The organism is Arcicella sp. GW822-FHT02H01, from assembly GCF_058802005.1.
The window spans coordinates 3,847,401-3,905,071 of record NZ_JBXANT010000001.1; the positions used below are offsets into that span (position 1 = coordinate 3,847,401).

Consider the following 57,671-nt stretch of genomic DNA (forward strand, 5'->3'; position numbering starts at 1 on the left):
CACTTGTGTACAAGTAAATTACATCATCGTTTTTATCTTTCTGATTTTCTTGAGCAAACTCTGCATATTCATTTAGGGTGAAATGCTTACCGTCAACGTTTTGAACTAAACAGTAATCTTTCGCACGGTCATAGAATTTCTCGTCTGAAATCATACCGTATTTTACGAACAAACCAATATTGTCAAATTTCTGTTCGAAATCTGCACGGTCCGTTTTGAATAACTCCGCTAATTTATCGGCTACTTTTTTAGTAATATGCGAATTGATTTTCTTTACATTACTATCGGCCTGCAAGAAACTACGCGAAACATTCAAAGGAATATCTGGTGAATCGATAACACCATGCAACAACATCAAGAACTCTGGCACAACGTCTTTTACTTCGTCAGTAATAAATACCTGACGGCTGTATAACTGAATCTTTTCACGTTGTAGCTGTAATTCATTTTTCACTTTCGGGAAGTATAAAATCCCCGTCAAATTAAATGGATAGTCAACATTTAAGTGAATCCAGAACAAAGGTTTTTCAGCAAAAGGATACAATTCTTCGTAGAACTTAAGGTAATCTTCATCTGTTAATTCAGACGGAGATTTAGTCCAGATTGGCGAAGGATTATTGATGATTTTCTCTTGAAATTCAATTTCAATTGGTAAGAATTTACAGTATTTATCAAGAATTTGTTTCAACTTAAATTCTTCTAAAAACTCCAGAGAATCTTCAGCTACGTGTAAAATAATATCAGTACCACGAGCCTCGCGAGTAGCCTCTGAAATTTCAAATTCAGTAGAACCATCACAAGTCCATTTTACAGCTTCTGAACCTTCTTGATATGATTTTGAAATAATATCAACTCTTTCAGCCACCATAAAAGCAGAATAGAAACCTAAACCGAAATGCCCGATAATGGCTTTTTCATCTCCTTTATCTTTATATTTTTCTACGAACTCGGTAGCACCCGAGAAAGCAATTTGATTAATGTATTTTTTGATTTCATCAGCCGTCATCCCTAAACCAGCATCCGAAATGGTGATGGTTTTTGCCTCTTTATCGAAAGAAACCGTAACTTTCAATTCACCTAACTCACCTGAATATTCACCAATTGAAGCTAATCTTTTAATTTTCTGCGAAGCATCAACAGCATTTGACACTAACTCACGAAGGAATATTTCATGGTCAGAATAAAGGAATTTTTTAATAATCGGGAAAATGTTCTCGGTATGAATCGAGATATTACCTTTTTCTTGCATAGTCATTTTGTCATTTTTTTAGCTTAAAACATTTTAAACTCTACTAAAGTGAATATTTACAAATACAGTTCCAAGGCAATACAAAATGTCAAATTGGCAGGATAAAGCGATAATTAATAACCTGAAAAAGGTTTTTTCTATTGATATTAGGTAGTAAAACCACTTTAATGATTTTTTAAAAAACCTCTTGTAAAATCTTTTTGCTACGTTAAAAATCTTTTTTCTTTAAATAGGTATAAATACGTATTTTAATTTTGATAAAAAGTCTTCATATTTGTAAAACAATCTAACTATGTGCACTAACATACTTCCGACCTCATGGCTTAATGGCTATGAGGTTTTTGTCTTCCTACTATTATTGCTCCCAATTACCTTAAATTGAGCCTTTATTAAGTTTAAAAATCAGATTTCCTTCAGAAACATTTAATAACTTGTGGATCAATCAACACTGGAAAAATGAAAATTTTACTTATTGAAGATGAACCTTCACTGTTGGCATCGATGCAATCTTTTTTAGAACAAGAAGGCAATATCGTTTCATCAGTTGCTACCTTTCACAAAGCCATTGAGAAAGTAAATGATTACGATTATGACTGCTTAGTAATAGATATTACTTTACCTGACGGAAACGGGCTTGAGATTATTCGTGAATTAAAGAAACGTAATACCACAGCAGGTATCATTATCGTGTCTGCTAAAAACTCGTTGGATGATAGATTGACTGGTCTTGATTTGGGAGCAGATGATTATTTAACAAAGCCTTTTCATTTATCTGAACTGAATGCTAGAATTAAATCGGTGTTGAGGAGGAGATTATTTGATGGAAAAACGAAAATTGTTTTTGATGTGATTAGTATTTCTCCTGATAACCAACAGGTAAGTGTGAAAGATGAAATAATAGAGCTAACGGGCAAGGAATACGAACTGCTACTATTCTTTATTTCAAACAAGAATAGAATACTTTCTAAGTCTGTAATTGCCGAACATCTTTGGGGCGATTCCATGGATTTGGCCGATTCGCACGATTTTATTTATACCCACATCAAAAATCTTCGTAAGAAACTTATCGAAAAGGGCTGTCCAGATTACGTAAAAACAAGATATGGCGCAGGCTATATTTTTTCAGAAAAATCATGAAATTACTCCTCAAAACAGCGCTTTATTTAAGTTTAGCATCCTTGCCGATTGCCATTTTCGGCGTGCTGATGCTCAACTGGTTTATCCATAAATCTACCTTACACGAAATAGATGAATTATTAATTTCGCATTTTAAAGTAGTCCAAAAAAGACTAAATGAATTTCCTCCTAGCCAGTTCAATTTGCTAACGATTGATGATAATCCTCACCTAGCAATTATTCCAGCATCTATCAACATAAAACCTTATTTGATGGATTCTACCGAAATAGATTTACGCGAAAATCATAAAACAGCCATCAGGGTTTTGAAAGGGAGTGTTGCCACACCACGACATAATTTTTTAGTTACCTTGAAGCAGCCTTATGAAGAGTTTGAAGAAATTGCGGCAAAATTATCGGTAGGAGTAGGTCTATGTTTTTTAGGATTATTATTGCTGATGTTGCTCCTCAACTTTATGGTTTATCGTCAATTATGGAAGCCTTTTAATGGCATTATCGACAAGCTAAGGGTATATCAAATTAATAAACAATCGGAAACCTTCTTTCAGCCCGAAGCTACTGAAGAATTTAATTTGCTAAGCCAGACACTCCAATTAATGATAGAGCGTATTGGTAAACAATTCCGTTTGCAAAAACAATTTACCGAAAATGCCTCTCACGAAATTCAAACGCCTATTGCGGTTATTTCTTTAGAGCTAGAAACCCTTTTGCAGTCAGAGAATTTGCCTGAAAAAGAAATTTTGCATATTCAGAAATCTACCGAAGCACTTCAAAAGATTTCACAGTTAAATAAATCTTTGTTGTTGCTCACCAAGATAGAGAATAATCAGTTTTCAGAGGCAGTAGCAGTAGATATGAGTGCGCTAATAAAAGGACTCTTGAATACTTATCAGGCTTTTGCGGAACATCGAGGGATTGTTATTAAGAAGGAAATTCAGGATAATCAATATTTATTGATAAACCCTTATTTAGCAGAAATTTTAGTGGGCAATCTATTAAAAAATGCCATTCGGTACAACCAAAAGCATGGGGAGATTAGCTGTATTTTATACCAAAACCAACTAATTATCAAAAACAAAGGCGAAGCTTTACCTTTTCCTGTTGAACAACTGTTTCTGCGTTTTGTAAAACATCCTAATCATCCCGAAGCGACGGGTTTAGGACTAGCCATTGTGCATCAAATAGCAGAATACTATGGCTTGACGCTTTCCTATCAATTTAATGAAGCTGAAAACGAGCATATTTTTGAAGTGAAATGGTAATGAAGTTTCTGTCTTCAAATTTCCTCCAAATTCATGTCCTAGGTTTGTTCAAAAAAATGGATTCAAATGAAACACAAACCTTTATTGCTATGCTTGTTGATGATGTTCTCTTCAACAATTTTTGCACAAGACCTAAATATTAGCTTCAAATTAGAAGATTCTACCAATCATGAAGCCCTTATCGGAGCAAGTGTTCGCTTAATGAATGCACAAAAATCAATTGGCGGGACTACCGATGTAAATGGCTTCGTAACTTTTAAAAACCTTTCAGCAGGCAAACAACTTTTTGAAGCTAGTTTTATTGGCTATGGAAAAAAGCAAATTGAGATTACATTGCCCCTCGCTGAAGACAAACAACTCTTTGTTATTGCCCTTTCACCCGCTAAAGAAGACTTGGAAGAAGTAACGGTTACAGCTACCAGAACCAATTCTCGCATTGAAGATTTACCTATAAAAGTAGAGGTACTTGGTCAAGAAGATATGGATGAAGAAAGTGCTGTAGTGCCAGGGAATGTCGCCAGTATTTTGGGGGACATTTCCATTATTCATATTCAAAAAACTTCGCCAACTAATGGAAATCAAGCCATTAGAATGCAAGGTTTAGATTCAAAATATACACAAATTTTACGGGATGGTATACCCCTCTTTGAAGGCTTTTCGGGTAATTTGGGCGTTTTGCAAATTCCACCTTTAGACTTGCGACAAGTAGAGGTAGTAAAAGGCTCTGTTTCTACCCTGTATGGTGGTGGAGCAATAGGAGGGATGATTAATATTGTTTCAAAAACACCAACCTCTGAAACCCCAGAATTTACGGGTGTTTTAAATAGAAGTAACTTAAAAGAGACTAACTTGAATACTTATTACGCTCAGAAATTTGGCAAATTTGGTATGACATTTTTTGCAGGCGTGACCGACCAAAAAGCAGTTGATGTAAATTCAGATGGTTTTTCTGATAGTCCTTTAATCAAACAGTTTTCGTTTCACCCACGCTTTTTCTATACCATTTCAGACAAAAGCAAAGTGAATGTTGGGTACTCATTTATTACGGAGAAAAGAGCGGGAGGAGTGGTTGATGCTGTAAACCAAGAAAATAATACAAGTCCGCTTTTTGTTTCCGCTAACGATTTTCAACGCCATACGGTTGATTATAATTTTAATCATGCTTTTTCTGACAACAATACTTTTACAATTAAGGGAGCAATTAGTGATTTTAGCAGAAACTTTACAGAACAAAGTAAATTTTTTAAGGCAAACCAAACGTCATCATATACCGAAATATCTGACTATTTGGTGGTAGGTAAACATAAGCTAGTTTTAGGCGGAAACTTTACCTTAGAGAATTTCAATAAACCTCAACTCGATAGTAGTCAGCTAGTAAGTTATCAATACAACACCATTGGCTTTTTTGCACAAGACGATTGGCAGTTATTCCCAAAGCTTTCATTACAAACAGGTTTGCGGGTAGATAAACATAATGTTTTTGGCACATTTGTATTACCACGAATTTCGTTGATGACCAAGCCTTCTGAACATTTTACCGTTCGTTGGAGTGTGGGAACAGGTTATAAAACGCCTAATGTGTTTGCTAACCAAACGCCTACAAACAGTGTTACTAGTGTGAACTACTGGAACCTTAGTCCTTTAGATATTGGGATAAAACCAGAACATTCTTTGGGGAGTAATATAGATGTGGCATATTCTACGCACATTGGGGAAAAATTTTCCGTACAATTAGACCAAGCTTTTTATTACACCAATATTACTAACCCTGTTGTTGCAGAGGCTTCAATCAGTGGCAATAATAAAACTCGTTTGACCAATGCAAATTATGATATTAACAGCATTGGTACAGATACCTATTTACGACTAGAATATGATGCCATTGAGTTTTATTTAGGGTATAACCATACCATTGCCAAACGTTCAGGCTCGGGTGAATCGGATTATTTGCCTTTCAGTCCGCAAGATAAATTTTCATTGACATTGGCGTATACGGTAGAAAATAAATGGCGTTTTGGCATAGAAAGTAGTTTTGTAGGTAGCCAATATTTGTACGATAACCAGCGAGTGAAAGATTATAGTTTTTGGGCAGCAGCCATCGAACGTAAATTTGGTGACCACCTAAGTTTGATATTAAATGCTGAAAATGTATTGAACATCAAGCAGTCAGATTATGAGAGCGTTGTATCAGGAACACCTCAGAATCCATCATTTAAGCCTATCTGGGCACCCCAAGAAGGAGCAATTGTTAATTTAGCTTTGAAGTATAAACTGTAGGTTTAGACATATAAAAAAACAAAAAACGCCATAAGATTCTTTATGGCGTTTCCAATTCACTTAAACTCTACATCTATGAAAAAAACTCTCATACTCTTCCTAACGCCCGCTCAATCATCGTAGCGAGGTCATTAATTTTTTTGCATTTACCTAATTCTCCATCAGCCAATTGTACTTGATATTCATTTTCAACAATCATCACCATTTCTAGAAACTCCATCTGATTCAAATCTAAATCTTCATAGATTCTAGTGTAGGGCTTTACCCTATGTGGTTTTACATAAAACGTTTTTGTTAAAAAACCTTGAATGGTGGTTAAGACTGAAGTATTCATAATGAAAAGAGTTAGTATGATAAAATAAATTTTTGATATTTTACTGTGTTATATCTTGCACAAAGCACACTTTTCTAAGCTTTCAAGAAACAGTCGGGGCAATAGCCCCAACCGTTTATGTAAAACCAAATTTGTGTTGCTATTTTTTATTTCTTCCGAATTGGTACGATAAACCCAAGGCAATATTAGCGTTCCCATTCGAGCCTTCTGTTTGAAAAGGCATTTGATAATTTGCTTCCAATGTTCCGATAAGTCGGCGTGCTATTACATAGTTGATGCCTGTTCTTACCAAACCAAAACCTTCCGCATGATGTCTTCTTTCATTATTGTCGAAATCAAATGATGGCATTGCTCCAAATCTTCGGCGATTATATCTCCCAAAACCATCACCACCAATACCTACTCCAAGTCCAACGTAAGGTTGTAAACGTTTGCTTTTGAAGGGCATCCAATTTAATCCTAAAGATGCCTGAGCTTCTGTGATATCTTCAACTCTTCCTCCGTTATGTTGAAGTTGACCAACAATTGAAAAACGATTTGAAATGCCATATTCGGCTCTTAGTCCTAGCATTCCCCCCACTGAATTTCGTCCGCCATCGAATGAAATGATACTTCCCCCAATTAAACCAAGTCTTAAAAAAGCTGGCTTGAAAATATTAAAAGGCTTTTTAGTACTATCGCTTGATACTTTTTTTACGACTACCGTCCCAAAAATGGGTTCATTATTATTGATATTCTGAGCTTGTGCTTTAAAAACAAAAGCTAAAACAAACATTAATGTCAATACTTTAATCAGACTGTTCTTCATTTTTTATACTATAAACAAATAGTGGTTATTTTTGACAAAAAGATATACACCCCCGATTTTTAAAGAAAAATCAGGCACGAAAACTCATAATATGTGAAAATTTAAAACTTAATTACCAAACCTATAAAGTAGTCCAAGCCTAGCACCTAAAGTAGCAGGAGCATCTAAAGGATTAGGGTTTTTTAATGCTTGGGTCTGATAATGTATTTCTGCACTAGCTACTAAATGTTTTGAAAATTGATACGTTGCCCCAACGTTGCCTCCTAACAAATTCGCAATGGATGCTTGTTTGTTAGAGGCACTTTGATTGTTCGTTGGGTCTTCATAATAGTAATTGATATTATATTGATTAGGTATTTGCACGCTCCAGTTTACTCCAAAATATGGTTTGAAGTTTTGATTAAATAACAAATTGTATCGTAGCCCCAACCCAACTTGATAAGCACAGAATTGAGGTACATCTACTTTTTTGAAAGGCTTTTTCCCACCACCGCCTCCAACTACAGGCTGAGGACCACCATCAAAAGGGCTAAAACCATCTTCTTTATGATTTTCAAAGAATAAATCGTTCTTCTGTAAATCAATCACGACTCCCCAACGCTCCAAACCTTTGCTATTATGATAGCCCAGAACGGTTCTTAATCCAATTTGAGTCCCTCCACCGCGTTCTAAAAAATTACCAATTGGTATTTGAATACCGCCTAATGCACCAATTGAGACCGACTTTGGAATGACCGAGAAATGATTTTCAGCTACTAATGAATCCTCCTCCATTGCTACTGATTTGAAAGATTCAATCATATTTTTTTTATCCAAAGATGAAGTAGATAAAATAGGGCTTTTAAAATTCAGTTTATTCATGCCCATATACTTTTCTCTTTCTATAAAAGATTGTTCTCCAGTAGTTTTATTATCATATTTTTCGAAGTAAGCTTTGTCTTGGTTATTGGTAAATTTTTCAGTGGTATTGGGTACTTGTACGATTGTTTTGGTGACGAATACTTTTTGGTAAATCGTATCATAAACAATTGTTTTTTGGAAAATAGTATCAGGTTTGCTCAAATACTTTGAATGTACAGCTACTAACCTATTTTCTAATTCTTTTACTTTTTGTTGAGTTTGGTTTAAGTAATGATACAACACTGCCGAAACACCAAACATAATAGTGGCTATTGATGGTATCGCCCACATCAGTCGGGTCAGTTTCCGTTTTAAATCGTTTCTTTCCAAACGCCCTTCCATTTCCCGCCAATCACTTCCCGCAAAATTGGGAAGCTGCGAACCAAACAGTCGGTCAAAATCTTGTTCATCCATGATTTCAGTGCTTTATTAACCAAAGGTAATTACTGTGTTGCTGGATACTCGTTCATCCATTAATGACAGATAATTAGTGTGTATATTAAAAATTATTAGTTAAAATCAGTTCTTGTAATTTTTTTCTAGCCTTATGAAGGTTAGAAAGCGAAGTGCCAATTGAAATATTCAGCATTTCGGCTATTTCTTTGTGTTCATATCCTTCAATAACGTGTAGGTTAAAAACAGTTCTATAAGCAGGAGGTAGTTGCTGAATGAGGGTAGCAATTTCTTCTACCGAAAACTTTCCAAATAAATCCATTTCCATCCCCATTTCCGACGCTTCGACCAGTTCGGCAGTAGGTATTTCTTGATGCGATTTACGAAGATGGTTAATACATGTATTTACCAAAATTCTTTTGAACCAACTCACGAAAGGATAATCGGGTTTATATTGATCTATATTGGTAAATACTTTCATAAAACCATCATTTAATAATTCTCTAGATGTATCAAGGTCTGCTACATAACGAATACATACTGATAAGCCATACCTATAAAAGCTTTCATAGAGCTCTCGCTGTGCGTTTCGATCGTTCTTTCGGCACTGTTTTAGTATATGTAGTAGTTGTTCTGTCCTCATCTGTAATAGAATACACCAATTATTTTCTTCATATTGCTTCAATTGAAAAAAAAAGTTGAAAAAAAATATTTTTCAACGAAACAGTATCCACTACCTGATAGTTTATCAAATATCTATCTTAACATGCCCGATAAATTTCCCACTGAAAAGCAAAAACTGAAATAACGTTTTTAGCCACTAACAAAAAATTATTTTAAAAAAATCTAATCAAGCCCCTTTATGAATTAAAAGGGTGCTAAATTTATGGGTTTAAACATCCTGCTCTAGGATTAAAAATAGTTGCTAAATTTAATTATTTGGCACAATTTTGGATGCTTTTTGAGGGGGATATTCATTCCTGACATGAAAAATAAAGCTCTTCCTCTCTTTTTTAGATGATTACTAATGGCTTTTTGTAATGTAAGTAATTGAAAGTAAATAGTTTGGCACATTAATATGCCTACAGATAAGCAATAAATAAAAGCTTGGCACTTCATCATTTAACAGTATCAAATGTATGAACGACGATTGAAACGAGCTACCATATATATTATTTCAATTTGATTGGGACCTAAATTGTTCAAAACGTATTCCTCTATACAAAAGGACAATCTACTAACTGTACAAATAATGACTCAAATTTTTTACCAAAGCAACTCGGTTTATAAAAGTAAAAAACTAATGCAAACAAGTTTGTTTAATTGGTTTAATAACTACTCTTTGCAAGTAGTTGCCAAAAATCGTGCATTAAAAAACGACTTTAATTTTTCAAAATCGTTTTTTGCTATTTTATCATTATTAACTAGTTCGAGTACACAAAACAACCGCTATGCAATGGCTGTTTGTCGTGCTTTTATTGGGATAATATTTCTATCATTCGCTTCCTCATTTAATGCTGTGGCTGCTTTGCCCGATTTATCGGTAAGTACTACCATCAGTAATCAAAGCCCTGCTGTCGGTGCAGATATAACTTATACTATAAAGGTTAAGAATATTAATCCAGATAAAGCTACTGGGGTAGAATTAACCAATACGCTACCCGCAGGAGTTACTTTCAAATCATTAAATGTTAATGGAGTTGGTACTGCTACCACGGCTACCGCTAGTGGTGTAACGACCATAGTATGGAATGTAGGGGAAGTAGCAGGAAGTGCTGAACTTACCATGACAGTAGTTGCTACTGTCAGCAAACGAGGCTTTTGGTACACCACAGCAGAGATTACAAAAGAGACTGAACAAGATACAGATTCAACACCTAATAATCATTTAGTGTTAGAAGACGACCAAGATGGTACTTGCTTTTCAATTGAAGAGCTTTTCTATAGCGGAGATGAATATGTGACTGAAATACCAACAGGCTTTACCAACATTGTTTGGACTAAAAAAGTAGGAGCAACAGGTACGCCAGTAATTGTTACAAGTACTACTACTGATGTAACACTCTTGGCAGATGGCAATATTAAAATAACAAGTGTTACAGATTATACAGAATATGCTTTTACCGCAACCAATGGGCGTTGTCCAGTAAATGGTTGTTGTGCTTTTAAATTTACACCAGGTCTATTTGGCTCAATTGGTAGCATAGTTTGGAATGATGTTGACGGGAATAGTATTAAAAATACAGGTGAGACTGGCATAAATGGTATTACAGTAGAACTATACGATGCTACAGACAATACCTTGCTGGCAACTGATGTTACTGCTGATGGAGGAAAGTATTTGTTTAGCAATTTAATGTCTGGTTCTTATAATGTTAAATTTATATTACCGACAGGAAGAAGCTTTGTAACACCAAATGCCCCAGGCAGTAACTCAACGAATGATTCTGATGCTGGCGTAGGTGGTTTAACTACTACAATAGCCATTGATGTAACAAAACCAGCTGGTGATGTTGGCAGAGATAATTTAACAATTGGTGCTGGTATTATTTCTAACTGCGTTATTGGTGCAGGAACATTAACAACTACAACTTCTAGTTTCTGTTTACCAGCGGCTGGTGGACCAGTAGTACTTACTGCTACTACAGGAGTATCGCCTGTAGTTCCTGCTGGTTTTTCAATAAACTATATTCTTACAAAGGGTACTACTAATACTATCCAACAGATTAGTAGCACACCATCATTTTCTGTAGCACTTCCTGATGCTTATAAAATCTTTGCACTAGTATATAATGCTAATTCAAGCAGTAGCAACTACTTGAATTTATCCAATATAATTTTTGGTGTTACTAAAGCAAGCGATTTAGCAACTACGATTAATACGAGTAGTACGGTATGTGCACAATTAGATGCAACAGGTGTTAGCTTCAACGTTAATACAACACCTGCCGCTCCTTTTATCTTGGGTACTACTATTTGTTCAGGAGGAACTGTAACATTAGGAACGCCAGGCATAACCGACCCGATTTTTCAATGGTTTACTTCTGCTACTGCAACTACTCCTTTTGCAACGACTTCCTCAATAGTAGTATCGCCATCAGTTACTACGACTTATTTTTTAAGTATTGTTAATAGTTCAGCAAGTGCTTGCCCTAGCGAAAAAGCATCCGTAACAGTAGCGGTTAATCCTAAGCCAGCTACGCCAACAGTACTTGCCACGCTTACTAATAATTGTGCCATCAATGCTACAAGCGTAAACTTGGCGGACGCTATTACAAGCACAGTATCAACTGGTGGAACTTTTGAATGGCATACTGCTAATTCAACAACTTCACCTGTTATTTCAAATCCTACTGCGATAGGAGCAGGGTCGTATTTCCTTTTCGAGAAATCAAGTAATGGTTGTTATAGCGATGGAGCGATGGTGGTTGTAAATATTACTACTTGCCAATGTAGCAATCCACCTGCTGTTAGCTTAACTGCTCTTTTACCAATTTGCGGAGGAACAGCAACGCCAGTACAATTGAATGCCATATTAAGCGGAGGAGCAACGAGTGGGGTATGGACTACAGACGGAACAGGTACTTTTGATAATGCTGCTAGCCTTACTGCAAAATATACACCATCAGCTGCGGATGTGATTGACGGGTCTATCATATTGAGTTTTAAAACCAATGACCCAGACGGTGCTGTTACACTTTGTAATGCAGCGTTGGCAAATACAATTTTAACAATTAAAGCAAAACCTGCTGCACCAGTTAATTTAAAGAGTGATACCCTTATTTGTTTAGGGAGCTCAGCCAAATTATTTGCTGTGAGCGTTGGGAACACGATTAAATGGTATAGTTCAGCGACAAGTACTACACCAATTGGCATTGGTTCAGACTTAGGGTTTGCTGTAACACCAACTATTGAAGGAACTGTAACTTACTATGCTGAAGCAACTAGCCCTGAAGGCTGTGTAAGTGACCGTACCTCTATTTCATTTAAAGTATCAAAATGTTTTACAGATTTGGCGGTAGTAAAAACTGTAATCTCATCACCAGACGCTAGAACATCACCTTCTTATTTATTAGGACAAGAAATCTCATATACTATTGACGCAAGAAATATTGGAAATATTAATGCTGATAATGTAACGCTAACAGATATTTTACCACAAGGAGCTACTTTTATGAGTGCCATTCCTGCTGGACAATACAATAGTACCACTGGAGTTTGGAATGTAGGTAGTTTATCAGAAGGGTCGAATAAAATACTTTTAGTAAATGTAAAACTTAGTAAAATAGGGTCAGTTGTTAACACTGCAACTATCACTGGAATAAATGATGACCCAAGTAAATTGGCAAACAATACATCATCAGTTACAGTAAACGTAGTAGACAGAGCTGATTTAAGTTTAGCCAAATCAGTTTCAAATGCAATCCCACATGTTGGCGATACGCTTACTTATTCATTAAATGTAAACAATGCTGGCCCTAATACGGCTACTAATGTTGAAGTGAAAGATGCTTTGCCATCAGGATTGGCATTTTTATCAAGTAGTGATGTTACGCACAGTTCAGGGGTTGTTACAGGGGTAGTGGCAAGTATTGCCAGTGGTGCTTCTAAACAATTTGCTTTCAAAGTAAAGGTGCTATCAGCAGGGAGCATTACAAACAGTGCTGAAATTACAAAGTCGGACCAGCCAGACCCAGATTCAACGCCGGGTAATGGAACCAATAATAATGAAGATGACAGAAGCGCTGTAAGCATTACTGTCACAGAAGTATGTAACTTGGTTGCACCAGTAATCACAGCAATGAATAGTGTTATCTGTCTGAACGGACAAACTACCTTAACAGCTACTGGTTGTACAGGTTCGAACATTGTGTGGAGCTCAGGGCAAACAAATGTGGCTTCGATTACAGTAAGTCCAACAGTCAGCAGAACATATACAGCTTATTGCCAGAAGGATGCTTGCCAAAGTCCTGCATCAAACGTAATGAGCATTACAGTAACGAATATTACAGCACCAACTTTAGTCGCTTCGCAAAGTACTATTTGCTCGGGCGAATCATCGGTGCTTACAGCTAGTGGTTGTAGCGGAGTAGTAGAATGGCAAGTTGCAGGTTTCCCAACAGGAAATACATTAACGGTAACGCCTAGCTCTTCACAAACATTTACGGCTAAATGTAAGGCATCTGGTTGTGAAAGTGCATTAGCAACTATCAATATTATCGTTACACAAAAACCGAATGCGCCTGAAATTTTAGCAGAAAAAACAGAAATATGCCCTTCAGAATCAATTACATTAACTGCGTTAAATTGTAATGGAACGGTAAGATGGAGTACAGGACAAACAACAACTACGATATTAGTAACACCGACTGTATCAACAAGCTATAATGCTGTTTGTACTATCAATGGTTGTATGAGCAATGCTTCTGCTTCAAAAGTTATCAATGTAGTACCTATTCCAGCACCAACAATACGCACGACAGCTACATCTGTTTGTCCAGGAGGCTCAGCAACATTAACAGCAGATGGTTGTAATGGAACAGTTACTTGGTATTATGATGATAAAACTGCTACAGGAGCAAGCCTTACTGTGACACCGACTAAATCAACGTCTTATGCTGTTACTTGTAGTACTGCTTTTTGTACATCGATAAAATCAGTACAAACAGTGATTACCGTTGAGAATCCAGCGATACCAGTCATTACTTCGGCAACATCAAGCATCTGTTTAGGAAGTGCAGTACAACTTACTGCGAGTGGTTGTAGTGGTATTGTCAACTGGTCTGATGGACAGAAAGGTACGATAGTTTCGGTTTCTCCAACTATTACAACATCTTATACCGCAACTTGTAGTATTGGGCTTTGTACAAGTGCTGCATCTTTAATCAGAACTATTACAGTTATACTAACGTCAGCACCTGTTATTACTGCAGACAAAACAACTATCTGTTTGGGACAAGCTATTACTTTAAGTGCGACAGGTTGTGCAGGGACTATAAGATGGTCTGATGGTACTACGGGATTACCTAAAGTTATTGTACCAAATAGTAATATAAAATATAGCGCTACTTGCGAAAGCTCACCTTGTATTTCACCGCAATCCAATGAGTTATCGTTTATAGTAAATACTACTCCAAGTATTGTTAGTCCAATTACGACCAACACAATTATTGCAACAGGGGCAACGGCTGACTTAACAAAATTAGTGACTAGCACAGCGCCAACAGGAACGACTCTAGTATTCAAAACGACAAGTTCACCAACAACGAATACAGTCTTAACACCGACGGCAGTTGGCATTGGCACTTATTATGCCTTCTATCAATCGGCTGATGGATGTTATTCGGCGGGTACTAGAATAATTGTTTATAATCAAGCAGCTGTCGCAGATGCAGATGTGGCAATTACCATTGATGCTGATAGAACAATTGCAAAACTGAATGAAAATATCAATTTCTTGATTTCAGTAACTAACAATGGGCCAGGTACAGCAAGGAATATCGTAATTACCAATCCGCTACCTGCTGGGTTAGAATTTGTTTCAAGTTCTAATGGACTAACAGTTTCGGGAGATAAAATCGTGATTAGCTTCGATTCTTTAATGAAAGATCAGGTAAGAACATTTGCTTATGTAGGCAAGATGAAAGGAACAGCGACAATTATCAACCCTGCTTCTGTTACTTCATTAAAAGACCCTAATCTTACAAATAATTCTTCTTCTGTAACGATTAATGGAGAAAATGCTGATTTGAGTTTAATAAAAACTGTATCAAACCTTACGCCACATGTTGGTGATACGCTTACTTATACCTTAACAATTAATAATGCTGGACCAAACACTGCAACCAACGTTGAAGTGAAGGATATCATACCAGCAGGTATGGTATTTGTATCAAGCACTAATACTACTCATACATCTGGAGTTATTACAGGGACAAGTGTTAGTATTCCGAGTGGCTCATCACAAGTATTTACTTATAAAGTAAAAGTGCTTACAGCGGGTACATTTACTAGTGCAGCCGAAATTACAAAATCTGATCAGCCTGACCCAGATTCGACGCCAGCAAATGGGACGAGTAATAACGAAGATGATAGAAGTTCAGTAACGATTACAATAACTGAATTATGTAATCTAGCGGCACCATTAATTACTTCAGACAAAACGAATATCTGTTTAGGACAAGCTATCACGTTAACAGCGACAGGTTGTGTAGGAACAGTAAGATGGTCTGATGGAACAACAGGAATTCCTAAGGTTATAGTACCTAATGGTAATATAAAATATAGTGCTACTTGCGAAAGTCTGTCTTGTATTTCTCCACAATCAAATGAATTATCATTTGTGGTAAATACTACCACAAATATTGTTAGTCCAGTTACAATTAATAGTACTATTGCAGTAGGAGCAACGGCTGATTTAACAAAACTAGTTACTAGCACGGCACCAACAGGAACGACATTAGTATTTAAAACAACGAGTTCGCCAACTACGAATACTGTTTTAACACCAACGGCTGTAGGGATTGGTACTTATTATGCCTTCTATCAGTCAGCAGAGGGATGTTATTCAGCGGGTACTATAATTATTGTAGACAATGGTACTACAACTCCTAATGCTGACGTAGCTATTACGATTGTTGCAGATAAAGGAACTGCAAAACTTAATGAAGATATCAACTTCACGATTTCAGTTAAAAACAATGGTCCGGGTACAGCAAGGAATATCGTCATTACAAACCCTTTCCCAGCTGGTGTAGACTTAATTCTAATTCCTGCAGGATTAACAATTTCAGGTGGTAAAATCGTAATTAACTTAGATTCGTTAGAAAAAGATCAGGTAAAAACGTTTACTTATGTAGCCAAAATGAAAGTAACAACCGCAGTAACAAACCCTGCTTCTGTTACTTCATTTAATGATACTAATCTTACTAATAATAATTCTTCTGTAACTGTTAATGGAGAAAATACAACGGTAGATTCATGTAGAGTAGGGCTAGCCATGGCAGTGACTAACACTGTGGCGGTGTCAAGCGGTATTTACAATGTTACGTATCAATTGATTGCTAAAAATTTCTGTAAAGACACACTTAAAAATGTAAGCCTAACCAATAATTTGGCTACTACTTTTAAAACTCCTACGACAGCCATTATCATTAAAAAACCAACATTAGGAGCTGGCTCTAAATTAAATGTTAATGATAGTTTTGGCTTGTTAGATTCTAACATCGTGAATAATGTAAGTAGTTATATGATTCCGGGGGCGGTTGATACAGTCACTTATATTGTTCAGGTTACAACCAATGGAGAAACGGGACCATTTAGTGGTCAGGCTCAAATAAGCGGTAAACGCCCTACTAATGAGGTGCTTATTGCAAAGTCTAGTGATGGTACAAATGTTAATGCAAATCCAGGTGTAACGCAGGTAACTTTAGGTAACTCAAATACAATAATCGGATTAGCAAAAGAATTGGTTAGTGCTGGTTTAAAACGAGTATCAGATAATGTTTGGACAGTTCCTTATAGAATCAGAGTGGTTAATATGGGAACAACCAATATTACCAAACTCAGTGTAAGGGATAGCCTTGGGGTAGTTTTTGTGGCGAAAGGAGCGACATTAGCTGCAAAACCAACCATAACGACAACGAAGGCTGGTATAACGATTAATCCAAACTATAATGGGATAGGTGCTAATAGTAATTTATTAGTAGATTCATTAAGTACGCTAGCCAAAGGAGATACAGCCATTATCAATTTAACAGTTACTATAAGTGTATCAGCAGCAACAGATTCTGTATTTAATAACGTAGCAATAGGAACTGGCGTAGGTACTGATAATCAATCATACACAGATGTTTCAACGAATGGTGTTAATCCAGATGGAAATGGTGATTTGAATCCATCAAATGATAATGTAGCAACACCAGTTGTTCTTACAAAAGGAGCTTCTAATGTACAAGCATCACTAGGGGTTTCATTATCGGCAGTGACTGATACTAGTCCTCAATCGGATGGTTCATACAATGTCACGATGACATTAACTGCTAAAAATTACGGCAATGTACTTCTTAAAAATATTGCTTTAAGCAATGATTTAACAACAACCATTGGTAGTCAAGTAGCAGCTTGGGCTATTTTAGGAAGTCCTACTTTAGTACGAGGAGCGAATACAGTATTGAATTTTAGATTTAATGGAAGACTAGATTCTTTACTCACCGTTGATTCTACAACAGCATTACTTCCTGGTGATAGTATCGTAATCAAGTATACCATTAATATTACCAAGAATCTATTAATTGATACACTTCATACAGTTGCGTATGCTAAGGCAGTAACTGAAGATAACTTTACTGTGGTAACGGATTCTTCTGTGAATGGAGACAATCCTGATCCAAACAACGATGGAAAACCATTGGAGTCTTCGCCAACGCCAATTATAATACCAAATACAAATCCACCAGGAAAAATAGTATCTATTCCACATGGTTTCTCTCCGAATGGAGATGGCGTTAACGACACTTTTGTGATTGATGGCGTTAATTCAGATGAAAGGGCTGCCGTAGAGGTATATAATCGTTGGGGAAGTTTGGTCTTTGCATCTGAAGATTATAAAAATGATTGGGATGGAGTACCTAATACAGGGATAAGACTCCTATCAGTAGGAAGTGGTTTGCCATCAGGTACATACTTCTATATAGTAACAATATATAAAAAAGCAACAGGAGAAAAAGTAGCATTGCCAGTAGGCGTAGAACCTGTTCGTTATATGACTATTTCGCGATAAATCATTCATTGTAGCCATTCGACAGAATGGCTACAATAAGCATCACTTTATTTAATCTTACTAGCAGAATAGTATCGATTCTGGTAATTATAAAATCTTAAATTTGAATAGCATGAAGCTCAAAGGTTTCCTTTCAAGAATTAAATATGTGACAGCATTATTGTTCACCATAACAGCTGTCCATTCTATTCAGGCCCAGCAAGAGGTTCAATACTCACAATATATGTTCAATATGTTGCCAATCAACCCTGCTTATGCAGGAAGCCGTGATGTATTGAGCGCCACTGTAGTACATAGACAGCAATGGATAAATATTACGGGAGCACCCACTACGCAATCTTTTTCAGTTGATAGTCCTATAAATGGAGAGAAAGTAGGAGTAGGGTTTCAAGCCTATAATGATAACATTGGGGATTTTAGGAATGTGGGTTTATATGGTTCTTATGCTTATAGAATAAAAGTAACGCAAAGAGCAACTTTAGCAATGGGTCTTCAAGCTGGTGCAACGAGTGTTTCTGGAAACTTAACACAAACACTATTAACTCAAACAGGTGACCAAGCTTTTACTTATTCTTTCAATAAATGGTTGCCTAATTTTGGAGCAGGCATTTATCTAAGTGATGACAGAGGGTATATAGGTTTCTCGTGTCCGAGTTTAATGCGAAATAGATTGATAGATGCTGAAGCAGGAAAATCGGGAGATTCAGTAACAAGACAAGAACGCCACTATTTTTTGATGATGGGTTATGTTTTCCCATTAGGTCGTTCATTTACGTTAAAACCATCAGTTTTATCTAAAATAACGCGTGATGTGGCTTCATTTGATTTAAATGCAAACCTTTGGTTTAATGATAGATTTGCCCTTGGTTGTTCTTGGAGAACCAATAATTTGAAATTCGCTTCTCCTTTTGCTAACCAATACGGTGATGCATTAATAGGAATGCTCGAGGTTCAGGCTACTGACCAAATCCGTTTTGGGTATGCTTATGATTACGCATTAAATGGTTTGAAAAATATACAAAAAGGTTCTCATGAATTTATGCTTCGTTATGAATTTGGATATCGTAAAACGAAAATACTTACACCACGGTATTTTTAATCAATCGATTGACGAGCGTTATATAAGCAACATTCTTATATAAGAAGCAGAATTGTAAAGAAACCTCCTAGTAATACTATAGATAGTAAAATATTTAAAACGATGATTAATTTGAATAAAATTATACTCTGTTTCTGTCTGATGTTGCTTGCAACAGTTGGGGCTATTGCGCAAACTTTAAAGGATGCCGAGTATCAATTCAAGCAGATGAGTTACCTAAATGCCTCTGAAATGTTTGAACAGGTATTAAAAGGTAAACTATCTGAAGCAGACCGTCAGGCTGCTTTAATTAAATTGGCTTATTCATACAGACAGATGCGTGATTCACAAAATGCTGAAAGGATTTATCATGAGCTAGTTTCAAAAGGTACGGCATTCTCTGGAGCAGATTCTAAAGTATATTTATATTATGCACAAGCGTTGGCGTCAAACGGTAAGTATAAAGAAGCTCAGGATGTTTATGAACAATATGCTAAAATTGAAATAGCGGATACAAGGAGCGGTGGTTTTCAAAAATTATACAAAAATGTGGATGTTTTAAATAGAAATGCCGCTTGTTATAAAGTAGACTATTTATCACTAAATACCGACCATGCTGATTTTAGCCCGATGTATTATAAAAATGGCTTGGTTTTTAACTCGAGTAGAGTAAATGAAATAGGACTAAAAAGAATGTTTAGTTGGGATAATTCACATTTTCTGGATATGTATTATCTCAGTGATATCAATCAATTAACCACTACAACACCAGCAGGTTTAGGCAGTTCAGCGGATGATAAATTAAAAATCAAGAAAAGAGGTGCAGGAGTAGGCGAAGATGAATATACTGCTCCAACAGCCAACGATACTAAAACGATAGGTACTTATAGTGGCTCTAATATTTATAGAAATTTTGTAGAAACTCCTGGCGTAAAAACAGAGAGCTTTAGTAAAAGCCTCAATACAAAATATCATGAAGGCCCCATGACTTTTACAAGTGATGGAAAGAAAGTGATTTTTACGAGGAACAATTACAATAATGGTAAATACAAGACCTCTAGCGATAAAATCAACAAATTAAAAATATACACGGCTGATTTAAAAAATGGTGAATGGGAAAATGTTAAAGAGGTGCCATTTGATAATAACGATTTTTCTACAGGTCATCCAGCTTTGACGAAAGATGATAAATTAATGTATTTTGTATCAGATATGCCAGGAGGCTATGGTGGTACAGACATTTATGTGTGCGAATATCAAGATGGAAAATTTGGTAAACCCATCAATATGGGCCCAATTGTTAATACAATAGGCAATGAAATGTTCCCATTTGCAGACGAAAGAGGAAATTTATACTTTGCCTCAGACGGTCACCCTGGTCTTGGTGATTTAGATATTTTTTATGTGAAATTATCAGGCATGAATGCAGTGAGCAATGTGTCTAATATGGGAATGCCGATTAATTCAAGTAAAGATGATTTTGGATTAATTACCGACGGTGAACGCAAAACAGGCTATTTTTCTTCAAATCGTAAACGTGGAGGAACAGATGATGATATTTATCGTTTTACACGTGAATGTGATGAAAAACCAGAATGTCAGGAGCTACAAATAATCGTTTATGATTCAGACTCAAAAATGCCTTTGGATAATGCAGATGTAGAGATTTTGACTGATGGGAAATCTGTGATGAAAAAAACAGATTCAAATGGAGGATTTAAAATTTGTGTAGACTTGAACAAAGAATATAAGTTTAATGCCAGCAGAGATAACTATTTACCTAATTCAGTTTCTTTTACAACGATTGAAAGTAATTTATTAAAAGCCCTAGAGATTCCCCTGATGAGAGTAGGACTTGATGATACTTCAAATGTTGCTAAGGCTAAAAACACTTCACCATGTGCGGCAACGAAAATTATCAAAGGTAGGGTAACTGCAAGCAAAAATAAAACATCATTAGGTGGTGTTAAAGTAACGTTAACCAATGAATGTGACGGAAGTATTCAAACAGTTACGACAGGCGCAAATGGACTTTACCAATTCGAAATTTGTGAAGGATGTGAATATTCTATTGATGCTGCCAAAGAACATTTTGCTAGTAAAGGTAATAAAATAGAAAAATTGGGCGTGAATGACCCAACAGAAATCAATAGTAATTTAACGATGTTTGAAGAAGGCGACGTGATAGCACTTGATAATATTTATTATAACTATACGAAGTACGATATTCGTCCAGATGCAGCTGTAGAGTTGAATAAATTATTGAGGCTGATGCGACGTTATCCAAACATGAGAATCGAAGTACGTTCGCATACCGACAGTAGAGCTACGACAGAATTTAACCAAAAACTTTCAGAAAATCGTTCGGCATCTGTTGTTCAGTATTTAGTTAAAAGAGGTATCGCTGCTGATAGATTTGAAACTTCTGGTTATGGTGAAACACAATTGTTGAATGAATGTGCTGACGGTATAGAGTGTACAGAGGAACAGCATCAGATAAATAGACGCTCAGAATTCAAGATTATACAATTAGAATAAAGAGATAAGATAAAGTAAAAAGCCTATCCAGACATTGTTCGGGATAGGCTTTTTGCATTTATATAAGATTATACTTTTAAGCTATACGGATAGGCAAAGTTAGATTCACTTCAAAAATACTATTTGTACATTTTACTTCTAATTGTCCGCCTATGGTTTTTACCCATTCATTTACGATGTATAAGCCTAGTCCAGTACCATTCATATCTTTGGTAATATGGGCTTGATAGAAAGGCTTTATGGCTTGGGTATCCATTTCATAGGTTCCTAAAAAATGATTTTTAAGCGTCAATGTTAAGAATGAACTATTTGAAAGTATTTCAGAATAAATTCTATAATCTACATTGGCAAATTGAATGATATTTTGATAAAGTTCGGATAAAATATCTTCCACAAAAATGCTGTCATATCCCTTAAGAGGCGAAGCATTGTGGTGAGTAATCAGGTGAAAATCAGAAGGTTTGCTTTTTTTGAGTTGATGGAATAACTTATGCTCTAGTTTTATAACATCTACTTCTTCTTTTGAGGCATTTTTCCAAGGGTTTATGCCACAGATGAGTTGGTTATACCAAAGTAATTTACGCGTAATACGTAGCATCCTTTTGCCAGAAAGCCTGATGCCATCAATCAAAATTTGAAGTTCATTAATATCCAGAAAACTAGAGTTTTCAATGCTTTCTGACATTAAATCTGTAAAGTTTACTATGCCATTTAGTGGCGTAAGGTATTCATGGTTAGAGATACTTAAAAAAATATCGGTAGCATTTTTGCGAATTTCTACATCAGCAGAAGCTTTTTTGAGAGAACTAATTCTTAACCTAGAATTGATAGTTTCAATTAAATCTTTGGTAGTAAAGGGTTTTGTAAGAAAATCATCAGCCCCTAGATTCATCCCTTTCCGTTTGTCAGCGAAATCTGCCCTAGCTGATAGAAATATAAATGGAAGATTTACTAAACCTTTTTCATAACGAATAATTCTTAAAATCTCATACCCATCCATCTCGCCAAGCATAATATCACAAATAACAATATCTGGCTGGAAGGCTTCGATTAACTGGATTCCTGTCTCCCCATCTTCAGCAACAAAGCAGCTAAATCCGCTAATTTCTAAAATTGTTTTTGTATTATCGGCCAACAAAAAATCATCCTCTATCAATACAATTTTAATCATAATTGTTTTTGTGTAAGATATTATTGCTTCATATATTTCAAATTGAGGTGATTTAATCTATAAATTACCTATTTTATATTGAAGAACATCTATAATCATTAAAGAGGGGCACTGAAATTTTGTGTAGCAAGAAGAAGTGCTTCTTGTAATCTATTTTTACTAACTGGTTTTTCAAGATAAGCAGCCGTTTTCAACGTTATTCCAGCTAATTCACATAACTCTTCAAAACTACTTTGGCTAGCCGCTGATACGATAATAAGCTCTATTTGTTTATCCAAAAATTCTTCAGGATATGATTCTAAGTGAAACATAAATTCATATCCATCCATTACTGGCATATTCAAATCTAATAATATAATCAACTGCTTTTCGGTAGAATTTTTAATCCACTCTAAGGCCTCCTGTCCATCAGTAGTTTCGCTGTAAGGTATATTAAAGGATTGTAATGAACGAGCTAGCAATATTCTGTTAAGATGCTCATCATCTACAATTAATGTCTTAGGAATTTTATTCATTTTTTTACAAAATTTTATTAATATAGGTCAAATTCTCTTCAAAATAATAGCTGACATCAAAGAGATTGAGTTATTAATGATATACATGAGTTTACAGTTATATAAACTCAACATTACATAATTATTGACTCATGAAAATTTAAATATTTCACAAGTTTATTTTAATAAGTTTAATAATGGAATTGTTTCAATTTCAATAAATAATACTTAATATTCAAAGTACGTCTATCAATCATTGAATAATTTATATATTTATATAAAAGGATGACATAACTTAATTTTATGGTAAATTAAGAAATGGTCTTTTTGCTAAATTACTTATTTATTAATTAATAACAAAAAGAATAACTCCTCTTTTTACTAGGAAGTATTCTTTTTTATATACTAGTAATAGACCCATTTCAATTATAAATAACTGAAATAAAGGATAAATGTAGATCCTTCATTTTCTTTGCTATCAAAGCTGAGCTTTCCTCCGTTTATCTTCACTAAATTTTTTGCTATTACTAATCCTAAACCTGTTCCTTCTATCCTTCCGACGTTATTTGCCCTATAAAAAGAATTAAATACATTGTTTTTTACCTCAGATGGGATACCTATCCCAAAATCTTGAATACTTATCTGAAAAGAGTCTTCGCTAAAGATTAAAGAAAGAATAGGGTTGGGATTATTCCGAGAATACTTGAAGGCATTTGATAATAAATTATCCAAGATTAAAGTAAGATGGAGAGGGTCTATTTGTGCAGTACGAGGTGAACCTGTCACTTTAAAATCTATAAATCTTCCATCTTTTTGTAAAACATTTTGTGCCTCTGTGCTTGTTTTAACCAATTCAAGAATATTTACATCTTCTTTATTACAACTCAAATTGTTGGATTCTATTTTTCCAACAATCAAAATTTCGTTCATCAAATTGGTGATTCTATCAATCTGACTACTGATAATGTTCACATGTTTTGTAATATGTGGATTCTGTTCTTTATCTATCAATTGGATAATTTCAGTACTTGAACGAATCGTAGAGAGAGGCGTTCTAAACTCATGAGACGCTACGTTGACAAAAAGCGTCTTCAAATCATTCAATTCTTTTTCTTTTTGTAACGATGCCATCAAAACTTCTTCGGTGCGTTTTCTATCATTTATTTCTCTGGAAGAAGTAATAATTCGATGAGTAAGGTCGTAATCATCAAAAAATACTTTTGAATTAGTTTCCAGCCACACATAATTTCCATTGGCTTTTTTGAAGCGGTAACTCGTATAGGATGATGTAGTTTCGCCAAATGGCAATTGTTCTTTGTCAATAAGCTCTAAATCGTCTGGATGGTAATAATCAGATAGTTTTTTCCCAATTAAATCTTGAGGTTCATAGCCAGTAATTTGTTTGATAGAAGGCGACAGGTACAATAAGTTACCTTCTAAATCATGAATACAAACTAAGTCTTTTACATTATTGGAGAGTAATTCGTAAATATGGGCATTTTCTTTTTGTCTAGTGATATCTCTTAATGTTCCTGTAGCTCCAATGACAAATCCTTTAGGGTCTGAAATAAACGTAACTGAAGCCTTAATCCATTTTATTTCTCCAGTTTTTGTAATGAATCTGGCGAGGTGCTTACTCGTAGGCTTTTTTTCACGTATTAAGGCATCAAACAATTGTTCTTTTTGGGCGGCATCTTCTGGGTGCATAAACTCATAAAATGGTCGTCCTAAAGATTCCTCTATACTATAGTTGAGGATTTTTGTCCAAGAATCATTCAAGAATGTCCAGTGCCAATGCTGATCAGTTTTAAAAACGATGTCGCTAATAAGATTAATTACTTCGTGATATTGGCTTTCTGAATATTGTACGTTTTCAGTAGCGAAAGGAATCGTGTTGGGAAGTACAATAAATTGTACCAAAATCATTGAAACAATACCATTTTCATCCATAAGTGGAGTGAACTTTTGCTTTATTGTATTTGGTTCAAGCTCAAAAGATTCTCCCTCAAATGTTCTTTTATAGTGTTCAACAGTTGAAAGAAAAAATGGATGTTCTGATGTGGTTACTTTACTGATTTCATGTAATTGTGGTAGTTCATCAAAACTGAATTTATAAGAATCTATGAAAGATTTATTAAAATAAATAAATCGGTATTCTCTATCTAAAATATAAACATTGCCTTCTAATGAATTCAATATTACTTCCGATAAATAATTAATCGAGGAAGATGTCATCTGCTAATGGCGGTTTTAAATTTTTAATATGATGATAACTTACTACTCAATTGAACGGGTTTATATAATTTAAATAAAGATAAAACAAAATATTTATTCATATTAATGAAAAAATAAATATTGTAAAATCTATAGAAAAAATTAGAATAAGTATATTAGTTAGTTTTATAATTTTTTGAAATGGCGGTTTGCTTTACTGTTTGTTGGGTGTTAAACATTATTTTTTAAGTTGCGAAATTATAAAAATAATGATAGAACACCCTGTATGACAACTGGAATTATACTTATTTTAGTATAATTTTTTTAAGTATAATAATCTAAGAATAAATATAGGGTTTAGCTAATTAGAATTTGAAGTTTGAGGGTAGAAATAGACTGGTTGTGTTGAAGAATTGTAAATTCAAAAATTACCGATTACGTTGAAGTTACCGTGTTATTATTTTTTAGTAAAATAAAGGATTTTTTCTGATAAAGGTATCATTTTCGAAAGATACTCTATATTCGGATATAAAATGGCTACTTTTTAGATAATAATCTGTAGAAATTATCTGAGCACCCGAAAGTTTGGCCGCTTCAAATTGTGAAAAATCGTTTTTACGGGCCTGAATAGTTTCAGCATCAGCACGTGTTCTGACGATATAGCCGCTTTCTACATACTGTTTTATTAATGCTTGATTCTTTTTAGGGTCATTTAAAATTAATATAGCAGCCTCAGGGGTGTTGGGTAGGGCATTAACAAACATTACTCTGCCTTTTAAGGAAGGATGATGCTCAATAAACATATTTCTTTTTGTCCCTTCTTCGTCTAAAACAAAAATAAATTTGCCACGAGCATTTTTTAATTTAGGCCAATTTGATTTTAATACGGCATTTTCTAAAGTTGAGTAATTGCCTTGAATATCAGCAGGTTTGATTAGTTTTTCTTCTCCCAAATAATGTTTAATATCATCCTCCAACGCATCAAAAGTTTTAGCAACGAATTTTTCAGGTATGATAAATCCTGGTTTTCTTATCTCATCGTCTTTGGCATTCATCGTGATGAAAATAGGCTCATGCTTAGGGTTTTTCTTAGACCATTCTTTTAGTTCAATCAGATAATCTTTGAAAAGAGGATGATGACTTCTGAAGTCTATGTCTTGCACATGGAATACTTTGAAGCCAGGCAATTGCATTTTTTTTTCAGTATCAAAAGGGGGCTGATTTTTTACTAATTTCATGCCGTAAGGTTCAGCATATTTGCCTCCTAAAGTATCTGAATAAACATCAATTTCTAAATTTCTTAAGCCTAAGTCGAGCTGCGTTGTAATAGGAGGGTGGCTGTATTCTAAGCCAGATAAATCGGGTTTGTTCTTCCCATTGATTAATTTGAAGAGGGTGGAATCAATGGCTACTTTATAACTATTGTGTGAGCCAATTACTTGAATTTTATTGATGGTTAGCTGGTCTAAATTTTTAGTCGAAATAGAAAAACCAAATGCTACTATTACTGCAATCAAAAAAAGTTTCATACGTATTTATACTTTAAAGAGAATATTTTGGGCTTTTGGGAAAATGCAAGTGGGTGAAATTACTTAATAAAAATTCATCTTCTATTATGAACTATACTAATTAACTGAATGATATTTATTTTGTAATATTTTAATAATTATCGCTCTATACTATATCAGAATATAGGCTAGTCTACACAAAGTGTATCATCATATAATATGCCAATTTTTTTTTTAGGACTAAATTTATCAAAATGAGGACACTCTTAGGTTATATTGAAACATAAATCATGCTTACTTTGTAGTAATAAAGTATTAATCAGTGTTGATACTTTTAAATAACTATTAATTTAAAAATTATAATCAATGACTTCATTAGAAATCGTAAAACAATATTACGAGTGTTTTAATCAAAAAAATTGGGCTGGAATGTTGGCTCTTTTACACCCAGACGTTCGCCATGAGCCTAACCAAGGTGAGCCAAGAATTGGTATCGAATTGTTTACTGAATTTATGAAACACATGGATGAGTCTTACGAAGAAACATTGACTGACATGGTGTTTTTTGAAGAACCTAATAACGAACGTGTATCTGTAGAGTTTGTGGTAAATGGGATTTATAAAAAAGGTGAAGAAGGTTTGCCAGAAGCACACAATCAGTCATATATTTTACCAGCAGCGGCATTTTTAGGAATAACAGATGGAAAAATAAGTAGAGTAACTACCTATTATAACCTCCCTTTATGGATTAAATTGGTTTCAGAATAAGCAGCTATTCAATGCAGACAATCTCATATATTACCAAAAAAGGCCAAGAAATTAGCACCATTTTTGAAGATTTAGCACAATTAAGAATTACCGTTTTTCATGATTTCCCTTATCTTTATGAAGGTACGCTAGCTTATGAAATAGAGTATCTGAAGGTATATTCAGAAGCAGAAAGAGCTTTTGTATTTGCTGTTTATGACGGTAAAAAAATGGTTGGAGCAACCACTTGTATTCCATTAGCTGACGAGAGCTCCGAAGTACGATTACCTTTTGAAAAAGCTGGTTTTGATATTGATACCATCTTTTATTTTGGGGAAAGTATTCTTTTAAAAGATTATAGAGGGCTAGGACTTGGGCATCGTTTTTTTCATGAGAGAGAAACTTATGCTAGAAGTTTTCATAACTATAAGACTACTTGCTTTTGTGCAGTAGACCGTGGTGAAAACCATCCTTTACAGCCAAAGGACTATCGATCAAACGAGGCTTTCTGGACAAAACGAGGCTATCGCAAAGAAGTTTCTTTGCAAAGTACTTTTGAATGGCCCGATATTAATGAAAGTATATCAACGCCCAAAACGATGATTTACTGGAAAAGAGATTTATAAATTAACCAATAATGAACGTAAGGATTGCCTCGGCCCAATACCCAATTACTGAACATCTCTCTTTTGAAGATTGGCATAAATATACCGAAAATTGGATTTTGAATGCCGTTCAACAAAATGCACAATTACTACTTTTTCCAGAATATGGTTCTATGGAGTTAGTAAGTATTTTCGATAAAACAATTCAGGAGGATATTCAGCAACAAGTATTAGCATTACAAACCCTAAAAGAGGCATTTTGTAAGGTTTTTGCTGATTTGGCTAATAAGTATCAAGTAATTATTGTGGCACCTAGTTTTCCTGTACTTGAAAACGATAAGATTTTTAATCGAGCTTTTGTTTTTTCAACAAGAGGATTAGTAGGGTTTCAGGATAAGTTTTTCATGACTCGTTTTGAAAATGAAGAATGGGGAATAGATACTGCTGACCCTAAAAATCTAATACTATTTGAAGCCGAGTGGGGAACATTTGGTATCCAAATTTGCTATGATGTTGAATTTGCTTTAGGCTCACAACTATTGGCGTCATCGGGGGCATCTTTAATTTTAGCGCCAAGTTGTACAGAAACTATTCGAGGAGCTACGCGTGTACATATTGGTGCTAGGGCTAGGGCCTTGGAAAATCAGGCTTATACCGTCGTTTCCCAAACAGTTGGTAATGCTCTCTGGTCGCCAGCGGTGGATATCAACTACGGTTTTGCGGGATTTTATACAACCCCCGATAAGGGAATGCCCGAAGAAGGAATTATTGCTACGAAAAAACCACAAGAAATAGGATGGTTAGTAGATACTTTAGACTTTTCAGCGATTGAGAAAGTAAGGAATGATGGACAGGTATTCAACTTCAATGACCATCAACAACTAAAGGTTGGGTTTGACGAAATGGACATTAACATTCTTAGAGCTTCTATCTGAAAGCTTACAGCTATCGTCCTAACTGAATTTAAAGAAATAAACATTCACCTTCTCAAAGCTCACAACTCATCGCTCAAAGCTATGAGTTGTGAGCTTTTTTTGTACTATTTTATGTATTTTTATTAGCTATTTATGATTAATCAATAATTTTAATCAATTGATTAAAATTATTGATTAAGGACTTGTTTTTAGTTATTTTGTTGTATACCTTTGTCTTATTAATCAATTGAATTATGAAGTGCCTAACAAAATCAGCTGAAGATAAAATTAAAGAAGCTGCTATTAAAGTTTTTCTGGAAAAAGGGTTCGACGGAACTACTACTCGAGACATAGCCAAAGAAGCAGGAGTAAACAGTGCTTTGATGAACTATTATTTCAGAAGTAAGGAAAAACTGTTTTCAAGCGTCTTTGAAGAAATGCTTCAATTGTTTTTTGATGGAATTATCGAGATATTTAATAAACCTATTCCTCTGAAAGAAAAAATCTCGGATATTATCGATCACGATTTTCAGATGTATAAGAGTAACCCAGATTTGTCAAATTTTATTATTCACGAATTACATCGAAACCCTGATCGTTTTTTTAGTGCAGTATCCTTTGATAAAATATTATGTCATTCCATTTTTGCGCAGCAATTGAATGAGTCTATCAAAGCCGAGGTGATTAGGAAAATAGATATTCAGCATATATTATTATTGATGAAATCTAATGTTCAATTTATATTTCAAGGTAAGGTGATGACCTGTAAACTTTGGAATATGAATGATGCAGAATTTGATGTTTTTGCTGAAAAGCACAAAGTAATTATCAAGGAAATGATTATCCAATATTTATTTAGCTCTGAAAAATAGAGCTAATTTTTTTACCTATATTTTAATCAAATGATTAAATCAGAGATATAAATCAAAAGAATAAACTAAACGATTAAATTATTCCACTCATGATACATTCAAGATGGTCTTTCGTTTTTATAATGATGTTAGTTGCATCAGTAACGAAGGCACAAGAACTTACTCTCGACCAACTAGTAGACCAAGCTTTAAAGAACAACCAGCAAGTACAATTATCGAGGTTAAACGAACAACAAACAGATGCTCAGATTAGTGAAGTAAAAGCGAAAGCAAGACCACAAGTAAATTTGACAGGCGACTATAAACGTTACTTGAAAATTCCGGGTCAAGTAGTACCCGCATCGACATTTGGTGGAGCCGAAGGAAGTTATCAAGTATTAGCCTTAGGCTTACCTTATAACTTATCAACATCAGTACAGGTTTCACAAGCATTGTATAGTCCATCCATCAACATAGGTTTAAAAGCAGCCAAGCTAAGTGTTGATTTAGCAAGTTTACAAACTTTGAAAACCAAAGAAGAAGTAGCCTATAGCGTTTCTACTACTTATTATAACCTACAGACCATTGCTCAACAAATGGCTTTTTTGAAAAGCAATGTTGCTTCGCTTGATAGATTGATTAAAGTAACGGATTTACTTTACCAAAATAAATTATCACAAGGCATTGATGTAGATAGACTAAGAATCAGCAGAACGCAATCTCAAACACAACTGGAATCTCTTCAAGGTTCATATCAGGAATTAATCAACGCTTTAAAATACCTGACAGGGACTTCTCAATCAGAAAACCTAAGTGTAAAAATTGACATCGACCAAAATGCTGAGGTACCAACATTGATAGCTAGTGATGCAATGAACCGAACCGACCTATTGATTTTAGAACGCCAAAAAGCTTTGAATGAACAAAGTACGCTGAATACTAAAGCAGGATTCTTACCAACACTTTCAGCTTACGGTGTGGCTAACTCTACTTTTTTCGGAAAAGATGGCGATAATAGTGTGCTGAAAAATGTACCAGGATATTGGGTTGGCTTACAACTCAACTGGAATATTTATGATGGCTCTGCCAGAAAATCGAAACTTGTTCAGCAAAAAATTGAGAATCAAAAAATATCAATTCAATCAGACCAAACCAAAGAGAGCATCTCGATGGATATTGCCAATGCCCGTACTAAGTTTTATGTAGAACAAAGAAACATTGTTGCTAGCAGAGAACAAGTAGCATTAGCAGAAAAGGTGTATACACAAACACAATTGCAGTTTAAAGAAGGCACTACGGCCTTAACTGAAGTAATTCAGGCTGAAAATGCCGTACAAGAAGCTCAGAATAATTACCTAACCACACTAGTTAATCTACGTTCTGCTGATTTGAATTGGAAAAAAGCCTCGGGTACTATTATTCCTAAACAATAATATTCATTTATAAAAAATCAACATATCAAACAATGAAACGTCTTACTATCATATTAGCCCTTATTGCTACCCTTGGCTTAACGGCATGGAAATTATCTTCTAACAAAGAAAAAGTAGCAAACAAAGTTTATCAGCCTGATGTAAACCTAAAGGTTGGTGTAACTACTTCAGTAGCAGCATTACGAAATTTATCTCAAGAAAGTGAATTTTTAGGTTCTTTTACGCCTAACCGTGAAATTGAAATTAAGCCTTTGGCAGGTGGTGAGGTAATTCAATTGCCTATCAATGAAGGTCAAGGCGTAAGAGCAGGACAATTGATTGCTAAATTGGATGACGAACAAATTCGTTTTCAAATTGAAGCATTGCAAGTAACCCTAGAAGGCTATCAGAACGATTTAAAACGTTATGAAGTATTAGTAAAAGGTGATGCAGTGCCAGCAGTGAACTTAGAAAGAACTCAATTGAGCATTAGAGGAACGCAAGCACAGATTAAACAATTGAAGAAACAATTAGATAATACCGCGATTACAACTCCTTTTGCAGGGATTGTTACTTCAAAAATGATTGAGAAGGGTTCAGTAGTATCGATGGGTGCGCCTATTGCTAAAATCACAGATATATCAGCGTTAAAATTAGTAGTAAATATTCCTGAGAAATCAATTAATCAATTTAGAGTAGGTCAATCTATCTCTATCGAAACACAAGTATACCCTAACGTATACTTCAAGGGTAAGGTAAATATGGTAGGGGTTGAAGGCGATGCGGCTCATAATTATCCTGTAGAAATCATTGTTCAAAATGGTAATAACAACCCTTTGAAAGCTGGTATGTATGGTTCAATTGTGAACGAAAACCAATTGAAAGCACAAACGTTGGCAGTACCCCGTCAGGCAATTGTGGGTTCTACTAAAAAAGCACAGGTTTACATTATTGATAACGGAAAGGCTGTATTGAAAGACGTAACAATCGGCGTGACAAACAATGAATTTTACGAGATTACTAAGGGAATAAAAGAAGGTGACCAAGTAATTGTAAGTGGTCAGATTAACCTACAAAATGGTACGCCTGTAGTGGCTCAATAAATCTAACAATTAAGCTAATGAAATTCGTAGAAACCATCATAAAACGCCCTTCTGTTATCATAGTGCTATTTGCTGTGTTAGTATTAGGAGGGTTAGTATCGTATAATAAGTTGAGTTATGTATTATTGCCAGAGTTTTCGATTGGAACGCTGACTATTACAACGATTTATCCTGGAGCAGCACCCACAGAGGTAGAGTCGGAAGTGAGTAAAAAGATTGAAGATGCTATTTCTGGCCTTGATAATATAGACATCGTTACCTCAAAATCTTTAGAAAGTGCCTCTATCGTTATTGTACAGTTCAAAGCAGGAACCGATATGGATAAGGCAATGGAAGATGCACAAAGGGATGTAAATAACATGGTTAGCGATTTGCCAGACGATGCCAAAACACCATCTCTTTCAAAAATATCACCGAGCGACCAACCAATTATGCAATTGTTGGCTACCTCAAGTTTACCCAATTCAGTTTTTTATCAGCAGGTAGAAGATAAATATTTACCTGTTCTTCAGCAGATACAAGGTGTTGCCGAAATCACGATGGTAGGAGGAGAGAAACGTGAGATTCGTGTAAACGTAGATGATGATAAATTGAATTATTATGGCTTATCATTGCTTCAAGTAACGCAAGCAATTGACCAAGCTAACTTAGATTTCCCGACTGGTAAAGTAAAAAGTAAAGCTGAAAACATGACTTTGCGTTTGGCTGGTAAATTTACTTCGCTAGACGAAATCAGAAATTTAGTCATTGCTACCCCACCTAATGGAAGTCCGATTCGTGTAGCAGATGTTGCCAATATTACAGATGGGTTAGGTGAAATAGAAAGCATTAGCCGTTATAACGGTACCGATGGAATCGGTCTATTTATCAAGAAACAGTCTGATGCCAATGCCGTAGAAATTAGCCGATTAGTCCAAGAAAAACTAGCCGCTATTGAAAAGTCCAATGCAAACGATAAAGTGAAATTTGCCATCGCTTATGATAGCAGTATTTTCACGTTAGCATCTGTAGAAGCCGTAACACACGATTTATTTTTGGCTGTTATTTTGGTGGCTGTCGTAATGCTTTTGTTTTTGCATAGTTTCCGTAATGCTTTTATCGTAATGGTCTCAGTGCCTGCTTCGTTGATTTCTGCCTTTTTGTTTATGTATTTAATGGGCTATTCACTCAACTTGATGACATTGCTGGCACTTTCATTGGTAATTGGTATTTTGGTCGATGACTCTATTGTGGTTTTGGAAAACATTCAAAGACACTTAGAAATGGGTAAAAATCGTTGGGATGCTACCCTTGATGGGATGAGCGAAATCGGTTTTGCCGCAGTGGCTATTACGCTCGTGATTGTGGTAGTTTTCGTACCAATTACTTTCGTAAGCTCAGTAATTGCTGATTTACTTCGTCAGTTTTCACTGACAGTTGCCTTTGCTACGATGGTCAGTTTATTAGTAAGTTTTACCCTTACTCCTTGGATGACGTCCCGTTTAGCAAGACTAGAACACTTGAATCCTAAGAATCCTTTCCAAGCGTTTTTATTGTGGTTTGAAAGTGGATTAACCGCCCTGATAAAATGGTATCATAGTAGTTTAGAATGGGTGCTTTCCCATAAAATAGCCTTTACAGCCATTTTAGTGTCACTTTTTGTAGCAACAGGCTGGGTGATGTCCCTAGGTATTATCGGTCAAGAGTTTGTGGCTCAGGGCGACCAAGGTAAATTTTTGTTGACAATGAAACTTGATAAAAGTGCTTCATTACAACAAAACAACCTGAAAGTAAGAGAAGTAGAAACGTATTTACACAAGAATCCTGCTGTAAAAACGATATTCTCGAACATCGGTGGCGCAAGTACAGGCTTGAATAGTACTGGTCAGGGTGAAACTAATAGAAGTGAATTAACAGTTGAGTTAAAACCAGTTGAAGAACGTGAGAAGCATCTAGCTACTGAAGACTTTATGATTGATTTACGCAAGGAATTAGGTCAAAAATTTGCGGGGGTAGAATTCAATTCTTCAATCATTGGGATGGTAAATTCAGGGTCAGCACCTATCGAAATATTTTTAGGAGGCGAACATTTAGACCAACTACTAGTAGCGGCGAAAGATTTGAGTAATCGTTTAAGAACTACTCCAGGAGCCAACGACATAAACATTTCTGTAGATGATGGAAACCCAGAAGTACAAGTAAATGTAGACCGTGAGAAAATGGCGAAACTGGGACTAAACATCCAAACAGTAGGTGCAACTTTACAGAATGCTTTTGCTGGTAACGACGATTCGCAATTTAAAGATGGCTCAGAAGACTATGACATCAGAATTATGTTAGATGCCTTCGACCGCAAGAATCCAGAAGATGTAAAAAATATTAACTTTTACAGTCCGATAGCGGCACGTCCTGTTCGTTTAGCCGAATTTGCTAATGTGTCATTAAGCACTGGCCCTTCGATTTTAGAAAGAAAAAACAGACGTTCATCTGTCACCGTAACAGCCAATACGTTAGGGCTCGGCTCAGGAACATTGATTGCCGCCATCAAAGCAGATTTAGTTAAAAATCCGTTGCCAAGTAATGTAACCCTTACGTGGGGAGGTGATGCTAAAAACCAAGACGAAGGCTTTGGTTCACTAGGATTGGCCATGTTAGCAGCTTTGATTTTAGTGTATTTCATCATGGTTTTGTTATACGACAGTTTTATTTATCCTTTAGTAGTATTGCTCTCTATACCAGTAGCAGTGATTGGTGCATTACTTGCTTTAGCCCTTTCGAGTTCTAATATTGGGATTTTTGCGATGCTTGGTATGTTAATGTTGATGGGGTTGGTAGTAAAGAACGCTATCCTAATTGTTGACTTTGCCAATCAGCAAAAGGCAGAAGGCGTACCCTTCCGCAAAGCGATATTACATGCAGGAGAAGAACGTTTGAGACCCATCTTAATGACTACCATTGCCATGGTAATTGGTATGATACCCATCGCTACGGCAAGTGGTGCTGGTGCGGAATGGAAAAACTCGTTAGCATGGGTATTGATAGGTGGTTTAACTAGCTCAATGTTGCTTACAGTGTACTTAGTACCAATGGTTTACTACTTAGTAGACAGGCTAAAAGAGAGTTGGACTAAATTTAGAATGAAGCCTAGTAAAGAAGTACCATCTGTACAATTTGTTGATTAATTTATTTTTTTAATTAAACCTTATTGTTGTTTATAAGTCTAATAACATGTGGCATAGTTTTTTGGTAAACTATAAGGTATGTCTTTACATCTAATAACTGATAATAAGGTTTAATTAACATTCTTATCACCCACTTTAATGATGCTTAAATGAAATTAAAAGCTATAAAATTTTCTTTTCATTAAATTATTAACATAAGTCATTTTTTTAAGACTTTAAATAGGATAGACTTGTTTTCTATAAGTTTCTTAAAAATATTTTTTGGACTATTCCTTGTTTTAATAGGTCATTTTTTTTGATAAAAAAATATTGAATCTAAGGGTAAAAACTTTGAACCTTTTAAAAGTTTCCATAGTTTATTTTAATAGAGTAATAATTAATCTAAATACTTTTTTTTAATCATATACAGATAATGCTGTATGTATAATTCGAAGAAACCGAGTATACCAATATGTACGTTTTTTGAATTTTCTTCGTCGCATTTTTTAACTTTTAATTGTATGAAAGACATCATTGTACAACCAGCCACAGGTAAATTGGGAATTTTAATGCCAGGTATGGGTGCCGTTGCAACTACGTTTGTTGCAGGCGTTCTTGCAAGTCGCAAGGGCATCGCTCAACCAACAGGCTCTCTTACTCAAACTGCTAATATCCGCCTTGGAAAACGCACTGAGAACAGAAATCCAAAAATCAAAGATTTTGTGCCTTTAGCTAATTTAAATGATTTAGTATTTGGTGGATGGGATGTGTATGCCGACAGTATGTATGATGCTGCTGTGAATGCTGGAGTGCTTGAGAGGGGATTAATCGAGCAAGTGAAAGATGAACTTGAAGTGATTAAACCAATGAAAGCCGTTTTTGATAAGCGTTATGTGAAAAACCTTGACGGCGAAAACGTAAAAACTGGCGCAACTAAACAAGAATTGGTTGAAGCATTACTTGAAGACATTGATAACTTCAAAATTGCCAACGACTGCGAGCGTTTAGTAATGGTTTGGTGTGGTTCTACTGAAATTTATCACGAAGCTAAAGAAGTACACGCATCTTTAGAAAACTTTGAGGCGGGTCTTTTAAGCAATGACCCAGACATTGCTCCTTCAATGATGTATGCTTATGCAGCCTTGAAATCAAATGTTCCTTTTGCGATGGGTGCTCCTAACTTATGTTTAGATATCCCTGCTTTAGAAGAACTAGCAAGAATTACAGGAACACCAATAGCAGGTAAAGATTTCAAAACTGGTCAAACGTTGATGAAAACCATCGTAGCGCCAGGTCTTAGAGCACGTGCTTTGGGTGTTAGAGGTTGGTTCTCTACAAACATCTTAGGAAACAGAGATGGTTTGGTATTAGATGCGCCTGAAAACTTCAAAACCAAAGAGGTATCTAAAGGAAACGTATTAGACGGTATTTTAGATGCTAGCATCAATCCAGAATTGTATGGGGATATTCACCATAAAGTAAGAATTGAATATTATCCACCGCTAGGTGACAACAAAGAAGGTTGGGATAATATCGACATCTTTGGATGGTTGGGTTACCAAATGCAAATCAAAATCAATTTCCTTTGTCGTGACTCTATCTTAGCAGCGCCAATTGTACTTGATTTAGCAATATTCCTAGACCTTGCTCAAAGAGCTAACTTATCAGGCGTTCAAGAATGGCTATCATTCTACTGGAAAGCTCCACAAACATTGCCAGAATTAGAACCAATTCATGATATTTTCAAACAATTGGAAAAATTAGAAAATACACTTCGTTATTTAATGGGCGAAGAACTAATCACTAATCTTGGTATGGACTATTATCAAGATGTTGATGCAGAAGTAGAACTCTAATTAGGTACCCAATAAAAGAAATGGCTCTTGCTCATGTAAAATTTCAAGAGCCATTTTTCTATTATGTTGAATTTTCATAAAATCTTTGCTTCCGCACTCGGATTAGGATTTATCCCAAAAGGTTCGGGAACTTTCGGAGCATTGTTGGCTTGTGCTATTATAGCGGGTGTTTTTCATTTGGTAAACGATACTTTTTATTACCATCTAACCTTAATTATACTAACAGTAGTATTTACATTCGTAGGCAGATGGTCGTCTGCTATCATGGAAACACACTGGGGCGAAGATGCTTCTAAAATAGTAATCGACGAGGTGGCTGGAATGTGTTTAAGTTTATGCTTCATTCCATTTTCATGGCAAAATCTACTGATAGCATTTATCTTATTCAGATTCTTTGATATATATAAACCATTCAATATTAGAAGTTTTGAAAAATATGGTAATGGTTGGGGTGTCATGCTTGATGATGTAATGGCAGGAATTTGGGCCAATGGATGTTTACAAGTAATCATCTTTTTCCTGTGAGCGATGTCTAATTTTTTCAAACCTTTTTTCCGTTTTGTTCCAGTTTCAGCTCTTGCAACTTTTGTAGATTTTAGTACTTCTTATTTAGTGCTTCACTATCTAGGTTTTTCTTATACATTATCTACTATCTCAGGCAATGCCGCTGGCGCAATCATTGGTTTTGTTTTGTCTAGGCTATGGGTGTTTCAAGATGCAAAAACTGAAAAGACCCAATGGCAATTAATGAAATATATACTTGTTTCGATAGGGAATTCAGCAATGAACACCCTTGGTGTTTTAGGCCTCAGTAAAATTATAACAGCAGATTATCTAATCATAAGGGCATTAGTCGGGACGTTCGTATTCGTAGTCTATAGTTATGGATTGAACAGATTGTTCGTGTTTAATGCAAAAAATCATGAAAAAATATCTATTTAATATAATAGCAAACCACTTTAATAGTAATATTACTTTACGAACAGTATGCTATTTATTTTTGAGCATCGCTTCAATATCGTCTGTATTCGGACAACAACAAACAAAAGTAAAAGGGAAAATCATTGATAGTAAAACCAATGAGGCTATTCCCTTTGTCAATATCATTGTACAAGGTACAAAGCAAGGCATCCAGACAGATATCAATGGTAACTATACCATGGATATTCAAGATGGGCAAGCTACTAAAATCCAATTTTCATCTATTGGCTATAAAACTGAAGTAAAAACTTTTAAAAGAGATATAAGCCAAACAATCTCTATTAAATTAATTCCTCAGTCGCAAAACTTAACAGAAGTAACTGTAAAGGCTAAAAAAGAAAAGTATCGTAATAAAGATAACCCAGCAGTAATTTTAATAAGAAAGGTAATTGCTCACCGCGATGAAAACCGTAAGGAAGGATTAGACTATTATCAATACGAAAAATACGAGAAGGTTCAATTAAACCTAAACAATATTGATGAAGATTATAAGAAGAAGAAGATGTTCAAAAATTTTCAATTTATCTTCGATAATCTTGATACTTCAAAAACGACAGGGAATGTTTCATTACCCCTTTATTTAAAAGAGACTGTAGCAGATGTGTACTTTAGGAAAAATCCGAAGGATGAAAAGGTATATATCAAAGGCGAGAAAAAAATTGGGTTAGACCAATATATTGATAACAATGGTATCGCCTCATATATCAATCGTTTGTATGAAGATATTAATATTTATGATAGCAATATTAGCTTACTGACAAACCAGTTTATCAGTCCGATTTCTAATTTATCCCCAACTTTTTACAGATTCGTCATTTTAGATACACTTCAATTCCAAAATATGAAGTGTGTTAATTTAGGATTTTCACCACGCAACCCTTCAGACTTCGCTTTTGTAGGGAATATGTATATTTCATTAGATTCTAATTTTTCGGTCAGAAAAGTAAAATTAGGTGTTCCTAGAAGCATCAACCTTAATTTCGTGAACGAACTTTTGGTGGAACAAGAATTTGTACCTGTTGAGGATAACAAGCTGATGCTTGCTAAAGATGAAATTACAATTGACTTTGGGTTCAGTAAAAAAGAAAATAAAAGAGGAATTTTAGGAAAGCGATCGGTTTCTTATCAGAATTATGTTTTAAACAAACCGATTGAAAACAGCATCTTTAAGCCAATTCAAAAGAATGTTTTGATGGATATGGCTTTGGATAAAAGTGATGATTTTTGGGCTTCGGCTCGCCATGAAGGATTAAACAGTGTTGAAAAAGGAATTTACCAAATGGCTGATAGTATTCAGCAAGTACCTTCTTTTAAGCGGTTTATGACTATCGCTGGATTGGTTCTATTTGGATACAAAGATTTTGGTGATTTTGAGATTGGCCCTGCCAATGCATTTTATAGTTTTAACCCAGTAGAAGGATTCCGACTGCGTTTTGGGGGTAGAACGATGGCAAAATTGAATCCGAAATTGTATTTAGAAACCTATGCAGCTTATGGTTTTAAAGACGAACGTTGGAAAGGCTATCTTGGGGTTACTTATAACTTAGGCAATAATTCAATCTATGAATTTCCGAATAATTACCTAAGAGTTTCTTATCAGGATGAAGTGAGAATTCCGGGACAGGAATTACAGTTTATTCAGGAAGACAACGTATTGTTATCTTTCAAAAGAGGGATAAACGATAAAATGACATACAACAAAATTTTCCGTTTAGACTATCGTCATGAATCAAGAAATGGTATCAGTTATGAATTAGGTTATAAAAATCTTACCCAAGAAGCAGCAGGTTCATTGTCATTTGAAAGATACGCAAGTGCTAATCCTTCACCAGATGTTAAGCCCTATAATGAAAAGGATTTAACAAGTTCAGAATTATCAGTAAACTTGAAATTTGCCCCTAATGAGCAATTTTATCAAGGCAAAAACTATAGAATACCTATTATTAACAAATATCCTATCTTCCAATTGCGTTATAGTTTAGGTATCAGTAATTTCTTGAAAGGAGATTATAATTATCATAACCTTACTTTCAGAGCCAACAAGCGTTTCTTTATATCGCCAATTGGTTATACCGACATTACGGCTGAAGGAGGAAAGATTTTTGGAACAGTGCCTTATCCGTTATTGATAATTCACCGTGCTAACCAATCGTATTCATATCAGTTAGAGTCATATAACTTGATGAACTTCTTGGAGTTTGCTTCTGATAGGTATGCGGCTGTATTTGTAGACCATTATTTCAATGGATTTATTTTTAATAAATTACCTCTTATCAAAAAACTAAAGCTTAGAGAAGTGATTACTTTCAAGGGGCTTTGGGGAGGAATAAGTGCTAAGAATTTGCCTGAGAACAATTTAAGTTTGTATCGTTTCCCAGAAGCGGCAGATGGTACAGTCTTAACCAACTCATTAGCAAATGGGCCTTATATGGAAGCTAGCGTTGGTGTATCTAATATTTTTAAAGTATTTAGGATAGACTTGGTAAAACGACTTTCGTATTTGGATAATCCTAATGTATCTGAATACGGTATTCGTGGTAGGTTTAAATTTGATTTTTAATACTCTAAATAATCTCTTAAAGCTATGTATACATTAAAAACTGTGGGACAACAGGTAATTTATCAAATTATCAATCCCTTTATTAAATTATTGATTGCGTTAAAAGTAACGCCAAACGTGATTACAACGATTGGGCTGATTCTGAATGTTTTTGCAGGAGGTATTTTTATATACGCTGCCGAGGCTTCGTTCCGAGGTGACTTTAGTTATATAGGGTGGGGCGGAGCAATGATTTTGTTTGCTGGTGTGTTTGATATGATTGATGGAAGGCTGGCACGTGTAGGCAATATGTCTAGTAAATTTGGAGCCTTTTACGATTCTGTATTAGACAGATATAGCGAAATGTTCATGTTTTTGGGCATCTGTTATTACCTGATTTCTCATCATTATTTATTCAGTTCGTTCTTTGCTTTTTTAGCATTGATTGGCTCGTCGATGGTAAGCTATACTCGTTCAAGAGCCGAAGGGCTAGGAGTGAAGTGTGATATTGGCTGGATGCAACGTCCTGAAAGAATTGTTATTATTGGTGGCTCTGCTTTGCTTTGTGGTATTTTAGCACCCATCATCGGAAATGATTTTAAAATTCAAGGCTTAGAACCTAATATTCCTTGGTTTGAAACCATCTCTATTTTTACAATTCCGATGTCAATCGTGGCGGTGTTGTCAAATTATACCGCCCTGCAAAGAATTGAACATACCAAAAAGTCTTTGGCTGAAAATGAAAAATAAACAATTACAAAGGCTTTTGATAGTTAGTATAATCCTTACTTTAATAACAAGCTTTTCACCCATTAATTATCCTAAAGTTCCAGATTCGCCTGTTAGGTTATTCTACATCCAACGAAGTGCTAATATAAACACCATTGTTTATGATGCCAATTTATTGCCAAATGGAGATTTCGATAAAGAAAATCCTATCAGCGTATATTGGATACGTTATCAAGAACAAGGGCAAAAAAAGGAGCTTACTTGGATACAGAATTTTCTGGCTTATGGAATTAGTGCTAAAGAAACTACCCGAGAAAATGATTTTGATGCTTGGGTAGTTTCTTACAAAAAAAAGAAGCTGAAAGTAGGATTCGACAAACACAAAAAGCCTTGTGCACAATTAGAAATTAACCACAAACTAGCTAGATTAGATCATGTTTTTGTAAAAACAGAAGGGAGTAATCTTCGTCCAAAAGTACTTTACGTTGAGGTTTTTGGAAAAGACATGACTACTGGAGAAGATATTTATGAAAAAATTAAGCCTTGATTTTTGGGCACTCGACGAGAGTAAAAGTTTTTTAAGGTTTACTCGGAAGAATATTGTACTCACATTATTGATAAGTATCGTTTATTTTATCTGGTTTGGTCAAGTAATTACTTACCGTCCAGAACATTCTATCCTTTACTTTCTACTACTCTTTTTATTCTATTGCAATAGTATTACCCGTAGCTTTATGAAAGCTATGTTTCCCTTTGTAATATTTTGGGTAGTTTACGATTCCCTCAGGATTATCCCCAATTATACGATTAATCCTATTCATATTCAACAACCTTATCTTCTTGAAAAGTATTTGTTTGGGGTAAATGATAATGGTATTAGAATAACCCTCAACGAGTATTTTACTAAATATCGTACTACTTTTTTAGATTTACTGTCGGGACTATTTTATATCAACTGGGTGCCTGTGCCGTTGTTGTTTGGTATTTATGTTTTCTTGAAAGACAAAACCATCATGTATAGTTTTGCCTATTGTTTCCTGTTTGTTAACCTCATTGGCTTTTGTGTTTATTATATTTATCCAGCGGCTCCACCTTGGTATGTGGCCGAATATGGCTTTACCGAACACTTTAATATTATGGGTAATGTAGGTAACTTAAAGTACTTTGATATGTTGGTAGGCAGTCCAGTTTTTAAAGGTCTTTATGAGAAAAATGCCAATGTTTTTGCCGCTATGCCCTCATTGCATTCCGCTTATCCTTTGATAGTACTGTACTTTGCCATTCAGAAAAAGATGGGCTATTTTATTATTTTCTTTGTAGTGTTTTGTTTGGGTATTTGGGGTTCGGCAGTCTATTCAAATCATCATTATGTCATAGACGTATTGGCGGGTATTAGTTGTGCTGTTTTAGGAATAACGCTATTTAATGTTTTCGTACGTAAACCCATGATAAAATACATTTTACCTTTATAAAAACAGCCTTACAACCTTGGCTATTAATGAGCTATTGTTAATGAAGATAAATACTAAATTTTAAATATGAAATATTGTACTATTCTAATAAAATGTACGGTATATGAACAAAATATATAATAATTCCGTTATGTTTGTATTGTAGAAGTAAAATATAATCAATACAAATATGGAAACTTTAGGTTATTTAGCTGGTATCTTAACTACCATCGCTTTTGTGCCACAAGTAATACAGATTTATAAAACAAAATCTGCCAAAGACATATCCTTAGCGATGTTTCTTTTGTTTACTTTGGGCGTAACATTTTGGTTAGTATATGGAATAAGTGCAAATGCTGTTCCTGTAATTGCTGCCAATGCTCTCACGCTGATGTTATCATTAGTGATTCTGTTTTTTAAATATAAATACAGAAAATCAGTCTAAAAATCTTTAAATGTCCTTCTGCGAAGGTCGTTTAAAGATTTTTATATTTACTCTTTGCCTTCCTTTGTCTCCTCAATTGTTACAATTAATTGTTTTCCCAATATTTTTACAGCCGATAAAGTCTCTTTATCAATTATCTCTCCGTCTTGGTTAATCTTTGACCTAATATATTGTATGAGCAATTGCAGTTGGTTTATATTTTTGGCTTCAATGACTTTAAGTACTTCCAAAAGCGCCTGATGACCAGATGTCCCATCAGTGGAGGCAGTAATTAAAAGCGTTGGCTTTCCTGAAAATTCCCCTGAACCTACCGTCCAATCAATCGCATTTTTTAAAGTGCCGGGAATACCATGAGCATATTCAGGCGTACAAATAATTACACCATCTGCTTGACTGATGAGTTCCCTGAAAATGGTAACTTGATTATCAATGTGTGCATCCTTAATATCTGGATTGAAATGAGGAATTTTTTCGATGCTATCAAATATGCTTAGCTCAATTTGGTCTGTAAATATCGTAGCAATCGCATGGAGCAATTTATGATTAGAAGAATTAACACGGGTACTGCCAGAAATGCCTAAAATTCTTTTTTTAATTTTCATTGATTGAATACGTTCTTAGATAAGTTATCATTTGATTAATAACAATTTTTAAGACATTTAATCCCGCAATTTCAAATTTTTTAATGCTTTATTTACTGTCTCGGCTATACGTTCTACCTTCGTTTCTTCTTTTTTAGCCGCATAAATCCAATCAATATAGCCTTGTTGTTCGCTTTCAGAAAATGAAAGAAAGTTCTTGAGTGCTTCGGGCTCATCTTCTAAACAAAGCATTAAATCTTTAGGCACATCAATAGGGTCATTATCCGCAAAGAGTGTAACATGAATCCAGTCGCCTTCTTGTTTACCTATTTTTTTCCTGATTTCAGCCCTTACAGGAAGAAATAGCTTTCCGTTTTTCATAGGCATCAATCGATAGTTTTTGATTTCAAAATCATCGATAGTTCCCTTTACTTTTACCCAACCGAACCATGCTTTTTTATCGGGTGGAATTTCTGAAATCACAGTAAAAGTCCAGCCTCCTTTCCCAGGAAACTTTTCTAGCAAATACTTTTTATCAACTAATGGCTTTTCCAAGGTTTGATGATTTGGTTTTAATAAATGATACTCGAAAGTTTTAGAAAATTAATTAAAATAACGGACTGAAAACTCACCCTAAAATAAAAAAAGAAGGCTTTAAAGTTTTGAATTAATTTAGAAAATAGCTAGGTTGCTTTTGTGATATTAGTAAAATTATTTAAATAATTCTATAAACATTTGAACCATTAATTAAACATGAAAAAAGTATTTGTTCTATCACTCTTAGTCTTTTTTAACTTTAGCTCTTTTGCTAATTTAGAATACATAGACCTACAGAAAATTAGTAATGAAAGTAAATGTGTAAATGCTTTTAACAGCCTTAAAGTTGGTTTGCCATATTATGAACAATGGAGTTCTGAATGGAAACATGACAAGCCTAAAAAAGAAGTTATTAATACGCTTCAAGAACATTATAAAACCTTCTCTTCGATAAGTACAAAGAATGAGGATTTATACCTTTTATTGGGTGAAATTGCTCATTTCCTTTATAATCTCGAGGATTCAGCTAGTCATCGATTAGCAGTTGTAAATTATAATCTAGCCATTGAACATCATCCAAAGAGTTTTCGTGGATATTGGTTTTTAGGATATCATTTTGCTCAATCTGCCAATATAGATTTAGCAATTGATAATTTATTAAAAGCCAAAGAATTACTGCCAGATGAACACAAACCTGTTGATTTTTGGGAAGAGTTTGGTGTGTCGATGGTATTTGCTAATATGCCATCACATGCAATTTCTGCAATGGATAGAGTAAAAGCTATTAGAGGAGAAATAGGATATTTTGAAACTTTATTGGGAGAGAGTGTAAGGAAAAAGATAATAGCGATGGATAATGATAAAATATATTTAAATAAGGAAATTTGGGAAGCTAGTGGTGATTCGGTAATGTCTTTTACTTCTAGACCGATGGGAGTTAAAATATTGGTTGATTCCAAATGGGGTTTAACTGTAACAGATTACAAGAATCATGGATGTGCATTTATAATGTCTCCACCCGAAATACTTAATAAAAAAGGTAAGAAAATTGGTTACAGCATTGCAATTATCATGAAAGTCGTCAAAGAAAATGATAAGCTTGAAGATTTTGTCAAGAACATGCTTGGAAAGGATAAACAGTCGAAGGTAAGCAAAATATCATTCTCGGATAAATATGATAATTTAATAGCTTATGAGGACCAGAATCCTAAGTTATATAAAAACTTAGGAGGAGCGCATATTTATGGCGTAGGGATAGAAAGAAATGCTCCTGAATACCCAGGACTCTTGTTAGAAAGGCCTAGTGTGATACCCAATGGAAAAGAAGGGACGATAACTTATTATTCCACCGCAAAAAGTAAGGATAGATTTAAGGGAAGAATATTTTATTTTTTTATGCTTGATAGTTGTGAGGATATACATGAGGAGTCTTTAGCTATTTTTAAAAATCTATTTGAAAAACTTACTGTAATTGAATAGTTTAATCTTTATAGCTAAGTAATTCACTATGAATGATTCAATCAAAACCGTTGATGCATTTTATCTTCAACAGGCTGAACCTATAAAATCATGTTTCCTTGCGCTACAAAAGATTATTTGTTCTCAAGACCCTGAGATAACTAACGTAATGAAATACGGTATGCCGTTTTTCTGCTATAAAGGGAAAATGTTTTGCTATCTCTGGATTCATAAAAAATACAAACAGCCGTATATTGGTTTTGTAGAAGGTAAAAGCATAGAACATCCTGCCCTTATGATTGAAAAACGGTCTAGAATGAAAATCATGTTGTTAGACCCAAATGAAGATTTACCCTTAGATACTATTGAAATGCTCTTAAAACAGCTATTAGCTCTGTATAGATAAATACAAAAATTCCCAAGACTTAATAAGTCTTGGGAATTTTTGCTTTATATAATGTTCTCCTAATCCTAAGCAGGTTGTAGTCTAGTAGTTACCGCAATTCTATTCCAAGCATTAATGCCAATAATTGCCACAATGATATTTGATAAATATTGTTCATCAAACAATTCTCTAGCTTTTTGATACGTAGCATCCGAAACGCCCGACTGGCTAATCAACGTAATTTCTTCTGTCAGTGCAAGGATTGCTTTTTCTTCTTCGGTAAATAACGTAGTTTCTTTCCATGCGTTTAGCAAATAAATACGCTGTTCGGTTTCACCATATTTTCGAGCATCTTTGGTATGCATATTAATACAGAAAGCACAGCCATTGATTTGCGAAGCCCTGATTTTAATCAACTCTTTGTGCGTATTCGTTAACGTGGTACCTTGTAAATACTTGTCTATCCCTAATAATGCTTTATAAGCCTCAGGCTCAGTTTGTAAAATGTTGATTCTATTGTCCATTTTTGTGTTGTTTTAAATATGGAACAAAGCTATTCAAGCCCAAACCGAAAAAAGATAAACTGGTTTAAGAAAAACATTTACAACCTATTTTTTCGTATTTCACTCAGGTATTCTGGCGTAAAGCCAAGGTATGATGCAAGCATATATTGCGGAATTCGTTGAATAAATTCAGGGAAAAGATTACTGAAATGATGGAAGCTTTCTACCTTAGAAAAATCATAGAGATACTTAATTCTAATCTGTGTGGCTGCATAAGCTTTTTCAATAATCAACCTAAAATACCTTTCTAATTGAGGAAGCTCTGTGAAAAGTTGTTCTCTCAGATGGTGTTCAACAACGTAAAGGACTGAATTCTCGACTGGCTGAATATAAAATTGCGAAGGACTTTGGGTATTAAAACTCATGAAATCTGTCATCCACCAATTTTCAATCGCAAACTGAGTAATCTGTTCAACGCCCTTGTCGTCTACAAAAAACAAACGCATACAGCCCTTTTCAACAAAATAGAGCGATTTGCAAATTTGTCCTTCTGTCAGCAAATTTGTTTTCTTTTTAACAGACAACGGCTTGATGTATTTCAGGAGTATTTGAATTTCATCTTCGTTGAGCGAAACGAATTTTAAAATATGTTTGACAAGATTAGGATACATATTAATATAAGTAATCAATATTATTTAAGTAACGTTTTTTTATAAATGACTGATAATTAAGTGTTTAAATGCTATAGAGACAGCAGGCAGTTCACCAATCACTACTTACCATTACTCTGCTGAAAATTCTTTAAGGCCTTCTATTTCTTTGAAAATCTTTATTTCCCAATTTCTTTGCTTATCAGGAATGGTGCCATAGCTAGTATCGAGTCCATATTCTACTTTTCTCTTAGCTAGGTCGTTCATAATTTGGGGATTGATGTCATCAATTTTTATTTTCCCTAATACCAATGCCTTTCTGTTATCGTAAACAAACTTACGGAATTGCCTGATATAGATTTCACTTAAATCAAACAATGTTTGTTGGTATCGCACAGATATTTCACTGTTATGAGTAGTATCTATCCAAGAAGCATTCTTGATAAAACAGTTGGTAATCTGCTTTTTGTAGTCTCTAGACAAGCTGAGAAAAGTACTAATTTTATAATCATAGCTGAATTGAGCTGAAGAAAAGGAATTAGTACTGTTGGCTACTTTTATTTGGAAATCATCAATGGTCAATCGCCTTTTTTGTGACCAGCAGACAAGATTAGGGTCATTATTAGATTTTTGTGCAAAAGAAGAGAAAGTATAAATAATGGTAAAGAATAACAAGTAATATTTCATAGTTCAAGCATTTGAGTGTTGTTTTTCTAGAAACGGCAAGATGCTAAGAATATTCTACATTCAATAAAGAGTAGATAAAATTTGATTTATCAATCTTTCCACCGATGTATTTACGTAAATGTTAAAACAAAATACTTCATAATACATTTATCAAGTTATAAAGCATTATCAGATGAATCAGCTAAAGTATATTGCCTTTTGTTTGTTTTTACTGCTGGCTTGTAGTTCAACAGAAGAAAAAATGTATGTGCCTCAGAATCCACCATCAGGTGGTCAACCAATTGTTGATGTGCCTGCTATCAATAAATCTTTTCTAGCGTTAGGTGATTCGTACACTATCGGAAAAAGCGTGCCTGAAAAAGACCGTTGGTCGGTGCTTTTGAATAATTTATTGTCGACTCAATATCAAATTACTCCACACGATATTATTGCCCAAACTGGGTGGACTACCCAAGAATTAATGCAAGGCATTGCGAAACGAAACCTTACGCAACAATATGATATGGTTTCGTTATTAATTGGTGTAAATAACCAATATCGTGGACTAAGCTTGGAACAATACCGTACTGAATTTCGTGAATTATTGAAAATAAGTGCCAATTTTGCCAAGAACGATTATCAAAGAGTAATGGTGCTTTCAATACCTGATTGGGGTGTTTCGCCCGCAGGACAAAATGCCGACAGAGTGAAAATAGGCAGAGAAATTGATGCTTTTAATGGTGTAGCAGAGGAGGAATGTAAAAAAGTAGGCGTAGCTTTTATTGATATTACCAGTATCAGCAGACAAAATACTGACGCTTCGATGTTTGCCAGTGATGGCTTACACTTTTCAGGGAAAATGCATCAGCTTTGGGCTATGAAAGCACAAAGTACGGCATTGAGCATCTTTAAAAAGTAACGATTAATGAGCTTTCAAAAATTCAGTACTTAATATCAAAGTTAACGCTATACCTGCTACTAAACTTGATAGAATGAGGTTCCAATCGTGTTTTTTTACCCTAAAAATATCTAATAATAAAGAGCTAACGATTAACGAAAGTAGTACAATCAATAGTTGTCCGATTTCTAAACCCAAATTAAAAGATAATAGGGGTTGCCAGATACTTTCTTCTTTTCCTAATAAGCTTCTCAGGTAATTTGAAAAGCCCATTCCATGGATTAAGCCAAAGAGCATTGCCATCGGATAACGTAGCACAGAAGATTTTTCTATTTGCGAAGGACGTTCAGCAGATTTATGGAATAAATTCAAAAAACAAGTAAGGAAAATGCTGACAGGAATTAAAAATTCAATCAAATCGGTACTATAAGTAATCAGTTGAAGGGTCGCCAAAGCTAAGGTAAGCGAGTGTCCAATGGTAAAAGCCGTTATTAAAATCGCCACTTTTTTTAAATCCTTCAGTCGAAAGATAGCACATAGCGCTATTACAAACAAAATATGGTCGTAGCCATTGATATCTGTAATGTGTTGAAAACCAAGCTTAAAAAATGTTTGAAAGTCTGACATGTTGATGATTATTTACCTGTGTGGCTAGATATTCACAAAAGTAAATATTTTAAATTGAATTTCATTTAAAATTACATCGGGGTACAACCTATTGATTCTGGTTGTAAATTGCGTGAAATTTTAAATCCATGAACACCAAAAACTACATAGCGCTGTTGCTGTTGGTATTGATTAGCGTAAAAACACTGCTCGTACCTGTAGTGTATTTGGATTTTGAATTAAGGAAGGATTACATCATCCAAAACCTTTGTGAAAACCGTTTAAAACCACAACTGAATTGTAATGGGCACTGTTATTTGGCCAAGAAACTTCAGAAAGTGGCAGAAGACAATGCTACCAAAGAAACACAAAAACAAGGGCAATCTATCAAGAAAATCTTGGAAGAAGTGTTTGATGCTGAGCCGCTTTTCACCTTAGAATGGGCTTTTGTAAATCCTCCTACAAAATCTATTTACACTTTTCTTACTGAAAACTCAGTAAGCGTTAGTTCTTCTCTTTTTCATCCTCCGATAGTCTAATCAGTTTTATTGTTTCGTTTTAATTTTTGAGGAGAAGTGTATTGTCTTCACAGTAATTCTTTTGCCTTGAAAATAAATAACGAACAAAATTCTATTTTCTTTCAAGTACTATCACTGTAATGTATTCCAAATACAGCTGTTAGCTTTTTTGTATGATTGCTTGCGTCAATCGTATTGGTTTTCTCGTACTCTATTACGAGAACCTTTTCTCAATGACTTTAGTATTGAGAAACAATACCTTAAAAGCCAACTAGACTATAAAATTAAAGATGAAAAACATATTCAATCTTATTATCGTCATTTTATTGACGATATCTTCAACCCTTGCACAAAACATTATAAAAGGTAAAATTTTTGATAATTCCACCAAAGAGCCTGTGGTAGGTGCTGCTGTAAAAGCACTGGGCACTCATGCAGGGGCTACTACTAATGTTAATGGAGAATTTTCCTTTAATGTTACTGAGCAAATCAATAAAATTAGTATTTCAAGCATTGGCTTTCAGACATTGGAAGTGGATTACAACGCCGAAAAAGCATTATCTATTTCGTTAGAACCTTCTGTAGAAAACCTCCAACAAGTAGTAGTAACGGCTAATCGTGAGGCTAGTCTGAGGACTCAAGCTCCAGTAGCGATTTCTAAATTATCATCAACATTAATCAACGATGCCAAACCTACTAGTATGTACGAAATCATCAACAAGACGCCGGGCGTTGTGATGATGAACTACAATAATGAACAACATGGCATGGGTATTCGTCAGCCAATGGGAACTTCTGCTTACTTTTTATATTTAGAAGACGGCGTACCGATTAGACCAATGGGGGTTTTTAACCATAATGCCATTATTGAAATGAACGTGTTTTCTGTTTCTTCGGTAGAAGTAGTAAAAGGGCCAGCATCGTCACTATATGGCCCAGAGGCAGTAGGCGGAGCAATTAATTTTATTACACAACGCCCGACGGCTGTGCCTACTGCACGTGTAGGTATCCAGTTTGATAATTATGGCTATAAAAGAGTACAATACGGAGCAGGAGCGACAGTCGGGAAATTTGGTTTATACTTAGGGGGCTACGTAGTCAAACAAGTAAATTCTTGGCAAGCGAGAAGTGATTTTGATAAAACTTCTTTCAATGCTCGTGCAGAGTATAAAATCTCTGACAAAACTCGCTTAGTGAGTACGTTGGCTTATAATGACTATTATTCACAAACAGGGGGTAGTGTAGACTCTATTGCATTTTATAAAAGAGAGTATTCTTCTACTGCCGATTTTACTTATAGAAAAGTATTGGCTACCCGTGCTAAAATTTCTTTAGAACATGCTTGGAATGCGAATGCAGAAACTACCGTTACGCCATATTATCGTAATAATTCAGTAGGACAAAATCCAAGTTACTCCATTAGATGGACAACGGGAGCAACCACCGCTAAAGGTGAAATCAATGATAATTCATTTACATCTTATGGCGTTTTGGCTCAGCATTCACAGAAATTCGATTTCTTAAAGGCTCGTTTGTTAGTAGGAGGTACTTACGATTATTCAACGAATCCATATCGTTCTTATACCATCGACTTGACAGCGCAGTTGCGTCCAGATGGAAAATCCGTCGAGAAGTATACGTTAGTGAAAGAAAATCCTGATGTTTTTGTAGCCAAATACGATGCAAAAATCTTTAATACAGGCTTGTTTTCTCAGTTTGATTTTGAACCTATTCAAAAACTAAGATTATCCTTAGGCCTTCGTTACGACCGCATGTCGTTCGACTATCTAAATTATTTAGATAACAATGCAACAGGTACAAAAGAGTATAGCCAAGTAACGCCTAAAATCGGGGCAACGTATGATTTAGGCAATGGAAAAGGTATTTATGCTAATTACTCACAAGGCTTCTCGCCTCCAGGCTTAACAGCCGTTTTTCGCAAAACACCTACTGGCAGTGCCAATCCATTTTATTATAACTTAACGCCTGCTTATTTTGATAACAAAGAAATAGGAGGGTGGGCATCGTTTTTAGATAACAAAATCTATATCGACGTTGCCTATTACGAAATGAATGGTAAGAATGAATTATTAAGTATTCGTCAGCCCGACAATTCAACTGATTATCAGTCTGCTGGAAAGACTTTGCACAAAGGTATCGAGTATGGCATTACATATAAGCCTAGTTCAGAATGGTTTATCCGTTTTGGCGGAACAAATGCTGTTCACCGTTTTATAGAATTTACGTTGAGTACAAAATCTTCTGATTTAGTGAAAGATGTAAATGGTAAAGATATGCCTTCTGCTCCTTCGTTTATTGCTAATTCAGAAATTACTTATAAACCTAAATGGGCAAAAGGATTAAGAACAGCGATTGAATGGCAACGTTTATCATCGTACTACCAAAACCAAACCAATACCGTAGTGTATAATGACAAAACAGCTTTCGGGCTTTCTGGCGTAAGCATTTTGAATTTCCGTGCTGGCTATCAATTTAAAGGCATTGAAGTGTTTACCAATATCATGAATCTGACGGATGAGTTATACGCAAATCAGGCTTCAAGAGGTAATAATGCTACTGACAGAACTACCTATACGCCCGCCGCTCCTCGTACTGTGGTGATTGGCTTGCAATACAATTTTTCTGGGAAATAATAATTGTGAGTGAATTATTGAGTGATTTGTGATTTAGTGAATGAGTGATTATATGAAAATTAATCATTAATGTACTCACTAACTCGCTCAATCACAGCTCACTAACTCACAACTCACTAATTCACTCACTAAAAACTACTAAATAATAAAAAATAGACATGACAAAAAATATTGGTGAAATAGCTGATGAGGCGGTTCAAAAAGAATCATCTTTCGGAGGATTAAAGAAAAAAATAAAACGAAATATATATCGTTGGCACAGAATCATCGGTTTGATTACGATGATTCCCGTAATTTTTTGGTGTATTTCAGGCATGATGCACCCTTTTATGTCGCATTGGTTTAAGGTAAAACTGGCACATGAGTATGTCAAGCCAGAGGCAGTAAATCAAGCACAAATAAAACTGTCTTTACAAGAAGTATTGAGCAAAAATAGCATCACGGAATTTAGAAATTTCCGTATTGTTAGTTTCAATAATCAGACATACTATCAAGTAAAAAGAGTGAGTAATCGTTTGGCATATTTCAATGCTACAACTGCTCAAATACTTGAAAATGGGGATAAAAAATATGCAGAATTTTTAGCACGCTATTTTACTGAAGATTACCAATCGAAAGTTACAAATATTGAAGAAATCACAGATTTTGACGACGAATATGCTTATGTCAATCGCCTCTTACCTGTTTGGAAAGTATCATTCGACCGTGCCGACGGGATGGATATTTATGTTGAAACCGAGCAAACGCGTTTAGCAAACTTCAACGAAAATCGTAGAAAAGCTTTTTTATGGGTTTTCAGAACATTTCATAACTGGGATTTCCTAGCAAAAATTACCAATAATACCCTTAGAATCTCAATCATGATAGGTCTACTTTCTATCATCATTATTTCAATGCTGAGTGGTTTGGTGATTTATGGCTTTATGTGGGGAAAATTTAAAAAGCCACGCAATGCCAACGATAAAGTAGGAATCTTGAGGAAATATCATCGCCAAATTGGGCTTTGGGTAGCCTTTGTCACTTTCACTTTTGCCTTTTCTGGAGCTTATCATGCTACTAGAAAATTAATACCAGACGAACGTATCAAGTATTTCTATCAACCCGTTATCAAAACGATAGATTTGCAAACGGCTACTTTGGCTTTGCCATTAGATTGGTCGAAAGTTGCTAATCTTGCTTTAGCCAAAATCGACGACAAACTGTATTATCAAGTATTTACAAAGTCGGAAGAAAAGGGAGATTGGAAAAAAGAGCAACAAGACAAAGCGGAGAAAATAGGCGAAAGCAAAAAGCCTGAGACAAAATCAAATATAGCTTATTATGACGTGCAAACAGCCAGTCTTTTACCCGATGGAATGATGTTGCATGCCAAAGCATTGGTAGCACATTTTATTGAACAAGGAAAATCTGGTGGCGACCCTACTTGTTGTGATTTAACCGTAAGCACAGACGAAGGCGATGACGAAGCATTACCAGCCATTGCTTCAACAGGATTCTTAACCAAATTTGATAAAGAATACGGGTTTGTGAACAAAAGGTTACCTGTAGTAAAATTAGCATTGGCGACGGATAATCATTTGACTTATTATGTAGAACCAGCCACTAGCAGATTAGCCGCAAGCATTGTTGATTCTGACAGAAGAGAAGGACTTTCATTTGGCGTATTACACAAATTCTTGTTTATGGATTGGGCAGGAAAAGACATTCGAGACATCGTGACAATTTTTTCAGCCCTTGGCGTTTTAGTAGTAAGTTTATTTGGCTTTGCTTTGTTTTTGAGGGTGAAGTAATTTAAGAATCTAAAGGAATAAGCATGAAAAATATTAAACGTTTTAATACATATCTGGTACTTTTTGCAATAATAACGATTGCTTGTTCTTGTAAAAATGATGAGGTGAATCCAGAAGATAAAAATGACATTGTTTTATCTTTTGAGAATCGTGTTGGCGATAAGGCTTTGGCGTTAGGAACAGGTGCTTATGTCAATAGTTTTGGGGAAGATTTTACGGTTACTACGTTGAACTACTTTATCTCTAATGTATCGTTCACGCAAGATAATGGCACAGTGGTTAAGATTCCTGATAGCTATTTTTTAATAAAACAATCGGATGCGAATTCTCTTAAAGCTGTCTTAAAAGACGTGCCTGTTGGAGATTATACAGCAATAAGTTTTATGGTAGGTGTAGATAGTAGCAAAAGTGTTTCTGACATTAGCCAACTTAAGGGTGTATTAGACCCTACATCTTATGGAGACGATGGGATGTATTGGGCTTGGAACTCTGGTTACATTTTCTTTAAACTTGAAGGCACGTCTTCAGTAGTGCCAAGCAATGCTACAGGAAAAAGACCTTTTCAATGGCATGTAGGTGGTTTTGGAGGATTTACGGCTAAAACTGTTAATAACCTCCGCAAAGTTACCTTACCACTTAGTAATGCTGTTACTGTTCGTAAGAATATAACTCCCCAAATACAGTTGGTAGTAGATATGTTGAAAGTATTTAATAGCACAACTCCCCTAAAACTAGCTGAAACTAACATGGTGCATAGTATTTCTGCGGCTACGCCTATTGCTGATAATTATCAAAAAATATTTAGTGTCGATTATGTTCACAATGATGCTAATTAATGCACAAAACTTCTACTTGTCGTTTGATAAATGAGTAGAAGTTTTTCAAATAGATTGACGATGAAAATACTATTTCCAAGCTTCGGTATCCTTCTCTTATTGATGGTTGTTATTGGTTGCTCTACCCAACAAATGATTGAGGTGCAACCAGAAAAGCTATTTTATGAACCAGAAAACTTTTCGAAACCAGTTTATAAATTAGAGAAAAATCCAATTACGAAAGAAGGTTTTGAATTAGGCAAAAGTCTCTTTTATGATGGGCTATTATCAAGAGATGGCTCAATTTCTTGTGGAGAATGTCACCGACAAGATTATGGATTTACACATCATTTGCATGATTTAAGTCATGGTATTGATAACCAGATAGGTCTAAGAAATTCGTCTTCCTTACAAAACTTAGCATGGGAAAAAACCTTTGGCTGGGATGGTGGCGTATTTGATTTAGATCTTTTTGCTATTTCGCCCATTGAAAATCCTGTTGAAATGGACGAAAAAACGGGGAATGTATTAGAGAAACTCAGAAAATCGGATAAATATCCCGTTATGTTTAAAAATGCCTTTGGCACGACTGAAATTACTTCTGAACGATTTTTAAAGGCACTTTCTCAATTTTTATTGTCTTTGGTTTCAGCCAATTCTCGCTATGATAAATATATCAGAAAAGAAGCAGGAACAGTATTTTCTGAAACTGAATTGGCAGGAATGGAATTGTTCAAACAAAAATGCTCCTCATGCCATACTGGCGAATTATTTAGTGATGGTAGCTTTAGAAATAACGGCTTACCTCCCACAGAACGCCAACAAGTAGTATATAGGATGGTAGATGGAGTAAAAACAGCTTTTTTTGAATTGGTAGTTGATGATGGAAGAATGAGGATAACAGAACTTCCCGGAGATAAAAATAAGTTTAAAGTGCCTAGTCTAAGAAATGTGGAGGCTACTAAGCCCTATATGCACGATGGGCGTTTTCAAACGTTAGACGAAGTACTAAATCACTATACCAAAACGGTAACAGCTACACAAAACCTAGACCCTTTGCTTAATCAAAATGGCAAATTGGGTATATCAATGACTGACACTGAAAAAACACAAATTATTGCTTTTTTGAGAACCTTGACTGACAGAACATTTTTAGAGGATAAACGATTTGCCCCACAATAATAGCATCGTTTATGAAAGTGCATATTCGATAATAGCCTGTACATGAATTTTTGTCGTATCAAATACTGGTACTTCAAAATCTTGCTGACTCAATATCATAGGGATTTCGGTACAGCCCAATATTATTCCTTCAGCCCCCCTTGTGATTAAATCGTTGGCAATCGCAAGATAGTTTTGCTTGGTAGCTGGGTTGATTATGCCTCTTCCCAATTCCTCTTTCAAGGTAAATTGAATATAGTCTCTATTTTCTTGTTTAGCAGGTACTAACACTTCTAAACCATACTCTGATAGTTTATCAAGGTAAAAGTCCATTTCCATGGTAAATTTTGTACCTAATAATCCAACTTTATTTAAACCTTGAAGCCTTATTTCCTTTGCAGTTGCTGTGCCGATATGGATAATAGGCAATCCTATTTGTATTTGAAGCTCGTCCGCAAATAAATGAGCAGTATTTGCACATAAAACAATTGCCTCTACGCCACTTCGCTTTAAACTTTGGCAAGCATTCAAA

The 57,671-nt window shown here is 35.0% G+C and carries 45 protein-coding genes (2 of these 45 cut by a window edge); 29 read left to right on the top strand and 16 right to left on the bottom strand.

Annotation, left to right across the window (positions count from 1 at the left end; genetic code table 11):
• Window positions 1–1,249, bottom strand: the 5' portion of a protein-coding gene (gene htpG / locus AC1RNE_RS16095) for a molecular chaperone HtpG (protein WP_492803664.1). The gene continues 569 nt to the left of window position 1, outside the view; 1,249 of the gene's 1,818 nt are visible here — the first part of the coding sequence; the start codon lies at window positions 1,247–1,249; its stop codon lies off the left edge, out of view.
• Window positions 1,250–1,705: 456 nt separating this feature from the next.
• Here htpG and AC1RNE_RS16100 point away from each other — a divergent pair, with 456 nt between their 5' ends.
• The 3 genes from AC1RNE_RS16100 to AC1RNE_RS16110 all read left to right on the top strand — a co-directional run bounded on the left by AC1RNE_RS16100 (window position 1,706) and on the right by AC1RNE_RS16110 (window position 5,925).
• Window positions 1,706–2,386 (top strand): response regulator transcription factor, encoded by a 681-nt coding sequence (locus tag AC1RNE_RS16100; RefSeq protein ID WP_492802197.1) that lies wholly within the window; start codon window positions 1,706–1,708, stop codon window positions 2,384–2,386.
• Window positions 2,383–3,648 (top strand): sensor histidine kinase, encoded by a 1,266-nt coding sequence (locus tag AC1RNE_RS16105; RefSeq protein WP_492802198.1) that lies wholly within the window; start codon window positions 2,383–2,385, stop codon window positions 3,646–3,648. The genes AC1RNE_RS16100 and AC1RNE_RS16105 overlap by 4 nt, the downstream gene beginning before the upstream one ends.
• Window positions 3,649–3,714: 66 nt before the next feature.
• Window positions 3,715–5,925 (top strand): TonB-dependent receptor, encoded by a 2,211-nt coding sequence (locus tag AC1RNE_RS16110; RefSeq protein ID WP_492802199.1) that lies wholly within the window; start codon window positions 3,715–3,717, stop codon window positions 5,923–5,925.
• 88 nt (window positions 5,926–6,013) lie between these two features.
• On the opposite strand, the gene AC1RNE_RS16115 is transcribed toward AC1RNE_RS16110, so the two are convergent.
• The 4 genes from AC1RNE_RS16115 to AC1RNE_RS16130 all read right to left on the bottom strand — a co-directional run bounded on the left by AC1RNE_RS16115 (window position 6,014) and on the right by AC1RNE_RS16130 (window position 9,045).
• The gene (locus AC1RNE_RS16115) at window positions 6,014–6,259 is read right to left on the bottom strand and encodes an acyl carrier protein (RefSeq protein ID WP_492802201.1); all 246 of its coding nucleotides are present in this window, start codon (window positions 6,257–6,259) and stop codon (window positions 6,014–6,016) included.
• 139 nt (window positions 6,260–6,398) lie between these two features.
• A complete protein-coding gene (locus AC1RNE_RS16120) occupies window positions 6,399–7,067 on the bottom strand; it encodes a hypothetical protein (protein ID WP_492802202.1) in 669 nt (222 codons plus the stop codon).
• Between the two features lie 108 nt (window positions 7,068–7,175).
• Complete coding sequence (locus AC1RNE_RS16125; protein ID WP_492802203.1) at window positions 7,176–8,381, bottom strand: hypothetical protein; 1,206 nt, start codon at window positions 8,379–8,381, stop codon at window positions 7,176–7,178.
• An 85-nt stretch (window positions 8,382–8,466) separates the two neighbouring features.
• Entirely contained in the window at window positions 8,467–9,045 is a 579-nt protein-coding gene (locus AC1RNE_RS16130; protein ID WP_492802204.1) for an RNA polymerase sigma factor, read from the bottom strand.
• 618 nt (window positions 9,046–9,663) lie between these two features.
• On the opposite strand from AC1RNE_RS16130, the gene AC1RNE_RS16135 reads away from it, so the two are divergent.
• From AC1RNE_RS16135 to AC1RNE_RS16145, 3 genes are all read left to right on the top strand, one after another.
• On the top strand, window positions 9,664–18,141 hold the full coding sequence (locus tag AC1RNE_RS16135; protein ID WP_492802205.1) for an Ig-like domain-containing protein: 8,478 nt from the start codon (window positions 9,664–9,666) through the stop codon (window positions 18,139–18,141).
• A gap of 112 nt (window positions 18,142–18,253) precedes the next feature.
• Complete coding sequence (locus AC1RNE_RS16140) at window positions 18,254–19,240, top strand: PorP/SprF family type IX secretion system membrane protein (RefSeq protein WP_492802207.1); 987 nt, start codon at window positions 18,254–18,256, stop codon at window positions 19,238–19,240.
• Between the two features lie 102 nt (window positions 19,241–19,342).
• Window positions 19,343–21,757 carry a carboxypeptidase regulatory-like domain-containing protein gene (locus AC1RNE_RS16145; protein WP_492802209.1) on the top strand — a complete coding sequence of 805 codons (2,415 nt, stop codon included), beginning with the start codon at window positions 19,343–19,345 and terminating at the stop codon, window positions 21,755–21,757.
• A 76-nt stretch (window positions 21,758–21,833) separates the two neighbouring features.
• Here the strand turns inward: AC1RNE_RS16145 and AC1RNE_RS16150 are convergent, their stop codons facing one another.
• From AC1RNE_RS16150 to AC1RNE_RS16165, 4 genes are all read right to left on the bottom strand, one after another.
• Entirely contained in the window at window positions 21,834–22,928 is a 1,095-nt protein-coding gene (locus tag AC1RNE_RS16150) for a hybrid sensor histidine kinase/response regulator (protein ID WP_492802211.1), read from the bottom strand.
• Window positions 22,929–23,026: 98 nt separating this feature from the next.
• Window positions 23,027–23,443, bottom strand: coding sequence for a response regulator (locus AC1RNE_RS16155; RefSeq protein ID WP_492802213.1), 417 nt, complete (start codon window positions 23,441–23,443; stop codon window positions 23,027–23,029).
• A 405-nt stretch (window positions 23,444–23,848) separates the two neighbouring features.
• Complete coding sequence (locus AC1RNE_RS16160) at window positions 23,849–25,657, bottom strand: PAS domain-containing sensor histidine kinase (protein WP_492802214.1); 1,809 nt, start codon at window positions 25,655–25,657, stop codon at window positions 23,849–23,851.
• 443 nt (window positions 25,658–26,100) lie between these two features.
• On the bottom strand, window positions 26,101–27,165 hold the full coding sequence (locus AC1RNE_RS16165; RefSeq protein WP_492802216.1) for a phosphatidylinositol-specific phospholipase C1-like protein: 1,065 nt from the start codon (window positions 27,163–27,165) through the stop codon (window positions 26,101–26,103).
• A 345-nt stretch (window positions 27,166–27,510) separates the two neighbouring features.
• Between AC1RNE_RS16165 and AC1RNE_RS16170 the strand changes: the two genes are divergently transcribed.
• The 15 genes from AC1RNE_RS16170 (at window position 27,511) to AC1RNE_RS16240 (ending at window position 43,917) form a co-directional block, all read left to right on the top strand.
• Window positions 27,511–27,912 (top strand): nuclear transport factor 2 family protein, encoded by a 402-nt coding sequence (locus AC1RNE_RS16170; protein ID WP_492802218.1) that lies wholly within the window; start codon window positions 27,511–27,513, stop codon window positions 27,910–27,912.
• Between the two features lie 11 nt (window positions 27,913–27,923).
• A complete protein-coding gene (locus AC1RNE_RS16175) occupies window positions 27,924–28,517 on the top strand; it encodes a GNAT family N-acetyltransferase (protein ID WP_492802220.1) in 594 nt (197 codons plus the stop codon).
• Window positions 28,518–28,528: 11 nt separating this feature from the next.
• The gene (locus tag AC1RNE_RS16180; protein ID WP_492802222.1) at window positions 28,529–29,431 is read left to right on the top strand and encodes a carbon-nitrogen hydrolase family protein; all 903 of its coding nucleotides are present in this window, start codon (window positions 28,529–28,531) and stop codon (window positions 29,429–29,431) included.
• A 233-nt stretch (window positions 29,432–29,664) separates the two neighbouring features.
• Complete coding sequence (locus AC1RNE_RS16185) at window positions 29,665–30,282, top strand: TetR/AcrR family transcriptional regulator (RefSeq protein WP_492802223.1); 618 nt, start codon at window positions 29,665–29,667, stop codon at window positions 30,280–30,282.
• A gap of 89 nt (window positions 30,283–30,371) precedes the next feature.
• Window positions 30,372–31,694, top strand: a complete 1,323-nt coding sequence (locus AC1RNE_RS16190) for a TolC family protein (RefSeq protein ID WP_492802224.1) — start codon at window positions 30,372–30,374, stop codon at window positions 31,692–31,694.
• A 32-nt stretch (window positions 31,695–31,726) separates the two neighbouring features.
• A complete protein-coding gene (locus AC1RNE_RS16195; protein WP_492802226.1) occupies window positions 31,727–32,776 on the top strand; it encodes an efflux RND transporter periplasmic adaptor subunit in 1,050 nt (349 codons plus the stop codon).
• A gap of 17 nt (window positions 32,777–32,793) precedes the next feature.
• Window positions 32,794–35,937: an efflux RND transporter permease subunit gene (locus tag AC1RNE_RS16200; RefSeq protein ID WP_492802228.1), complete on the top strand. Its 3,144-nt coding sequence runs from the start codon at window positions 32,794–32,796 to the stop codon at window positions 35,935–35,937.
• A gap of 500 nt (window positions 35,938–36,437) precedes the next feature.
• Complete coding sequence (locus AC1RNE_RS16205; RefSeq protein WP_492802230.1) at window positions 36,438–37,772, top strand: inositol-3-phosphate synthase; 1,335 nt, start codon at window positions 36,438–36,440, stop codon at window positions 37,770–37,772.
• A gap of 63 nt (window positions 37,773–37,835) precedes the next feature.
• On the top strand, window positions 37,836–38,297 hold the full coding sequence (locus AC1RNE_RS16210; protein ID WP_492802232.1) for a phosphatidylglycerophosphatase A family protein: 462 nt from the start codon (window positions 37,836–37,838) through the stop codon (window positions 38,295–38,297).
• 3 nt (window positions 38,298–38,300) lie between these two features.
• Window positions 38,301–38,714 carry a GtrA family protein gene (locus tag AC1RNE_RS16215; protein WP_492802234.1) on the top strand — a complete coding sequence of 138 codons (414 nt, stop codon included), beginning with the start codon at window positions 38,301–38,303 and terminating at the stop codon, window positions 38,712–38,714.
• Window positions 38,695–41,313, top strand: a complete 2,619-nt coding sequence (locus AC1RNE_RS16220) for a DUF5686 and carboxypeptidase-like regulatory domain-containing protein (protein WP_492802235.1) — start codon at window positions 38,695–38,697, stop codon at window positions 41,311–41,313. Before AC1RNE_RS16215 ends, AC1RNE_RS16220 begins: the two co-directional genes overlap by 20 nt.
• A 24-nt stretch (window positions 41,314–41,337) precedes the next feature.
• Window positions 41,338–42,042, top strand: a complete 705-nt coding sequence (locus tag AC1RNE_RS16225; protein WP_492802236.1) for a CDP-alcohol phosphatidyltransferase family protein — start codon at window positions 41,338–41,340, stop codon at window positions 42,040–42,042.
• Complete coding sequence (locus AC1RNE_RS16230) at window positions 42,032–42,568, top strand: DUF4833 domain-containing protein (protein ID WP_492802237.1); 537 nt, start codon at window positions 42,032–42,034, stop codon at window positions 42,566–42,568. The genes AC1RNE_RS16225 and AC1RNE_RS16230 overlap by 11 nt, the downstream gene beginning before the upstream one ends.
• Window positions 42,549–43,493, top strand: coding sequence for a phosphatase PAP2 family protein (locus AC1RNE_RS16235; RefSeq protein WP_492802238.1), 945 nt, complete (start codon window positions 42,549–42,551; stop codon window positions 43,491–43,493). Before AC1RNE_RS16230 ends, AC1RNE_RS16235 begins: the two co-directional genes overlap by 20 nt.
• A gap of 169 nt (window positions 43,494–43,662) precedes the next feature.
• Window positions 43,663–43,917, top strand: coding sequence for a SemiSWEET transporter (locus AC1RNE_RS16240; RefSeq protein WP_492802240.1), 255 nt, complete (start codon window positions 43,663–43,665; stop codon window positions 43,915–43,917).
• A 47-nt stretch (window positions 43,918–43,964) separates the two neighbouring features.
• Here the strand turns inward: AC1RNE_RS16240 and AC1RNE_RS16245 are convergent, their stop codons facing one another.
• Window positions 43,965–44,519: an NADPH-dependent FMN reductase gene (locus AC1RNE_RS16245; protein ID WP_492802241.1), complete on the bottom strand. Its 555-nt coding sequence runs from the start codon at window positions 44,517–44,519 to the stop codon at window positions 43,965–43,967.
• Window positions 44,520–44,576: 57 nt separating this feature from the next.
• Window positions 44,577–45,053 (bottom strand): YdeI/OmpD-associated family protein, encoded by a 477-nt coding sequence (locus tag AC1RNE_RS16250; RefSeq protein WP_492802243.1) that lies wholly within the window; start codon window positions 45,051–45,053, stop codon window positions 44,577–44,579.
• A gap of 198 nt (window positions 45,054–45,251) precedes the next feature.
• On the opposite strand from AC1RNE_RS16250, the gene AC1RNE_RS16255 reads away from it, so the two are divergent.
• Both AC1RNE_RS16255 and AC1RNE_RS16260 read left to right on the top strand, forming a co-directional pair.
• On the top strand, window positions 45,252–46,514 hold the full coding sequence (locus AC1RNE_RS16255; protein ID WP_492802245.1) for a tetratricopeptide repeat protein: 1,263 nt from the start codon (window positions 45,252–45,254) through the stop codon (window positions 46,512–46,514).
• A 28-nt stretch (window positions 46,515–46,542) separates the two neighbouring features.
• Complete coding sequence (locus AC1RNE_RS16260) at window positions 46,543–46,899, top strand: DUF1801 domain-containing protein (RefSeq protein WP_492802247.1); 357 nt, start codon at window positions 46,543–46,545, stop codon at window positions 46,897–46,899.
• A gap of 65 nt (window positions 46,900–46,964) precedes the next feature.
• Here the strand turns inward: AC1RNE_RS16260 and AC1RNE_RS16265 are convergent, their stop codons facing one another.
• The 3 genes from AC1RNE_RS16265 to AC1RNE_RS16275 form a co-directional block, all read right to left on the bottom strand.
• On the bottom strand, window positions 46,965–47,402 hold the full coding sequence (locus AC1RNE_RS16265; protein ID WP_492802249.1) for a carboxymuconolactone decarboxylase family protein: 438 nt from the start codon (window positions 47,400–47,402) through the stop codon (window positions 46,965–46,967).
• A 77-nt stretch (window positions 47,403–47,479) separates the two neighbouring features.
• Window positions 47,480–48,052: a Crp/Fnr family transcriptional regulator gene (locus tag AC1RNE_RS16270; RefSeq protein ID WP_492802251.1), complete on the bottom strand. Its 573-nt coding sequence runs from the start codon at window positions 48,050–48,052 to the stop codon at window positions 47,480–47,482.
• A 111-nt stretch (window positions 48,053–48,163) separates the two neighbouring features.
• Window positions 48,164–48,718: a hypothetical protein gene (locus AC1RNE_RS16275; RefSeq protein ID WP_492802253.1), complete on the bottom strand. Its 555-nt coding sequence runs from the start codon at window positions 48,716–48,718 to the stop codon at window positions 48,164–48,166.
• A gap of 172 nt (window positions 48,719–48,890) precedes the next feature.
• On the opposite strand from AC1RNE_RS16275, the gene AC1RNE_RS16280 reads away from it, so the two are divergent.
• Window positions 48,891–49,616 carry an SGNH/GDSL hydrolase family protein gene (locus tag AC1RNE_RS16280; protein WP_492802255.1) on the top strand — a complete coding sequence of 242 codons (726 nt, stop codon included), beginning with the start codon at window positions 48,891–48,893 and terminating at the stop codon, window positions 49,614–49,616.
• Between the two features lie 3 nt (window positions 49,617–49,619).
• Here AC1RNE_RS16280 and AC1RNE_RS16285 read toward each other — a convergent pair whose 3' ends face one another.
• The gene (locus AC1RNE_RS16285) at window positions 49,620–50,222 is read right to left on the bottom strand and encodes a HupE/UreJ family protein (RefSeq protein WP_492802257.1); all 603 of its coding nucleotides are present in this window, start codon (window positions 50,220–50,222) and stop codon (window positions 49,620–49,622) included.
• A 128-nt stretch (window positions 50,223–50,350) separates the two neighbouring features.
• Here AC1RNE_RS16285 and AC1RNE_RS16290 point away from each other — a divergent pair, with 128 nt between their 5' ends.
• From AC1RNE_RS16290 to AC1RNE_RS16310, 5 genes are all read left to right on the top strand, one after another.
• Window positions 50,351–50,740 carry a hypothetical protein gene (locus tag AC1RNE_RS16290; protein ID WP_492802259.1) on the top strand — a complete coding sequence of 130 codons (390 nt, stop codon included), beginning with the start codon at window positions 50,351–50,353 and terminating at the stop codon, window positions 50,738–50,740.
• Between the two features lie 269 nt (window positions 50,741–51,009).
• Window positions 51,010–53,373 (top strand): TonB-dependent receptor domain-containing protein, encoded by a 2,364-nt coding sequence (locus AC1RNE_RS16295; protein WP_492802261.1) that lies wholly within the window; start codon window positions 51,010–51,012, stop codon window positions 53,371–53,373.
• Between the two features lie 158 nt (window positions 53,374–53,531).
• Window positions 53,532–55,163 (top strand): PepSY domain-containing protein, encoded by a 1,632-nt coding sequence (locus tag AC1RNE_RS16300; RefSeq protein ID WP_492802263.1) that lies wholly within the window; start codon window positions 53,532–53,534, stop codon window positions 55,161–55,163.
• A 23-nt stretch (window positions 55,164–55,186) separates the two neighbouring features.
• Window positions 55,187–55,999, top strand: a complete 813-nt coding sequence (locus tag AC1RNE_RS16305; protein WP_492802265.1) for an MbnP family protein — start codon at window positions 55,187–55,189, stop codon at window positions 55,997–55,999.
• A 60-nt stretch (window positions 56,000–56,059) separates the two neighbouring features.
• A complete protein-coding gene (locus AC1RNE_RS16310; protein ID WP_492802266.1) occupies window positions 56,060–57,160 on the top strand; it encodes a cytochrome-c peroxidase in 1,101 nt (366 codons plus the stop codon).
• A 9-nt stretch (window positions 57,161–57,169) separates the two neighbouring features.
• Here the strand turns inward: AC1RNE_RS16310 and AC1RNE_RS16315 are convergent, their stop codons facing one another.
• Window positions 57,170–57,671, bottom strand: the 3' portion of a protein-coding gene (locus tag AC1RNE_RS16315; RefSeq protein ID WP_492802268.1) for an aspartate/glutamate racemase family protein. The gene runs 179 nt beyond the window's last position; only the last 502 of its 681 coding nucleotides appear in the window; its start codon lies beyond the right edge, outside the window — the gene reads right to left on this strand; its stop codon occupies window positions 57,170–57,172.

Bases quoted from the DNA above. Each gene is read 5' to 3' on its own strand.
- AC1RNE_RS16175 (WP_492802220.1), top strand. From the start codon at position 27,924: ATGCAGACAATCTCATATATTACCAAAAAAGGCCAAGAAATTAGCACC.
- AC1RNE_RS16150 (WP_492802211.1), bottom strand. From the start codon at position 22,928: ATGATTAAAATTGTATTGATAGAGGATGATTTTTTGTTGGCCGATAAT.
- AC1RNE_RS16165 (WP_492802216.1), bottom strand. From the start codon at position 27,165: ATGAAACTTTTTTTGATTGCAGTAATAGTAGCATTTGGTTTTTCTATT.
- AC1RNE_RS16205 (WP_492802230.1), top strand. From the start codon at position 36,438: ATGAAAGACATCATTGTACAACCAGCCACAGGTAAATTGGGAATTTTA.
- AC1RNE_RS16270 (WP_492802251.1), bottom strand. From the start codon at position 48,052: ATGTATCCTAATCTTGTCAAACATATTTTAAAATTCGTTTCGCTCAAC.
- AC1RNE_RS16105 (WP_492802198.1), top strand. From the start codon at position 2,383: ATGAAATTACTCCTCAAAACAGCGCTTTATTTAAGTTTAGCATCCTTG.
- AC1RNE_RS16255 (WP_492802245.1), top strand. From the start codon at position 45,252: ATGAAAAAAGTATTTGTTCTATCACTCTTAGTCTTTTTTAACTTTAGC.
- AC1RNE_RS16100 (WP_492802197.1), top strand. From the start codon at position 1,706: ATGAAAATTTTACTTATTGAAGATGAACCTTCACTGTTGGCATCGATG.
- AC1RNE_RS16225 (WP_492802236.1), top strand. From the start codon at position 41,338: ATGTATACATTAAAAACTGTGGGACAACAGGTAATTTATCAAATTATC.
- AC1RNE_RS16310 (WP_492802266.1), top strand. From the start codon at position 56,060: ATGAAAATACTATTTCCAAGCTTCGGTATCCTTCTCTTATTGATGGTT.
- AC1RNE_RS16145 (WP_492802209.1), top strand. From the start codon at position 19,343: ATGATTAATTTGAATAAAATTATACTCTGTTTCTGTCTGATGTTGCTT.
- AC1RNE_RS16235 (WP_492802238.1), top strand. From the start codon at position 42,549: ATGAAAAAATTAAGCCTTGATTTTTGGGCACTCGACGAGAGTAAAAGT.
- AC1RNE_RS16265 (WP_492802249.1), bottom strand. From the start codon at position 47,402: ATGGACAATAGAATCAACATTTTACAAACTGAGCCTGAGGCTTATAAA.
- AC1RNE_RS16170 (WP_492802218.1), top strand. From the start codon at position 27,511: ATGACTTCATTAGAAATCGTAAAACAATATTACGAGTGTTTTAATCAA.
- AC1RNE_RS16185 (WP_492802223.1), top strand. From the start codon at position 29,665: ATGAAGTGCCTAACAAAATCAGCTGAAGATAAAATTAAAGAAGCTGCT.
- AC1RNE_RS16230 (WP_492802237.1), top strand. From the start codon at position 42,032: ATGAAAAATAAACAATTACAAAGGCTTTTGATAGTTAGTATAATCCTT.
- AC1RNE_RS16275 (WP_492802253.1), bottom strand. From the start codon at position 48,718: ATGAAATATTACTTGTTATTCTTTACCATTATTTATACTTTCTCTTCT.
- AC1RNE_RS16180 (WP_492802222.1), top strand. From the start codon at position 28,529: ATGAACGTAAGGATTGCCTCGGCCCAATACCCAATTACTGAACATCTC.
- AC1RNE_RS16125 (WP_492802203.1), bottom strand. From the start codon at position 8,381: ATGGATGAACAAGATTTTGACCGACTGTTTGGTTCGCAGCTTCCCAAT.
- AC1RNE_RS16155 (WP_492802213.1), bottom strand. From the start codon at position 23,443: ATGAATAAAATTCCTAAGACATTAATTGTAGATGATGAGCATCTTAAC.
- AC1RNE_RS16260 (WP_492802247.1), top strand. From the start codon at position 46,543: ATGAATGATTCAATCAAAACCGTTGATGCATTTTATCTTCAACAGGCT.
- AC1RNE_RS16280 (WP_492802255.1), top strand. From the start codon at position 48,891: ATGAATCAGCTAAAGTATATTGCCTTTTGTTTGTTTTTACTGCTGGCT.
- AC1RNE_RS16295 (WP_492802261.1), top strand. From the start codon at position 51,010: ATGAAAAACATATTCAATCTTATTATCGTCATTTTATTGACGATATCT.
- AC1RNE_RS16120 (WP_492802202.1), bottom strand. From the start codon at position 7,067: ATGAAGAACAGTCTGATTAAAGTATTGACATTAATGTTTGTTTTAGCT.
- AC1RNE_RS16200 (WP_492802228.1), top strand. From the start codon at position 32,794: ATGAAATTCGTAGAAACCATCATAAAACGCCCTTCTGTTATCATAGTG.
- AC1RNE_RS16300 (WP_492802263.1), top strand. From the start codon at position 53,532: ATGACAAAAAATATTGGTGAAATAGCTGATGAGGCGGTTCAAAAAGAA.
- AC1RNE_RS16110 (WP_492802199.1), top strand. From the start codon at position 3,715: ATGAAACACAAACCTTTATTGCTATGCTTGTTGATGATGTTCTCTTCA.
- AC1RNE_RS16190 (WP_492802224.1), top strand. From the start codon at position 30,372: ATGATACATTCAAGATGGTCTTTCGTTTTTATAATGATGTTAGTTGCA.
- AC1RNE_RS16115 (WP_492802201.1), bottom strand. From the start codon at position 6,259: ATGAATACTTCAGTCTTAACCACCATTCAAGGTTTTTTAACAAAAACG.
- AC1RNE_RS16195 (WP_492802226.1), top strand. From the start codon at position 31,727: ATGAAACGTCTTACTATCATATTAGCCCTTATTGCTACCCTTGGCTTA.
- AC1RNE_RS16245 (WP_492802241.1), bottom strand. From the start codon at position 44,519: ATGAAAATTAAAAAAAGAATTTTAGGCATTTCTGGCAGTACCCGTGTT.
- AC1RNE_RS16240 (WP_492802240.1), top strand. From the start codon at position 43,663: ATGGAAACTTTAGGTTATTTAGCTGGTATCTTAACTACCATCGCTTTT.
- AC1RNE_RS16160 (WP_492802214.1), bottom strand. From the start codon at position 25,657: ATGACATCTTCCTCGATTAATTATTTATCGGAAGTAATATTGAATTCA.
- AC1RNE_RS16285 (WP_492802257.1), bottom strand. From the start codon at position 50,222: ATGTCAGACTTTCAAACATTTTTTAAGCTTGGTTTTCAACACATTACA.
- AC1RNE_RS16215 (WP_492802234.1), top strand. From the start codon at position 38,301: ATGTCTAATTTTTTCAAACCTTTTTTCCGTTTTGTTCCAGTTTCAGCT.
- AC1RNE_RS16305 (WP_492802265.1), top strand. From the start codon at position 55,187: ATGAAAAATATTAAACGTTTTAATACATATCTGGTACTTTTTGCAATA.
- AC1RNE_RS16135 (WP_492802205.1), top strand. From the start codon at position 9,664: ATGCAAACAAGTTTGTTTAATTGGTTTAATAACTACTCTTTGCAAGTA.
- AC1RNE_RS16220 (WP_492802235.1), top strand. From the start codon at position 38,695: ATGAAAAAATATCTATTTAATATAATAGCAAACCACTTTAATAGTAAT.
- AC1RNE_RS16140 (WP_492802207.1), top strand. From the start codon at position 18,254: ATGAAGCTCAAAGGTTTCCTTTCAAGAATTAAATATGTGACAGCATTA.
- AC1RNE_RS16290 (WP_492802259.1), top strand. From the start codon at position 50,351: ATGAACACCAAAAACTACATAGCGCTGTTGCTGTTGGTATTGATTAGC.
- AC1RNE_RS16210 (WP_492802232.1), top strand. From the start codon at position 37,836: ATGTTGAATTTTCATAAAATCTTTGCTTCCGCACTCGGATTAGGATTT.